Annotated in this window: 56 protein-coding genes (1 of these 56 cut by a window edge); 19 read left to right on the top strand and 37 right to left on the bottom strand. The window is 68.4% G+C overall.

Annotated features, from left to right (window positions below; translation table 11 throughout):
- The first annotated feature begins 156 nt into the window (after nt 1–156).
- Entirely contained in the window at nt 157–1,164 is a 1,008-nt protein-coding gene (locus tag ACTWQA_RS20860) for a glycosyltransferase family 2 protein (protein WP_443160823.1), read from the top strand.
- Here ACTWQA_RS20860 and ACTWQA_RS20855 read toward each other — a convergent pair.
- The 5 genes from ACTWQA_RS20855 to ACTWQA_RS20835 form a co-directional block, all read right to left on the bottom strand.
- Nucleotides 1,115–1,807 (bottom strand): GNAT family N-acetyltransferase, encoded by a 693-nt coding sequence (locus ACTWQA_RS20855; RefSeq protein WP_443160822.1) that lies wholly within the window; start codon nt 1,805–1,807, stop codon nt 1,115–1,117. The two genes, ACTWQA_RS20860 and ACTWQA_RS20855, sit on opposite strands and share 50 nt — an antisense overlap.
- Nucleotides 1,808–1,887: 80 nt before the next feature.
- Nucleotides 1,888–3,042: a dTDP-4-amino-4,6-dideoxygalactose transaminase gene (rffA, locus tag ACTWQA_RS20850; protein WP_443160821.1), complete on the bottom strand. Its 1,155-nt coding sequence runs from the start codon at nt 3,040–3,042 to the stop codon at nt 1,888–1,890.
- 329 nt (nt 3,043–3,371) lie between these two features.
- Nucleotides 3,372–5,717: a hypothetical protein gene (locus tag ACTWQA_RS20845; RefSeq protein ID WP_443160820.1), complete on the bottom strand. Its 2,346-nt coding sequence runs from the start codon at nt 5,715–5,717 to the stop codon at nt 3,372–3,374.
- Between the two features lie 686 nt (nt 5,718–6,403).
- Entirely contained in the window at nt 6,404–7,084 is a 681-nt protein-coding gene (locus ACTWQA_RS20840) for a class I SAM-dependent methyltransferase (RefSeq protein ID WP_443160819.1), read from the bottom strand.
- 309 nt (nt 7,085–7,393) lie between these two features.
- Complete coding sequence (locus tag ACTWQA_RS20835; protein WP_443160818.1) at nt 7,394–7,690, bottom strand: hypothetical protein; 297 nt, start codon at nt 7,688–7,690, stop codon at nt 7,394–7,396.
- 810 nt (nt 7,691–8,500) lie between these two features.
- On the opposite strand from ACTWQA_RS20835, the gene ACTWQA_RS20830 reads away from it, so the two are divergent.
- Nucleotides 8,501–9,760, top strand: a complete 1,260-nt coding sequence (locus ACTWQA_RS20830) for a nucleotide sugar dehydrogenase (protein ID WP_443160817.1) — start codon at nt 8,501–8,503, stop codon at nt 9,758–9,760.
- 284 nt (nt 9,761–10,044) lie between these two features.
- Here ACTWQA_RS20830 and ACTWQA_RS20825 read toward each other — a convergent pair whose 3' ends face one another.
- From ACTWQA_RS20825 to ACTWQA_RS20815, 3 genes are all read right to left on the bottom strand, one after another.
- Nucleotides 10,045–10,308, bottom strand: a complete 264-nt coding sequence (locus ACTWQA_RS20825; protein WP_443160816.1) for a hypothetical protein — start codon at nt 10,306–10,308, stop codon at nt 10,045–10,047.
- A 407-nt stretch (nt 10,309–10,715) separates the two neighbouring features.
- The gene (locus tag ACTWQA_RS20820; protein WP_305925488.1) at nt 10,716–10,925 is read right to left on the bottom strand and encodes a DUF397 domain-containing protein; all 210 of its coding nucleotides are present in this window, start codon (nt 10,923–10,925) and stop codon (nt 10,716–10,718) included.
- Nucleotides 10,922–11,731 (bottom strand): helix-turn-helix domain-containing protein, encoded by an 810-nt coding sequence (locus ACTWQA_RS20815; RefSeq protein WP_443160815.1) that lies wholly within the window; start codon nt 11,729–11,731, stop codon nt 10,922–10,924. Before ACTWQA_RS20815 ends, ACTWQA_RS20820 begins: the two co-directional genes overlap by 4 nt.
- 103 nt (nt 11,732–11,834) lie before the next feature.
- Here ACTWQA_RS20815 and ACTWQA_RS20810 point away from each other — a divergent pair, with 103 nt between their 5' ends.
- Both ACTWQA_RS20810 and ACTWQA_RS20805 read left to right on the top strand, forming a co-directional pair.
- Nucleotides 11,835–12,320 (top strand): ATP-binding protein, encoded by a 486-nt coding sequence (locus ACTWQA_RS20810; protein WP_443160814.1) that lies wholly within the window; start codon nt 11,835–11,837, stop codon nt 12,318–12,320.
- Nucleotides 12,321–12,627: 307 nt separating this feature from the next.
- Nucleotides 12,628–13,887 (top strand): S8 family peptidase, encoded by a 1,260-nt coding sequence (locus tag ACTWQA_RS20805; protein WP_443160838.1) that lies wholly within the window; start codon nt 12,628–12,630, stop codon nt 13,885–13,887.
- Nucleotides 13,888–14,210: 323 nt separating this feature from the next.
- On the opposite strand, the gene ACTWQA_RS20800 is transcribed toward ACTWQA_RS20805, so the two are convergent.
- A complete protein-coding gene (locus ACTWQA_RS20800) occupies nt 14,211–14,711 on the bottom strand; it encodes a nucleotidyl transferase AbiEii/AbiGii toxin family protein (protein ID WP_443160837.1) in 501 nt (166 codons plus the stop codon).
- Nucleotides 14,712–14,796: 85 nt separating this feature from the next.
- Complete coding sequence (locus tag ACTWQA_RS20795) at nt 14,797–15,003, bottom strand: hypothetical protein (RefSeq protein ID WP_443160813.1); 207 nt, start codon at nt 15,001–15,003, stop codon at nt 14,797–14,799.
- Between the two features lie 191 nt (nt 15,004–15,194).
- Here ACTWQA_RS20795 and ACTWQA_RS20790 point away from each other — a divergent pair, with 191 nt between their 5' ends.
- Entirely contained in the window at nt 15,195–15,968 is a 774-nt protein-coding gene (locus ACTWQA_RS20790) for a dioxygenase family protein (protein ID WP_443160812.1), read from the top strand.
- Nucleotides 15,969–16,056: 88 nt separating this feature from the next.
- Here the strand turns inward: ACTWQA_RS20790 and ACTWQA_RS20785 are convergent, their stop codons facing one another.
- Nucleotides 16,057–18,078: a DEAD/DEAH box helicase gene (locus ACTWQA_RS20785; protein ID WP_443160811.1), complete on the bottom strand. Its 2,022-nt coding sequence runs from the start codon at nt 18,076–18,078 to the stop codon at nt 16,057–16,059.
- Between the two features lie 360 nt (nt 18,079–18,438).
- Between ACTWQA_RS20785 and ACTWQA_RS20780 the strand changes: the two genes are divergently transcribed.
- The gene (locus tag ACTWQA_RS20780) at nt 18,439–19,080 is read left to right on the top strand and encodes a ferritin-like fold-containing protein (RefSeq protein WP_443160810.1); all 642 of its coding nucleotides are present in this window, start codon (nt 18,439–18,441) and stop codon (nt 19,078–19,080) included.
- A gap of 281 nt (nt 19,081–19,361) precedes the next feature.
- Here ACTWQA_RS20780 and ACTWQA_RS20775 read toward each other — a convergent pair whose 3' ends face one another.
- The 5 genes from ACTWQA_RS20775 to ligD (ACTWQA_RS20755) form a co-directional block, all read right to left on the bottom strand.
- Nucleotides 19,362–19,592, bottom strand: coding sequence for a DUF3107 domain-containing protein (locus ACTWQA_RS20775; RefSeq protein WP_305924028.1), 231 nt, complete (start codon nt 19,590–19,592; stop codon nt 19,362–19,364).
- Nucleotides 19,593–19,680: 88 nt separating this feature from the next.
- Nucleotides 19,681–20,301 (bottom strand): TetR/AcrR family transcriptional regulator, encoded by a 621-nt coding sequence (locus ACTWQA_RS20770; RefSeq protein WP_164903935.1) that lies wholly within the window; start codon nt 20,299–20,301, stop codon nt 19,681–19,683.
- A gap of 162 nt (nt 20,302–20,463) precedes the next feature.
- Entirely contained in the window at nt 20,464–20,679 is a 216-nt protein-coding gene (locus tag ACTWQA_RS20765; protein ID WP_443160809.1) for a hypothetical protein, read from the bottom strand.
- A gap of 35 nt (nt 20,680–20,714) precedes the next feature.
- Nucleotides 20,715–21,593 (bottom strand): non-homologous end-joining DNA ligase, encoded by an 879-nt coding sequence (gene ligD / locus ACTWQA_RS20760; protein WP_443160808.1) that lies wholly within the window; start codon nt 21,591–21,593, stop codon nt 20,715–20,717.
- 4 nt (nt 21,594–21,597) lie between these two features.
- Complete coding sequence (gene ligD, locus ACTWQA_RS20755) at nt 21,598–22,479, bottom strand: non-homologous end-joining DNA ligase (RefSeq protein ID WP_443160807.1); 882 nt, start codon at nt 22,477–22,479, stop codon at nt 21,598–21,600.
- A gap of 80 nt (nt 22,480–22,559) precedes the next feature.
- On the opposite strand from ligD (ACTWQA_RS20755), the gene ku reads away from it, so the two are divergent.
- The 4 genes from ku (at nt 22,560) to ACTWQA_RS20735 (ending at nt 27,742) form a co-directional block, all read left to right on the top strand.
- On the top strand, nt 22,560–23,432 hold the full coding sequence (gene ku, locus ACTWQA_RS20750) for a non-homologous end joining protein Ku (RefSeq protein WP_327588901.1): 873 nt from the start codon (nt 22,560–22,562) through the stop codon (nt 23,430–23,432).
- A 221-nt stretch (nt 23,433–23,653) separates the two neighbouring features.
- Nucleotides 23,654–24,544 (top strand): alpha/beta fold hydrolase, encoded by an 891-nt coding sequence (locus tag ACTWQA_RS20745; RefSeq protein WP_443160806.1) that lies wholly within the window; start codon nt 23,654–23,656, stop codon nt 24,542–24,544.
- 13 nt (nt 24,545–24,557) lie between these two features.
- Complete coding sequence (locus tag ACTWQA_RS20740) at nt 24,558–25,469, top strand: oxygenase MpaB family protein (RefSeq protein WP_443160805.1); 912 nt, start codon at nt 24,558–24,560, stop codon at nt 25,467–25,469.
- Between the two features lie 476 nt (nt 25,470–25,945).
- Complete coding sequence (locus ACTWQA_RS20735) at nt 25,946–27,742, top strand: IS200/IS605 family accessory protein TnpB-related protein (RefSeq protein WP_443160804.1); 1,797 nt, start codon at nt 25,946–25,948, stop codon at nt 27,740–27,742.
- 24 nt (nt 27,743–27,766) lie between these two features.
- Here ACTWQA_RS20735 and ACTWQA_RS20730 read toward each other — a convergent pair whose 3' ends face one another.
- From ACTWQA_RS20730 to ACTWQA_RS20720, 3 genes are read right to left on the bottom strand one after another with little or no spacing between them, the layout of a single operon-like run.
- On the bottom strand, nt 27,767–28,855 hold the full coding sequence (locus ACTWQA_RS20730; protein ID WP_443160803.1) for a RecB family exonuclease: 1,089 nt from the start codon (nt 28,853–28,855) through the stop codon (nt 27,767–27,769).
- 41 nt (nt 28,856–28,896) lie between these two features.
- Complete coding sequence (locus ACTWQA_RS20725; RefSeq protein ID WP_443160802.1) at nt 28,897–29,613, bottom strand: MBL fold metallo-hydrolase; 717 nt, start codon at nt 29,611–29,613, stop codon at nt 28,897–28,899.
- A 40-nt stretch (nt 29,614–29,653) separates the two neighbouring features.
- Nucleotides 29,654–30,283 (bottom strand): DUF6758 family protein, encoded by a 630-nt coding sequence (locus tag ACTWQA_RS20720; RefSeq protein WP_443160801.1) that lies wholly within the window; start codon nt 30,281–30,283, stop codon nt 29,654–29,656.
- Nucleotides 30,284–30,357: 74 nt separating this feature from the next.
- On the opposite strand from ACTWQA_RS20720, the gene ACTWQA_RS20715 reads away from it, so the two are divergent.
- Entirely contained in the window at nt 30,358–30,753 is a 396-nt protein-coding gene (locus ACTWQA_RS20715) for an NUDIX hydrolase (protein ID WP_443160800.1), read from the top strand.
- Here ACTWQA_RS20715 and ACTWQA_RS20710 read toward each other — a convergent pair.
- Nucleotides 30,742–33,852: a hypothetical protein gene (locus tag ACTWQA_RS20710; RefSeq protein ID WP_443160799.1), complete on the bottom strand. Its 3,111-nt coding sequence runs from the start codon at nt 33,850–33,852 to the stop codon at nt 30,742–30,744. The two genes, ACTWQA_RS20715 and ACTWQA_RS20710, sit on opposite strands and share 12 nt — an antisense overlap.
- 406 nt (nt 33,853–34,258) lie before the next feature.
- A complete protein-coding gene (locus ACTWQA_RS20705; protein ID WP_443160798.1) occupies nt 34,259–35,233 on the bottom strand; it encodes a lysostaphin resistance A-like protein in 975 nt (324 codons plus the stop codon).
- Between the two features lie 148 nt (nt 35,234–35,381).
- On the opposite strand from ACTWQA_RS20705, the gene ACTWQA_RS20700 reads away from it, so the two are divergent.
- Nucleotides 35,382–36,077, top strand: coding sequence for a hypothetical protein (locus ACTWQA_RS20700; protein WP_443160797.1), 696 nt, complete (start codon nt 35,382–35,384; stop codon nt 36,075–36,077).
- Entirely contained in the window at nt 36,074–36,619 is a 546-nt protein-coding gene (locus ACTWQA_RS20695) for a DUF6529 family protein (RefSeq protein WP_327588890.1), read from the top strand. Before ACTWQA_RS20700 ends, ACTWQA_RS20695 begins: the two co-directional genes overlap by 4 nt.
- On the opposite strand, the gene ACTWQA_RS20690 is transcribed toward ACTWQA_RS20695, so the two are convergent.
- Both ACTWQA_RS20690 and ACTWQA_RS20685 read right to left on the bottom strand, forming a co-directional pair.
- The gene (locus ACTWQA_RS20690; RefSeq protein WP_443160796.1) at nt 36,609–37,541 is read right to left on the bottom strand and encodes an HpcH/HpaI aldolase/citrate lyase family protein; all 933 of its coding nucleotides are present in this window, start codon (nt 37,539–37,541) and stop codon (nt 36,609–36,611) included. The genes ACTWQA_RS20695 and ACTWQA_RS20690 overlap by 11 nt on opposite strands.
- A 97-nt stretch (nt 37,542–37,638) precedes the next feature.
- On the bottom strand, nt 37,639–38,775 hold the full coding sequence (locus tag ACTWQA_RS20685; RefSeq protein WP_443160795.1) for an Mrp/NBP35 family ATP-binding protein: 1,137 nt from the start codon (nt 38,773–38,775) through the stop codon (nt 37,639–37,641).
- Nucleotides 38,776–38,942: 167 nt separating this feature from the next.
- Here ACTWQA_RS20685 and ACTWQA_RS20680 point away from each other — a divergent pair, with 167 nt between their 5' ends.
- A complete protein-coding gene (locus ACTWQA_RS20680) occupies nt 38,943–39,407 on the top strand; it encodes a MarR family winged helix-turn-helix transcriptional regulator (protein WP_443160794.1) in 465 nt (154 codons plus the stop codon).
- Here the strand turns inward: ACTWQA_RS20680 and ACTWQA_RS20675 are convergent.
- Nucleotides 39,388–39,858 (bottom strand): DUF1003 domain-containing protein, encoded by a 471-nt coding sequence (locus ACTWQA_RS20675; RefSeq protein WP_443160793.1) that lies wholly within the window; start codon nt 39,856–39,858, stop codon nt 39,388–39,390. The two genes, ACTWQA_RS20680 and ACTWQA_RS20675, sit on opposite strands and share 20 nt — an antisense overlap.
- Complete coding sequence (locus ACTWQA_RS20670) at nt 39,855–41,057, bottom strand: magnesium transporter MgtE N-terminal domain-containing protein (RefSeq protein WP_371825963.1); 1,203 nt, start codon at nt 41,055–41,057, stop codon at nt 39,855–39,857. Before ACTWQA_RS20670 ends, ACTWQA_RS20675 begins: the two co-directional genes overlap by 4 nt.
- A 96-nt stretch (nt 41,058–41,153) precedes the next feature.
- Here ACTWQA_RS20670 and ACTWQA_RS20665 point away from each other — a divergent pair, with 96 nt between their 5' ends.
- Nucleotides 41,154–42,107 carry an EamA family transporter gene (locus tag ACTWQA_RS20665; protein WP_443160792.1) on the top strand — a complete coding sequence of 318 codons (954 nt, stop codon included), beginning with the start codon at nt 41,154–41,156 and terminating at the stop codon, nt 42,105–42,107.
- Here ACTWQA_RS20665 and ACTWQA_RS20660 read toward each other — a convergent pair.
- The 5 genes from ACTWQA_RS20660 to sigE form a co-directional block, all read right to left on the bottom strand.
- Nucleotides 42,056–42,508: a hypothetical protein gene (locus tag ACTWQA_RS20660; protein ID WP_443160791.1), complete on the bottom strand. Its 453-nt coding sequence runs from the start codon at nt 42,506–42,508 to the stop codon at nt 42,056–42,058. The genes ACTWQA_RS20665 and ACTWQA_RS20660 overlap by 52 nt on opposite strands.
- 29 nt (nt 42,509–42,537) lie before the next feature.
- A complete protein-coding gene (locus tag ACTWQA_RS20655; protein ID WP_443160790.1) occupies nt 42,538–42,900 on the bottom strand; it encodes a sec-independent translocase in 363 nt (120 codons plus the stop codon).
- 105 nt (nt 42,901–43,005) lie between these two features.
- Nucleotides 43,006–44,838 (bottom strand): trypsin-like peptidase domain-containing protein, encoded by a 1,833-nt coding sequence (locus tag ACTWQA_RS20650; RefSeq protein WP_443160789.1) that lies wholly within the window; start codon nt 44,836–44,838, stop codon nt 43,006–43,008.
- Nucleotides 44,839–45,006: 168 nt separating this feature from the next.
- Nucleotides 45,007–45,528: a zf-HC2 domain-containing protein gene (locus ACTWQA_RS20645; protein ID WP_443160788.1), complete on the bottom strand. Its 522-nt coding sequence runs from the start codon at nt 45,526–45,528 to the stop codon at nt 45,007–45,009.
- A 1-nt stretch (nt 45,529) separates the two neighbouring features.
- Complete coding sequence (gene sigE / locus ACTWQA_RS20640; protein ID WP_138713496.1) at nt 45,530–46,162, bottom strand: RNA polymerase sigma factor SigE; 633 nt, start codon at nt 46,160–46,162, stop codon at nt 45,530–45,532.
- 186 nt (nt 46,163–46,348) lie between these two features.
- On the opposite strand from sigE, the gene ACTWQA_RS20635 reads away from it, so the two are divergent.
- Nucleotides 46,349–46,987: an O-methyltransferase gene (locus ACTWQA_RS20635; RefSeq protein ID WP_305924003.1), complete on the top strand. Its 639-nt coding sequence runs from the start codon at nt 46,349–46,351 to the stop codon at nt 46,985–46,987.
- Between the two features lie 11 nt (nt 46,988–46,998).
- On the opposite strand, the gene ACTWQA_RS20630 is transcribed toward ACTWQA_RS20635, so the two are convergent.
- Both ACTWQA_RS20630 and ACTWQA_RS20625 read right to left on the bottom strand, forming a co-directional pair.
- Nucleotides 46,999–48,408, bottom strand: a complete 1,410-nt coding sequence (locus ACTWQA_RS20630) for a leucyl aminopeptidase (RefSeq protein WP_443160787.1) — start codon at nt 48,406–48,408, stop codon at nt 46,999–47,001.
- 81 nt (nt 48,409–48,489) lie between these two features.
- Nucleotides 48,490–48,657 (bottom strand): DUF3117 domain-containing protein, encoded by a 168-nt coding sequence (locus tag ACTWQA_RS20625; protein ID WP_020545024.1) that lies wholly within the window; start codon nt 48,655–48,657, stop codon nt 48,490–48,492.
- Between the two features lie 150 nt (nt 48,658–48,807).
- Between ACTWQA_RS20625 and ACTWQA_RS20620 the strand changes: the two genes are divergently transcribed.
- Genes ACTWQA_RS20620 through ACTWQA_RS20610 form a run of 3 tightly spaced genes read left to right on the top strand, consistent with a single transcriptional unit; the run spans nt 48,808 to nt 52,613 of the window.
- Entirely contained in the window at nt 48,808–49,614 is an 807-nt protein-coding gene (locus tag ACTWQA_RS20620; protein ID WP_443160786.1) for a PaaX family transcriptional regulator, read from the top strand.
- Nucleotides 49,611–50,387 (top strand): enoyl-CoA hydratase-related protein, encoded by a 777-nt coding sequence (locus ACTWQA_RS20615; RefSeq protein WP_443160785.1) that lies wholly within the window; start codon nt 49,611–49,613, stop codon nt 50,385–50,387. Before ACTWQA_RS20620 ends, ACTWQA_RS20615 begins: the two co-directional genes overlap by 4 nt.
- 12 nt (nt 50,388–50,399) lie before the next feature.
- Nucleotides 50,400–52,613 carry a polysaccharide lyase 8 family protein gene (locus tag ACTWQA_RS20610; protein ID WP_443160784.1) on the top strand — a complete coding sequence of 738 codons (2,214 nt, stop codon included), beginning with the start codon at nt 50,400–50,402 and terminating at the stop codon, nt 52,611–52,613.
- Here ACTWQA_RS20610 and ACTWQA_RS20605 read toward each other — a convergent pair.
- From ACTWQA_RS20605 to dapE, 5 genes are all read right to left on the bottom strand, one after another.
- Entirely contained in the window at nt 52,573–53,124 is a 552-nt protein-coding gene (locus ACTWQA_RS20605) for a DNA-3-methyladenine glycosylase I (RefSeq protein ID WP_443160783.1), read from the bottom strand. The genes ACTWQA_RS20610 and ACTWQA_RS20605 overlap by 41 nt on opposite strands.
- The gene (locus tag ACTWQA_RS20600) at nt 53,121–53,885 is read right to left on the bottom strand and encodes a hypothetical protein (RefSeq protein ID WP_443160782.1); all 765 of its coding nucleotides are present in this window, start codon (nt 53,883–53,885) and stop codon (nt 53,121–53,123) included. Before ACTWQA_RS20600 ends, ACTWQA_RS20605 begins: the two co-directional genes overlap by 4 nt.
- 81 nt (nt 53,886–53,966) lie before the next feature.
- On the bottom strand, nt 53,967–54,551 hold the full coding sequence (locus tag ACTWQA_RS20595; protein WP_327588877.1) for an LOG family protein: 585 nt from the start codon (nt 54,549–54,551) through the stop codon (nt 53,967–53,969).
- An 11-nt stretch (nt 54,552–54,562) separates the two neighbouring features.
- On the bottom strand, nt 54,563–55,360 hold the full coding sequence (locus ACTWQA_RS20590; protein ID WP_443160781.1) for a TIGR00730 family Rossman fold protein: 798 nt from the start codon (nt 55,358–55,360) through the stop codon (nt 54,563–54,565).
- Nucleotides 55,361–55,599: 239 nt separating this feature from the next.
- Nucleotides 55,600–55,955 carry the 3' portion of a succinyl-diaminopimelate desuccinylase gene (dapE, locus tag ACTWQA_RS20585; RefSeq protein WP_443160780.1) on the bottom strand. It continues 700 nt past the right edge of the window, so only the last 356 of its 1,056 coding nucleotides appear in the window; the start codon falls outside the window, past its right edge — the gene reads right to left on this strand; the stop codon is at nt 55,600–55,602.

Raw genomic sequence — 55,955 nt, 5'->3', positions numbered from 1 at the left:
ATCCGACAGACGGCATCGGCCCACAGGTCGGGAGTCATCGCCCGACAAAGGCGGCCGATCTGCGCCAGGGGCGATCAGATCCACGAGCAAGGCGGCGATACACAAGCACAATATGAGTCGACACTTAAAAGCTAACGCTGATAATCGAGGGACCAAATGTCGGTGTCTGTGGTCATACCATGTTATCGCTCTGCGCGTACTCTTCCGACACTAGTGAACAGACTCACATCCGTCCTACATGATCTGTCCGTTCCGCATGAGGTGATCCTTGTCGTCGACGGGAGTCCAGACGATACGTGGAAGGTCGCCGAAGAGTTGGCCCACCAGGCAGGGCCTGTTCGCGCAATCCTGCTGTCGCGTAACTATGGGCAACACAATGCTCTGGTCGCCGGAATAAGAGAGGCGGCATTTCAAGTGGTCGTCACGATGGACGACGATCTGCAACATCTGCCCGAACAGATTCCCCTCCTGTTGGCCGCCATCGAAGGCGATCACCTCGACCTGGTGTACGGCGTCCCGCACGACGAGGAGCACGGTTTTCTCCGCAGCCTCGCCTCCAGGACGGTCAAGGCGTGCATGGCCCGCGCACTGGGAATTCGAAGCGCACGGACGATTAGCGCCTTCAGGGCCTTCCGCACGCACCTGCGCGACGGCTTCAAAGAACTGGCCGGACCCCACGTGTGCGTCGACGTGGCCCTCTCATGGGCCACCACGCAAGTCGGCTCAGTCGAGGTGCGGATGAACAAACGCGTCGATGGGCGGTCCAATTACACACCACGCCTTCTGCTTCGGCATGCGGCTAATATGCTCCTCGGCTATAGCGCCGCTCCCCTGCGCGCGGCGAGCTATCTAGGATTCCTCGTCGGCGTTTTGGGACTGCTCTTGGGCGGCATTGTGCTGTGGCGATTCGCAAGGGGCGACACCACGGTGGCCGGGTACACCACGATTGCCTCAATGGTGGCGTTGTTCTCATCGGCGCAGTTGACGGCCATCGGTGTGCTCGGAGAATACATCGGTCGCATTCATGGCAGCGGCATGGGACGGCCGGCCTATTTGGTCTGTCAGCGCGTGGGGTCGTCCGGCTCCGTGGAAGTTCATCGACCGCCAGACGGCGCTATGCTCCGCCCCCGTGCAGGAGTGGTCGCCGGATCAGGTGAACGGTGAGCAGGGTCTGTACTGGCACGAACCCGTACCTCGTCCAGGCGCGCTGCACCCGTGTGTTGTGCCCCTGGGTGGAGATGACAACTTCTGCCGCACCACGCCCGAGCGCGCGATCCTCAACCGCTCTCAGCAAGTGAGCGTAAAGCCCACGCCCTTGTACCGCGGGGACGACACCGGCCAGCAGAATCTCCGTCGTTGATTCGTCCTCCTCCAGCGTGGCGATGCCGCAGACGCGGGAGTCGTCAGTCAGCGCCAGGCACTTCCCAGCAGCGGTCGATCTCAATGCCCATTCCTGATAGCCCTCCAGAGCCGCGGCGGCACCGAGGAGAGGATTCGCCAGATAATGATTTCCATATCTCGCGAATATCTCGGAAATAAGCGCTCTGACCATGGCTACACTGGTCAATTCGGTAGCGCGTATATCCCCTTCCGGTTCCGGTGGGCGGCCTTCTCCCGCGGGCAAGCGCCAATACACCAGAGTATCGGCGAATACGGCTGCCCTGTCGAGCATGGCCAGCTTCGCGAACCATCCGACATATTCCGCTGGATATCGCAGGACGATGACGTCTGCAGCCGAGCCCATGATGGCTTCGCGGACGGCCGGAAAAGAGAATCTCGTCTCATCGACAACAGTCAGTCGCTCCACCGAATACCCGAATCGGGCGGACTCGAGTGGGGACGCCTGGGCTCGCATGGCATTCGCCCCTATCACCGTGCGCTGCGCAATCAGCTCAGCTTGTATGTCCGGGCGGCGTCAATGACGTGTGCCACGTCGTGCTCATCCAGATCAGCGAAGAGCGGCAACCGGACCAGCCGATCGGCGATCTGCTCCGTGACGGCGCAGCCCCCGGGGGCCTGCCGCCCGTGCCGCATCCCAGCGGGCGCTGAGTGCAGGGGCTGGTAGTGGAAAGCCGCCTGCACGCCTCGCTTGGCCAGGTGAGCGATGAACGCCTGGCGATTCTGTAGATCGGGGAGCAGAAGATAGTACAGGTGAGCCGGGTGCTTGCAGCCGTCCGGAATCATGGGCTGTGGAATCCCATTGCTCGCCGCCCAGTCAGCCAAGCCATCATGATACGCCTGCCATACGGCGTGACGGCGCAGCTGGATCTTGTCGAACGATTCCAACTGCGCCATGAGTAGTGCCGCCAGCACGTCGGACGGCAAGTAGCTCGAACCGATGTCGAGCCAACGATATTTGTCCACCTGGCCCCGGAAGAAGCGGCTGCGATCAGTGCCCTTCTCCCGCACGATCTCAGCTCGCACGACCAGCGCTGGATCGTTGAGGAGCAGCGCGCCGCCTTCTCCGCACTGAACGTTCTTGGTTTCGTGAAAACTCTGAGCAGCTATGGAGCCGAACGACCCCAGAGGCTTCCCGTGGTAGGAACCACCCAAGCCGTGCGCGTTGTCCTCGATCAGGGCAAGACCGTACCTCTTGGCAACCTCGCCGATGATCTCCATCGCGCAACCGACGCCAGCGTAATGAACGACCACGATGGCGCGCGTGCGATCGGTGATGGCCGCCTCGATGAGCCGCTCGTCTATGTTCAGCGTGTCCGGCCTGCAGTCGACGAACACGGGTACCGCCCCCCGCAGCGCATACGCATTGGCCGTCGACATGAATGTGTACGACGGCATGATCACCTCGTCGCCGGACCGGAGATCAAGCAGAATCGCCGACATTTCAAGGGCATGCGTACAGGAGGTGGTGAGGAGAACCTGGCCCGCCCCGGTCATCTCGCTAAGGAGCCGGGTGGCCCGATGCGTGAAGGGGCCGTCCCCGGCCGTTTTTCCATGTCGCACAACCTCCGCGACGTAACCCAGCTCGTTCGCCGAGACATGCGGCCTGTTGAAGGGAACAGTTCTCAACCTGGTTGTGCTCACAGTCGCAAGTGAACACCGGTGGGACCGTTGACGCGCACACTGCCGCCGCGTGTTGGGAAGCCCTTGCGGAGGTCTTACCCGCAACCGACCGGTAGATCGCCGGCTCGGCGGAGATCGATCATCGTTCCGTCCGCCCTGTTCCAGGGTGCGCCCCTATTCGAGTTGCCTCGATGCTCCAAGATAGTTGTCAAGCGGCAGCTGGAGATCATTGAGGGTTTCCATCCTGAAGCCGGGCGTTGATCCACGCGCCCCGTGTTTCCCGTTCGATCACAGAACCCGGCCCTTGCTGACGCAGCATGACCCCGACCCGTATTACTGGCGGACTATTTCTAGTCGCGGCTGTCGCCCGGTATCCGGTACACGGAGTAGTTACTGGAGCGGAACATGAGCGGGGCGACGTCCTCCATCTTTGAGCCCGGGCCCATTCTGCGTTCGTCGACAAACAGCCAGGTCACTCCGTAATGCTTTTGCAGATGACGGACAGTGGCCCTTGACGGTGCTTCGAACGCTTGCCTGTTCGCCTCGAACCGGCGAGGATCCCAGAACTGAGGATCGATATTCCGTCCCGGTTGCCAGCTTTGCTGTCCCCGCGGTGTGTACCCCCACCCCTCGAGGAGGACACGGCGCTCGGTGAACGCAGACACCCAAAGTCGGACGTGGTTGCACGGAGCCTCCAGCCGCCAGTCGCAGTGCGCGTTCGTCGCGATCAGCTCGTCCGGCCGTGACTTCGCGCGCAGCCACCGTAGCGCGGTCAAGGCGGTTGAGGGCATCGCCTGCGTCTCCTCGGGGGCGTTCGGCAAACGGAGAGCTCCGTCCCTAACGGGCACACCAATGACGGCGAGGCGCTCGTATATCTCGACAGGCAGGCTCATGGCCATGAACGAGACGATCGCCACTGCCCCGGCGCGAACCCAACCCATGGATACCGCCAGGTAGGCGATCACCAGGACGGCAATGATCGCGAAGATGACGTACGGCCTGAATAGGTCGGCCTCCGATTTGCCCGGTCCCAAAGGGACGCCGACTGCGAAGAGGACAGGCAGCACGAAGGCCGCCCCGGCTCCGACGATGGCCGCGAAGGTCGTCCCGTGCGGCAAATTCGCGCGCGACAGGGCGAGGAGCAGGCCATAGACCGCGACGATGGTCAGGTAGGGAAGGGCGCCCATCAAAAAATAGAGCTCGCCATGCCCGGGATGGCCGAACATCAGCACCACGCCGAGCCCTGCGGCACCGATGCCGAGCATGAGGGTCACACCGGGGCTGGTCAACAACCCCGGCCGACTGGCCAGTCCCGCGATCCCTGACCAGGCCAAGGTCCAGCACAGCAGATACACCATCGCGAGACCGAGTAGCGCGACCAGCGCGGGCTCACTGTTGGTCAGCTGCAACCAGGTCACACGCATGTGAGCGAGAGGAGCGAAGACCATCCCCAACTTCACCTGGCCGAACAGCACGAGGTGCGAAAAGAGCAGACATAGAGCGGTCATCAGCAGGATGGCCAACGCAGCCCAGGGCATCGGACGTCTTTTGACGACCTCGACCACGATCACGGCCATCAGTCCCGCGAAGAGCAAGGGTAGAAATATGGCCTTGGCCCCTATGATCGCGATTAGAAAGATTCCCAATAGGAGCCACTTGACAAGACCCGAGCGTGCGCGCCGGACAAGGTCCAAAGTGAGAAGGACCACCGGGGCGAACAGGAGGGCGCCGAAGGTCTGGCTGGGGCTACCCCACGTGACGTCCTGAATTCCGCCATAGGTGAACCCCCAGTTGGGGCCTTGATAGAGATTCGGTGTCCGCAAAAAGAGAGTTCCGGCGACGGCGAGCAGCGCTCCTGTCCAGGAACGGGTCAGGCGCCGCCCCGTCATCGCCACAAGTATGAGCAGCACGGCCAGCATCGGCAGCATGCCTAGCCGCAGGAGCAGAACCATCGGTTCCACTCCGGTGACCCAGCTCGCCGCCGCCAAATGCGCGTGAACGAACCAGTGGTAGTGCAGAGGTTCACCGGCGACGAAAGGGAATGTCGGTGGGAAATGATGTCTCAGCTCACCGAGCAATGCCAGGTGAAAAGTCCGGTCGGCACTATGGCCCCAAAGTTCCGGGCGGGCGACATCGAAGGTCCGGTAAAAGGTGACCGCACTGAGAGCGATCATGTAGGCGATGATGAGGGCCATGGACCACGACCACCATGCGGGGGCCTTCAGGTGACGCTTGCCCTTCCAATGCCGGCGCAGCCCAGGCACCGCCAGGAACAACGCATACGTGACGACCGGCCAAACGATCACTAGGAGAGGCAGTCCGATCGCGCGTGCGGGAATATAGGCGAGCACCTCTATGGCGTATCCCAACGCGGTTCCGAGCGCGACCTCTTCCGCCAAGGTCCTTTTCCCGCCGTACGTGGCACGAATGAGCAACGTGCCAGGAAGCGCCAAACCAAATATCAGATAGGCTGCAAAAGCAACGATGTCCAGGACGGAAACGTCATAAAAGACGAGCACCGCCGCGATAAAGGTCGTCACCGCCGCTGCGGGCAGCCACCCCGATATCGCTATTTTTCGTTCCCTCCAGCGTCGGCCGGCACGCTTCTCGTGTAGTGACAGGCGATTCGGCCGAATGGCTTTCTGACATTCGGTTTGAATCGACGAAGGACCTGCGGGCGTGGGGACCTCATTCATGTGCGCAATTCTGACTGGGAACGGCTCCGAATGAGGGGTCAACATCCTGTTCCTGGCGATAGCTTTGCCGGTGTCTGCCCAAGGTAACAACGAATATTCGGAAAGGATGTATTCACCACGCCGCGCCCGATTTGAGGATGTCCCTGAGCGGCAGATCCAACCGCGGCCGACGTAACGCTTGTCGGCAAGCATGAACAGGCCGATGGCCTGCAGCGGCGCAGGATGCCCCAGATCCGAACGGCTTTGAGGTCGTGCTCCTTGTGCTTGCCCAAGTGCGTGCCGTTGAGGCGCTCGCTGTTCGAGCGGAGGTGAGGGACCACCGCCGCTGTCCTGTCGCAGCAGGGCGGCTGCAGATACTCGCCGTAGCCACCGACACCGGCCGACCCTGCAGACACGTGACCTCTGTCTGGCCCTGGACCTGCTCATCGTGCCGAAGAACACCGAGAACATCCGCTCCAAGCTCAACCACTTTCAGCCGCGGCATTCTCGTCGAGACGAGCAAGGCCTGTTCGCTCAGCCGCGCCCGTGAACCGGTAACGAGCCTCCGACCAGCCCGCATCACCCGATCCCAGCGACGAAAGGGACATCGAGAACCGTCCTCTCACGTCGACCATCGGCCTGAAGCCGTCAGGACACCCCACCTGCTCGCCGACTATGAAGATGGAAGAGGACCCCTGTGTGGTGCCCTACCGCGTCTTGCGGAAGACACGCATGTCCTGCGCATACACGACGCGATGCACAGTCTTAGCGACCTCCCGTTCGAGCCCGTTCTCCATCGCCCATCCCTCCACAGTCGCGATGGGAACGGGATGGATCCACTCCCTGGCAACGATCACATCGTGCAGGCGGCTAGCCGCGTTCCGCCACAATGGCCGGGCACTCATGTCCCTGTAGATGTACACACCCCCCACCCGGACGGACGCGCAGGCATTGTCGAACACCATCCGCTGCGCAGGAACCGGCACGTGGTGGATGACGTCCTGCATGTGGACCACGTCATAGGTGCGATCCGGCCACGGGGAGCGGGCGTCACGGCATTCGAACAACAGCGTTGAGCCGGTGTCACCGAGCCGCTCTGCCATCCCGTTCGCCAACCCGATCGCGACCGAGCAGGAGTCGAACCCGTGTCCCTCGATCCGCCTGCCATGGGCCGCCAGGAGCCCGAGCCACAATCCTGACCCGCAGCCGAGGTCGAGCACGCTGGAGCCCTCCGGAACCATGCTGAGCGCCTCCTCGAACGGGCAGACCAGCACGCGGAGCCGCTGCTTGAGTCGGAGCGCGATGGGCGCGCCCGCGTATAGCCGCCAGGCATCCCTGGCCAGCTCTTGCCGTTCGAGTACGCCATGGTGGTTCTCTGCTGTGTCCATATGTGAATCGTCATTTCTTTGAATGGCAGGAGGCCTAGGCCAAATGCCATGAAACGGAGCAGGAGAGCAGGAAATAGGCAGGCACGAGCGCCGACCTCCAGGAGGCTGCCAATCGCCGCTGGGCGTTCCGCTCCGCTATCTGCGGAGGGTCTCGCCGAGGTGCTTTCGCGGCCCAGTCACCACCGAATCCGAAGTCGTCGGTGCGAGCTCGGCCAATCGGCCACGTCCATCTGGGTCATGCCTGTGAGATCCACCAGGCGACTCTGGCCAGACCTTTTGCGGTCGTAGATGGCCGTGCTCACCACGGGGTCATGGGCCGAGGTCCTCAATCCAGTTCGTCGGCGCTGAGTTCAACGGAGAGATCGACATCCATGAAGGCGGGATGTCGGCAAGGCTGTCCCGCCAGGCTGCCTTCAGCGCCGCGCCCCCGCCCCTGATGTTCATCCTGTGGAGGTGGATTCGGCTTACCTTCCCGGCCATGGCGATGGGCCTCACCTGGGCGGTATCCACGATCGTCATCATCCAAGGCGGGAAGAAGTCATCGAGGAACGCATGCACCCAACTGGGAGCGTCACGTCCTTCATAGAGCACGGTGTCAACGGTCACCTGCCTGGTGGCACCCTGGAGGACGGCGCTGGTCTGGGTTGGCTCCACGGCTGCCTGTGTGTCCATTTAATCCCCTGATCGCTCGTGGCCGTGGGCCCGCCAATGCCGTGCCCTTCACGGCTATGGTGCGCTGGCAATATCCGGTGAGGTGCGTGCTTTCTGCCGCGCCATGCCCAGAACGGAGAATTTCTTTGCCTCTGGGTGAGTTCCACCCACAGTCGGAGAGTCCCTGCCGTACCGGCGCACGTGACCTGCTCCGGTCGCATTGCGATGGGCAACCGCACGGGTCCCTGCCTGGCCGCACGTCCGGCCATGGCGGTGACCTTCGACGGTGCCGGAGTTGTACGGCAGTGCGCGGCCGGCGGTGACGGCGTCCCGGTCACGTGCAGGCCGGTGACGAAGGAGGCGCCTGACTAAGGGCCGGCACGCACAGCTCGTCGAGCCGGCGTTGCTCAGCGCGATCGAGGTTGGCGGGGTTGCGCAAGAACCAGCGGACCGTCTGCCGGACCGCCGGACGCCCATGCGGTGATGGTGCGGCGGGCAGGCCAGACCGCCACGGCGGGACGTACTGGCGGGCCGTGGCATGCCGTTGGCGCGCGCGCACTGCAGCTCGACGCTGTAGCCGTGGCTCGCTGGAGGATTCCCCCATTCCTTGACATTTCTCTCATACTCCCGGGCCTAAGGCCCCAAAACCCGTAGGAGCGGCGACGGCACGACACGCCACGCCACGGGTGCACTGAAATGGGTGATATGGGGGCACCGAGCGCTTACAGTTAGTCACATCTCACTCTAAGTGACGGGGGTCCGGAAATGAGAGAGAAACTGGTAGTCATCGGACAGGGTTATGTTGGCCTGCCACTGGCAATGCGCGGAGTCGAGGCGGGGTTCGACGTCGTGGGGATCGACGTGGACGAGTGGCGGGTCAAGCGGCTGAGCGCCGGTGAGTCCTACGTCGAGGACATCAGCGACGACCAGGTGAAGGCCGCGCTGCGCGCCGGCTGCTACATGGCCAGCGCCGATTACGCCGACGCCAAGGAGTTCGACATCTGCCTGATCACCGTGCCGACCCCCCTGTGTGAGAGCGCTCCGGATCTGCGTCATATCGCCTCAGCCGGCCGTTCCATCGCGCCGCTGATTCAGCGAGGGGCCACAGTGGTCCTGGAGTCCACCACCTATCCCGGCACCACCGAGGAGTATCTTCGCCCGATCCTGGAGAAGGGCTCCGGGCTGCGCGCGCCCGATGACTTCTTCCTCGGCTACAGCCCGGAACGCATCGATCCGGGCAACTCCCGATGGCGTCTGGAGAACACGCCGAAGGTCGTGTCGGGCATCGACGAGTATTCGCAGAAGAAGATCGAGGTGTTCTACCGGCAAATCGTCCGGGACGTCGTTCCCGTCTCCTCTCCCCAGGTGGCGGAGCTGTGCAAGCTCCTAGAGAACACCTTCAGGCACGTCAACATCGCTCTGGTGAACGAGCTGTCCATCTTCGCGCAGCAACTCGGGATCGACGTCTGGGAGGCGATCGACGCCGCCTCCACCAAACCGTTCGGCTTCATGCGCTTTACGCCGGGCCCCGGCGTCGGCGGGCACTGCCTGCCCATCGACCCCTCCTACCTGTCATGGGCGGTGAAGCGGGGTCTGGGACACAACTTCCGGTTCGTCGAGCTGGCCAACGACATCAACAGGAGCATGCCAGACCACGTCGTACGGCGGCTGGCGCTGGCCCTCAACAGACGAGCCAAGCCGATCAAGGGCAGCCGACTGCTCCTGCTCGGACTCGCCTACAAGAAGAACGCAGGAGACTGCCGCGAATCCCCCGCGATCGAGGTCGCCAAGTCTCTCTGCAAGCTGGGGGCCCGAGTACGAGCCGCCGACCCGTACGTGAAAGGTTTCTTGGCTTCACCGAATATCGAGATCGTCGAGGCGAGCCGCCAAGAATTCGAGCAGGCTGACGCCGTCGTCATTCTCACCGACCACGACTGCTTCGACTACGAGATGATCGAGCAGGTGAGCCCGTTCATCTTCGACACGCGCAACCGGTGCCGGGGACCCAACGTCGAACGACTCTGACCAAGATCAACGACGGGACAGCTATCTCGGGTGTTCCACTGCGCCGCGGGTCTGCTGTTCCCGCTGCAAAGACATGGCCATGTTCCCTCCCTGTTTGCTGTACCAGCCGATTTCCCAGTTGGCAGGACGGCGACGCTGGTGGTTCACGATATGGGCGCCGACGCGTAGTTCTCTGCGGAGGGACACGTCTCCACATGGTCCCGCAGCTGATCCAAAGATCCGTCGTTCAGTGGACAGGCGGCAGCGGAGGCCAGCAGGCGCGGGCGTTTCGAGGTGATGCGGGATCAGTTGGCGGGTTCGACAGTGACGCTGCAGCCGAGGGCTTGGAGCCGGCGGGTGTGGCGGCGTTTCTCGCGTTCGGGATCGAGACGGTTGTCGTAGAAGCCGGTGCCGCGGTCGATGAAGCGGGCCGTGGGGTCGGAGAGCAAGTGCCAGATGATGGTCAGGATGGAGCTGCTGACAGCGACGGTAGCTTTCTTGTTGCCGCGGCGATGGGCGATGCGACGGTAGTGCTCGACGAGGAAGATCTCGGCCCGGCCAGTGGCCACGGCCGCCTCGCCCAGGACCCGGGCCAGGTAGGCGCTGCCGGGGCCGGTGGCACCTTTACCCTTCTTCTTGCTGGCCAGATTCCTTGACGCCGGGGGCGAAGCGGGCCCAGGGGGCTAGGTGCCTGGCGGTGGGAAGTGGCTCATCTCCAGGCCGATCTCGGAGATGATGACGTGCGCGGCGGTCGGGACCGCTGCCAGGATCTCGTAGCACCGCAGACGTACACCCCTGCCGCAAAGACGCGGCCACGTTGCTGCCATGTCTCTCGTGCTTGCCTGATTTCCGAATTAGAAGTTGGCTTGTTGGTGCTGGGTGTCTACGACATGGTCGCGAGGGCGACCATACGTACCTCGTAGGGATCATGGACGCACGAAGGGGCCTACCCATCGGCAGACCCCTCGTGGGCTGACTAGAAGTCGAACTCTCCCTTGGACATGCCGTCCTTGAAGGCGTCCCACTCGGATTTGGTGAATATCAGGGCAGGTCCTTCCGGGTGACGACTGTGCCTCACCCCTACCCGCCCTCCACCGAGAGGGGCAACCTCCACACAGTCGCCGCCGGTACCTCCGCTGGCCTTAGCCTTCCGCCAGGCAGCAGTGGCCAGCTCTTCCTCGGTCATAGTGACTCCATCACCCTCATAGTGATCTTCACGGTTTCGTAGGTCGGCTGGGCCAGGCCGGAGAGTAGTTCCCATCTCTGATTCAGCTTGTGGATCATCTCCGCGTGCTGGATGACCTCTCCAGTCTCGGCGTTCTCCAAGAACGCCGCGTTGGCGCCGTCATCGGATGCCAGTACGAACGGGCCGATCAGGCCCGCAGTGCTGCACGACGAAAGGGGGACAACCCGCACGGTAACGTATGGGCGGGTCATCATGTCTAGCAGATAGTTGACCTGTTCCTTCATCACCTCCGGTCCGCCGATCTGGCGGAGGAGGACGCTCTCATCAAGGATCACGGAGATGCTCGGCGGGTTGGCCCGAGACAGGATGGCCTGACGTTGGAGCCGAGCATTGACGGCCTTCTCTACCTCGCCGGGGATGGCTCCCGGTTCTCCTTCGAAGACAGCACGAGCGTAGGCGGGCGTCTGGAGAAGGCCAGGGACCAGCGCGAGCTGGTAGATGCGAATGCTCTTCGCTGCCGCCTCAATAGCTGGCCATCTGCGGAACCACTTGGGGCTGACGTCCCGTATTGCCGGCAGCAGCTCAAGCAGCTCCCCATCCAACCCGAGCACCTTTTCTAGCCCTCGGGTGAAAGGCTCCGTGGGTGGCCTGGTGCCGCGCTCCACGGCGCCCACCAGGCTTTCACTGCAGGGAATCAGCGGCGCCAAGCGTGCATGGGTTAGACCGGTCGCCGTCCGATATTTGCGCATTCGTCGCCGATATTCCTCGCTGGCGGATTTGCCGATGCTATTCCTGTCTTCCTCCATATCGCACCTTCCGGCATTGCCCTACGTCCGTACGCACAAGTGAATCACATGTTGTGAAGATTTTGGATGGGCCTTTCCGGCGACATTGCCCAGGTGAAGGGTCATGCTTGGGCCTGTAGTCACACAGATCCAGTGGAAAATGTACGCCTCCGAGGTGACCATGCAGGTAGACGTAATAGATCAGCCATACGCAGGCATCAAAGAATGGCTTACCGGCGAGATCGGCGACGGTGCCCTACTTCCCGGGCTGGCCCGTCGAGAGCTTCGGAAATGGGTGGGCGATCACCCGGCGCTGGCCGACCTTCAGCTCATCGCATCCGAGCTCGTGACCAACGCGCTGGTCCACGGTGCTGGCGCTTGGGTGCGGATGACGCTCCGGCCGACGGACGAAGGGGAACGGCGCTACTGGCGGTTGACTGTGGTGGATCCTGGCCTGTCGACATGCGTCCCGCTGCCGCGCATGCCGGGGCCGGATGAGTCGCGGGGCCGGGGCCTGTGGATCGTGGACGCGCTGACCTGCGGCTGCTGGGGCACCGACCGCACGCAGGCTGGGGAACGAGTCGTGTGGGCACTGCTACCGCGGGATTAGGAAAGGAGATTGCGGAGCATACGCGATGAGGTCGGGCGCGGCGCTCATAAGGCGGAAAAGGTTGCAGATCGGCGGGGACCGCTGCGCTTCGACCCCCTGGCTGCGCTTTCAGACCTTCGCGTGCCTTAGATCAACGATTAGCTACGGGACGCGGCTGACAAGCAGCCCTGATTGCACCTCGCCGTTCTATAAACGGCCAAAACCATCGTCTCAGAAGTCCACCATGGGCGCGCCTGCACGGCGGGACGGCCCTCCTCTGTTAGAACAACAGCGCCATGACCTGGAGAAACACGTTCTGACGCCCGGCATGGCGACGATCCACTTCAGAGCGGAGGAAACCACCGTGCGTAAAGCGCTCCTGGCTGTTCTGTTCGCCATCTGTCCCGTTCTCGCGAACATCCCTGCCGTATCCGCCGACACGAGATCCGATCCGGTCGGCAATTACATCGTCGTACTGGATGACGACCAGAACGCGCAGACCGTCGCCAGCGCCCATGCCCAAGCGCATGCCGCATCCGTCGGGCATGTATTCAGCCATGCCCTCACGGGTTATGCCGCGCGGATGACCAGGTCACAAGCGGCGGCAGTGGCAGCCGACGATCGCGTGCGGTGGGTGCAACCGGACGGCGTGGCGAAGATCAGCATCCAGACATTCCCCACCGGGATCAACCGGGTCGACGCTGAGACCAGCCCGACCGCGCGGGTCAACGGCGTGGACGAGCCGATGAACGTCGACGTGGCGGTCCTGGACACGGGCGTCGACTTGGACCACCCCGACCTGAACGTCTACGTCGCGGGCGCGAGGAACTGCTCCGACGGCACCAGCGCTGACGACGGCAACGGCCACGGCACTCACGTCGCCGGCACGGTCGCCGCCAGGGACAACCTCCAGGGCGTCATCGGGGTGGCGCCCGGCGCCCGGATCTGGCCCGTCAGGGTGCTCAACAACAGGGGCTTCGGCTTCTTTTCCCAGATCATCTGCGGCATCGATTACGTAACCGCGAACGCCGACCAGATAGAGATCGCGAACATGAGCCTCGGCGGCTTCGGGACCGACGACGGCGCCTGTGGCACGGTCAACGGAGACGCCATGCACCAGGCGATCTGCTCCTCTGTCGCGGCTGGGGTCACGTACGTGGTCGCCGCGGGCAACGCGCGCGACGACGCCGCGAATCACATTCCGGCCGCGTACGACGAGGTCATCACCGTCAGCGCGCTCGCGGACTTCAACGGCTTCCCCGGCGGCAGCGGCAGGCGCACCTGCCGGGCCGACGTCGACGACACGATTGCCAACTTCTCCAACTTCGGCGCCGATATCGACCTCATCGCCCCCGGCACATGCATCCTGTCCACCTGGAGAGTGGGCAGGTACACCACTATCTCCGGGACCTCGATGGCCAGCCCTCACGTGGCAGGCGGCGCCGCACTCTACAAGGTCACGAACCCGGCCGCCTCGCCTGCCCAGGTGAAGTCGGCCCTGCAGAACGCGGGCACGCTGAACTGGACATGGCCGGCGGACGACCCTGACGGTGCGCAGGAGCCGCTGCTGAACGTCGCCACGCTCTGAGCAGCACACGGGAAAGCGAGCCCTCGTAGGCGGTGTCCACGAGGGCTCGCCCCATGCCGCCGCACGTCACGCTCCAGTTCCCTATCATCGAGACGGCTCTCGATCTGCTTTTCAGCTGATCGCGTCGTGCCTCCCGCGAAATCCCTACACCTCATGAGCGGTTCGACGGGAGCGGAGGAGACATCGGGGGCTCCTCCTCATCTGCCGGAGAACGATCCCAGTGAGACACGATCATGAAGGGCTCCAGGTCAGCCGGCGGCGGCTGATCACTAACATCGGCATCAGCTCGCTTCGGCGGTGTAGTGTCTCCGGTCGGCGCCTTATCAGAGATCTGTTAGGAGATCGTCCAGTGACATAAGCAGGTCGCGATCACGGTTGTATCCCCGGTTGGTGATCAAGCTGACGGCTTTACGCGCTATGTCGAGGTCTTCGGGCGTCGCCGTTTCCATGAGAGCCCGAAGATCTGCGAGGTCTTGCGGACGAGATTGGTCATCACGGGCCAACAGCTTGAGCGCGACGAGATGTCCTGTTGTCGCAACGGGAAGGATCAAGTCCGGCACAACCTCCAGGAACTCGGCGGCCTCGGCTATCTCCGGCTCGATCCCTGAACTGGCGAAGAGAACATCGACCAGGACATCCACGCCATCAGCAGTATGTTTGAGTCGAACCGTGGCCAATCGCCCGTTGTCGTGCTCGATTGAGGCGAAGAAGGTGTAACCCTCCCCCAGCAGGCGACGTACCAGCTCTTCCGCTCCGGCGTCATCCGCAACCGCAACGGCGATATCGATATCACGGGTAAATCGCGGCGTGGCCCGCGCAGAGATCGCGAACCCCTCTACAAGGGCGCCCAGGGGTGACCATGCCGACTCAGATCCTCTGCTGCCTGACGCAGCATGGATTCAAGGCGATTCATGAGAACCTACGCGACTGTCGGCCGGGAGCATCGCCTAGAGGAGCGCCGGGACGGTCGAGCAACCACCGCTGGACAGCGTCGTCGATTTCCTTGTCAGTGGCCGTGGGACGCATCCGGCGCAGGCGAGCACGTTGCATGCGCTCGCCGAACTCGAACATCTCTAGCGCGAGCCTAAGACGCTGGCCAGCCGTCTCCTCTGCCACGCACCTACTCTATGGATTGGCCGCCCACCTCCGGCACCAAGAAGTCCCCCATGCCACCGACAAAGGTTTTTGATCTGCTTTTCAGCTGATCGGGCCGCGCCTCCCGCGAAATCCCTACATCTCATGAGAGGTTCGGCTGGAGCGGAGGAGACATCGGGGGGCTCCTCCTCATCTGCCGGAGAACGATCCCAGTGAGACAAGATCATGAAGGGCTGCAGATCAGCCGACGGCGGCTGATCACCAACATCGGCATCGGCTCGCTCGGGCTCGGCGGCCTCCTGACCGCCCGCAGCGCCGGCGCCACGGCGGTCACGGACTACAGCGACCTCTTCTCCCAGGCACGCACCTGCACGGTCACGCCCGCCAGGTCCAAGGGGCCCTTCTACCTCGATGCAGACATGATCCGCAGCGACATCCGCGACAACAAGCCCGGTGTACGCCTGCGCCTGGCCATCAAGGTGCAAGACAGCGAAACGTGCCAGCCGCTGCCGGGCTCGGTGGTGGATATCTGGCAGTGCGACGCCTCCGGGCTCTACTCGGGAGGCGAGCGGGGGTCCATGATCGAGCACGTTGAGTCGCGCCAGATTACCCGAGACAGGGCCTGGCCCGACATGACCCCTACCGACGACAAGCGCTACCTGCGCGGCGCACAAGTCACGGACGGCGAGGGCGTCGTGGAGTTCACGACGATCTGGCCGGGATGGTATCCGGGGCGCACGGTGCACATCCATGCCATGGTGCTCATCGGCGGCTCGCGCTTGCTGACCACGCAGCTGATGTTCGAGGAGACGCTCAACTGGAAGGTTCTGTCCCAGGCCCCGTACGCCCAGCACATAGGGCGGGACACGTACAACACCGGTGATTTCTATTACGATCATCGGCTGCAGCTGACGGTTGTCGAAGACGGCGACGGCTACTGGGGCGCCATCATCCTTTCCGTCGACTCCGACAGGGACGGCAGCTAAACCCGCCGCATGGGCTTGCTCTCCCCACAAATCGCGGAGGCGCGCACCCCCTGGTGGGATGCGCGCCTCTTGACGGGCCTCAGCAGCCTCAGCCTGCGCGGCGGCGGTTGCCGCCGTTGCCGCGGGACGGCTGGCGGCGCTGTTGCTTGCGCTCGCTGGCGGCGGACGGGGCGATGTCGTCGTCGTCCGTTGCCAGGTCCGGCGACTGGAAGATCACCGAGAACGGGCTCGGCGGGATGATCCGCTCCGGCTCCGTCCGCGCCGGGGGCGGCGGCGTGGCGAGGAAGCCCAGGTCAGTCTCAGGCTTCTCCGCGAAGGGTGCGGGCACCTCGGCCGCGGGTTCGGCGGCGGCGCGGCGGCGGGAGCGCGTGCTCTCGGCCGGCGCCTCCGTGATCACCCTGGCTGGCGCCTCCGTGATCACCTTCACCGGCGCCTCCGTAGTCGTCTTTGCCGGCGCCTCCGTGGTCACCTTGGCCGGCACCTCCTCCGTAGTCACCTTGCGGGAGCGGGTGCCCTCGGCCGGCGCCTCGGCGGTCGTCCGGCGGGAGCGGGTGCTCTTCGCCGGAGTTTCCGCCACGGCGACGGCGTCGTCGTCTGCGGTCTTGCGCGAGCGCGTGGCCTTGACGGGCGCCTCAGGGGCCTCGGTCAGCGCCTGCTCGATCGCCGACGTGGCCGCCCCCCTCCGCGTACGCGTCCGCCTCGGCTCGGTGGCCGCGGCCTTGATCTCATCCGTTGAGAAGATCGCGGGATTCTCTTCCGCCTTGGCATCCACGAGCTCGACCTCCGAGGTCTCGACGGGTGCGGTCTCCACCAGATCGGGTGCGGTCTCCACTTGATCGGCCATCTCCCTGCCACCGCGGGTGCGGCGGCGCTGGCGCGGCGTGCGGGCAGGACGCTCCCGCTCCTCGCGCTCTTCGCGGCGTCTGCCGCCACGCCCGCGAATCCTGCCGGTCTCACCGAGATCCTCGATGTGCTCCGCGGACAGCCCGACACGCGAGCGGCTCGCGTGCGGCAGGACGCCCTTGGTGCCTTCGGGGATGTTGAGTTCGGTGTAGATGTGCGGCGAGGTGGAGTAGGTCTCCTCAGGCTCGGCAAAGTCGAGCCCGAGCATCTGGTTGATCATCTTCCAGCGGGTCAGCTCTTCCCACTCCACGAACGTGACCGAGATGCCGGTTTTGCCGGCCCGACCGGTGCGGCCGATGCGGTGCACGTAGGTCTTGTCGTCCGTGGGGCAGTCGTAGTTGACCACGTGGGTGACGTCGTCGATGTCGATGCCGCGGGCCGCCACGTCGGTGGCCACGAGCACGTCGATCTTGCCGTTGCGGAACGCGCGCAGTGCCTGCTCGCGCTGGCCCTGGCCGAGGTCGCCGTGGACGGCCGCGACCGCGAAGCCGCGGGTGTCGAGCTGCTCGGCGACCATGTCGCAGGCCCGCTTGGTCTCGCAGAAGACCATGGTGAGCCCGCGGCCCTCGGCCTGGAGCAGCCGCGCGACGATCTCGATCTTGTCCATGCGGTGCGCGCGCCACACGATCTGGCGCGTCAGCGGCGTGGCCTCGCCCTCGCCGCTCTCGTGCTCGGCGCGTACGTGCGTCGGCCGGTTGAGGTATTTGCGCGACAGCGCGACGATCTCGCCCGGCATGGTCGCCGAGAACAACATCGTCTGCCGCTCTGCGGGGATCAGCTTGAAGATGCGCTCGATGTCGGGCAGGAAGCCCAGGTCGAGCATGCGGTCGGCCTCGTCGAGCACGAGCGAGTTGACCGCGCTCAGGTCGAGGTGCTTCTGCTTGACCAGGTCGAGCAGGCGGCCCGGGGTGCCGACGATGACGTCGACGCCCGCCTTGAGCGCCTCGACCTGCGGCTCGTACGCCCTGCCGCCATAGACGGTCAGGACCCTGGACCCGAGCTTGCCCGCGGCGGTGACCAGGTCCTCACTGACCTGCACAGCCAGTTCGCGGGTCGGCACGACGACCAGTCCGCGGGGCTTCTTGCGGTTTTTGCGGGGCTTGCCGATGCTCTGCAGCATCGCGATGCCGAACGCATAGGTCTTGCCCGTGCCCGTGCGCGCCTGGCCGATCAGGTCCTGTCCGCTCAGCGCGAGCGGGAGCGCCATCTCTTGGATGGGGAACGGTGTGACGATGCCCTCGGTCTCGAGGGCATCGGCGATCTCAGGTGTGACTCCGAGGTCTCGGAAAGTCGTCAGCTTGGCCTGCCTCAATCTCAAATGAAGGCGGGCCTGCCGGGACCGACGGGCGGAAAATGCCCCCGTTGTGTGGGTCCTCGCGGTAGAGCCAGCCCTCTCGCGTCATCGCGACCGCAGACCTCCGGGGAGCGGAGGTATCCGGAGGGAAGTCCCCGAATCAACACAGTGCGGTCGCACTTTCTCAGAGCAGTGTACTCGATACCACAACGCTGGCCGAGCTCGCATATGTTCCCGAAGGTTCACGGGGCTTCGCGAAGTACGCTGCCCTTCATGAAGGAGTCTCCAGGAGTCGTCGACCTACTCGGTGTCCTAGCTTACGCGGAGCTCAGCGCATACGCCAGGATGACCGAGGACGCCGCCACGCTGGCGCCCTCGCTGGCCGACCGGGCGGCCTTGAGCGAGCTGGCCGTCACCGAGTACGCCCATTTCCGCCTGCTGCGGGACCGCCTCGTCGAGCTGGGCGCTGATCCCGACAAGGCGATGTCGCCGTACGTGGCGGCGCTGGAGGCCTGGCACGCGCAGACTCGGCCGGCCAACTGGCTGCAGGCGCTGGTCAAGACCTATGTGGGGGACGGCATCGCGCACGACTTCTACCGTGAGGCAGCCAGGCACCTCGATCCCTCGATCGCCGGCCTGGTGGACGAGGTGCTGGTGGACGAGGGCCGGTCGCAGTTTGCGGTGGAACGGGTCAGGGCCGGGATCGAGGCCGATCCGACGGCGGGGGCGCGGCTGGCGCTGTGGGCGCGGCGGCTGGTGGGCGAGGCGCTGAGCCAGGCCCAGCAGGTGGCGGCGGCGCGGCCGGAGCTGGCGCTGCTGCTGGTGGAGGCCGGCGGTGGGCAGGCCGACATTTCCCGACTTTTCGCGAAATTGACGGAGGAACACGGCAAGCGGATGGCCGCCCTGGGCCTCTGATCGTCTGTTCATTGGGCGGCGCGAGCGCGCGAAGGGTTGTAGCGTGCCTGGCATGAGGGCCTCGCGCCGCTACGGCAGTTCCTTGACCAGATGTGGGCCGAACCGCTGGACCTCACGTGCCGTCCTGCGAAGAAGCAGCGCGGACTGTCCGGCCACCGAGGCGAGCCGGGATCACCCGCCGCGGCATCGCCACTCCCCTCGCGGATGCGTGCTCGGGGGACGCTCACGGGGTTGAGCGGTACGGGGCGCCGGTGCGGGCCCCGTACCCCCGTCCCGAGCCCTTAGAGTGTGCCGCCGAAGCCGACCGGCCTGGACTCGTCCTCGCCGATCTCGACGAACCCGAGCGCGGACACCGGTATGACGACGCGCCTGCCCTTCACGTCGGTGATGGCGAAGATCCCGCGATCGACCGACAGCGCGTTCCTGATCTCCTCCTCGACCTGCTCGGCGGTGAGGTCGGTCTCGACAATGAGTTCGCGGTGTACGGAGCGTACGCCGATCTTGATTTCCATCCTGGCTCCCTAGTCGACGGGGCTTGCCCACCTCCATCGTGGCCGCTCACACCCCGGGAAACGCAAATGATCGCGCCCAGCGAACGGGTTATGCCGTACGCGGAAAACCGCTGATGCCGCGCCAGGCGAGCCGGGCCAGGAGTTGCTCGGCCGCGTCCTTCGGGATCGAGCCGTGTGTGGTCACCCAGTAGCGGGCGCTGACCTCGGCCATGCCGACCAGGCCCACGCCGAGCAGGTGCGCCTCGTCGCTGGTGCAGCCGGTGTCCTCTTGGATGAGAGCGCTGACCATCTCCGCGCACTCCTGCAGCGACCGCTCCACCCGCTGCCGGACCGGCGCCACGTTGCGCAGATCCGACTCGAAGACGAGCCTGAAGGCCTCGCCCTGGCTGGAGACGAAGTCGAAGAACGCCTGGAAGGTGGCCTGCACGCGCAGCTTGTTTTCGTGGGTGGAGGCCAGCGCCTCCCTGACACGGTTGACCATGTCGTCCACGTGCAGGTCTAGCAGCGCCAGGTAGAGCTCCAGCTTGCCGGGGAAGTGCTGGTAGAGCACCGGTTTGCTGACCCCGGCCCGGTCGGCGATCTCGTCCATGGCGGCCGCGTGATAGCCGTTTTCCACGAACACTTCCTGCGCGGCGCTCAGCAGCTGCCGGCGGCGGGCGAGTCGGGGCAGCCGGGTGCCCCGGGGCTTGGCGTCCGGGGTTGCGGTCACGCGGGTCTCCATTGGTCTCTCAGCGGGTCGTGCGGCCATCCTACGTGCGCGAGGGCGTCCGCACCTTGATGACGGCCATGACGTGTACGTCCGCCACCCGGATAGCCGACGGCGCCGGTCGTCCGCCGCCGGAGCCCGGGCCCGTCACAGGAACCGGATCGGTCACCGATATTCGTCGTCGTCGAGGTCGACCACGCGGTCCTGCTCGGTCGCGTCGCCGGGGTCGACGTCGATGGGCAGCTCATGGCGCAGCGTGCCGGCGTTCTGGCGGATCTCGCGCTCCTGCTCGGCCGCGTCGGCCTCGGGCGTCTCGACCGAGAACTCCGTCTCTTCCTCGTCGTAAGGGCCTTCGTCCCCGCGGATGTCCATCTCCGACATCTTCTGGTCCCCCTTTCGGTGCGGACTGCACCAGCCTACGCCCGGCCGAAAAGGTCGCCACGTTTGCCGACTCTGGCGAGGACGTCCGGCGCCATGAAGACCAGGTCCTCCGGACGTTCGCATCCCTCGACCTCCTTCCAGGTCAGCGGCGTGGAGACGGTCGGCTGGTCCCCCGCCCGCAGCGAGTACGCCGCCACGGTGGTCTTGGCCGGGTTGTTCTGGCTCCAGTCGATGAACACCTTCCCCGGCCGGGCCTTTTTGGTCATCACGCTGACGACCTGCTGCGGGTGTTCCTTGGCGAGGACCTGGGCGAGCCTCTTGGCGTACGCGGAGGGCTCCTCGCGGCAGTCCCAGTCCGCGTACAGCTGCATGCCCTTGCGGCCGCTGGTCTTCGGCCGGGCGGAGAGACCTTCGGCCTTGAGCAGGTCACGCAGCATGAGCGCCACCTGGCAGCACTCGACGATCGTCGCCGGCGGCCCCGGATCCAGGTCGAACACGAGCAGGTCGGGCGGCAGCGCCTCGCCGTCGTCGTCGACGCGCCACTGGGGTACGTGGAGCTCCAGCGCGGCGAGGTTGGCGTAGTAGACGAGCGTGGGCAGGTCCTCGATGACGGCGAAGTTGATCGTCTCGCGGTTCTTGGTGCTGCCGGGGACGGGCAGGGTGACGCGCCTGACCCAGTCGGGGGTGTGCTCGGGGGCGTTCTTCTCGAAGAAGGACTGGCCGGTGACGCCGTTCGGGTAGCGCTTGACGGTCAGGGGGCGGCCTTCGACGTGCGGGAGGAGCACGGGGGCGATGCGGCTGTAGTAGTCGATGATCTCGGACTTGGTGAAGCCGTAGTCCGGGTAGAGCACCTTGTCCAGGTTGCTGAGGGTCAGCTCGCGCCCTTCGACCTTGACGGGAACCTTCTGGGCCATGGCGTCACCTCCACACGTCCGCGGGGATCTTGTCAAGGCGAAGCCCTCGCCACACAGGGTGCCGCAGCCGCTGATCGTCGGTCCACATCGTGTAGGCCACCTCCCCGACCAGATCCGGCCTAACCCAATGATTGCGCCACGGGACCTCGTTGCTGAACGGGCTCTTCGGGATCTCCAGCGGCCGCAGCAGCTGGTAGAGCTCGTCGAGTACGGCGTCGGTGAACCCGGTGCCGACGTGGCCGACGTACATCAGCCCTTCGCTCGTGAACACGCCCATGATCAGCGAGCCGATCCCGCCGGCCCGGCGCCCCTTGCCCGGCTTCCAGCCGCCGATCACGACCTCTCTGGTGCTGAGGTTCTTCACCTTGATCCACCACGGCGAGCGCGTGCCCGGCCGGTAGGGCGAGTCGAGCCGCTTGGCGACCACGCCCTCCAGGCCCTGCTCGTACGTGGCGGAGAGCAGGTCGGAGTCGCCGGGGAAGGAGGGCGGCGCGCCGATGTCCAGCTCGTCGAGCAGTGCCCGCCGGTCCCGGTACGGCAGGTCGAAGAGCGGGATCCCGTCGAGGTAGAGCAGGTCGAACGGCATGTACGTGACCGGGTACAGCTCCAGCATGGCCGGCTCGGGGTCGGTCAGGTGCATGCGGTGCTGCAGCCGGACGAAGCTGGGCCGCCCGCGCCGGTCGAGCGCCACGACCTCGCCGTCGATGATCGCGTTCTTGAGCCCGAACCCCGAAATTTCCGGATAACGGCGCGTGTACTCGACCCCGTGCCGCCCGGTCACCTTCATCCCGCCGTCGAGGTGGATGATGGCGCGGATGCCGTCCCACTTCACCTCGAGGCCATACCGCTCGCGATCGGAGGGTAGTTCTCCAGCCACGGCGAGCATTGGTTCGATCGGGTATGGCATTGGTTGCCCCATGCCGGGTATGTGCCCAGTGCCGAGCCGTTGAGAGCGGAGGAACGACCATGCGCAGCATCTGGAAGGGTGCGATCTCCTTCGGCCTGGTCACGATCCCCGTCAAGCTCTACTCGGCGACCGAGCAGAAGGACGTGACCTTCCACCAGGTGCATCGCGAGGACGGCGGGCGCATCCGCTACAAGCGCGTGTGCACGATCGACGGCGAGGAGATCCCTTACGCCGACATCGCCAAGGGCTACGAGCTGTCCTCGGGCGAGGTTGTCGTGCTGACCGACGAGGACTTCGAGGACCTGCCGCTGAGCACGTCCCGCAGGATCGACGTCCTGCAGTTCACGCCCGCCGAGCAGATCGACCCCATCTACTTTGCCAAGTCGTACTATCTGGAGCCCGACGCGCAGGGAGCGAAGTCCTACGTGCTGCTGCGCAACGCGCTGGAGAGCTCCGGCCAGGTGGCGGTGGTGAAGGTGGCCCTGCGCCAGCGGGAGTCGCTGGCCACCCTGCGGGTCAGGGACGGCGTCTTCGTGCTGGAGACCATGCTCTGGCCGGACGAGATCCGCAGGCCCGACTTCGAGTTCCTGGAGGAGGACATCGAGGTGCGGGCCCAGGAGCTGAAGATGGCCGAGTCGCTCATCACCACGATGGAGGCGGACTTCGACCCGAGCGAATACCGCGACAGCTACCGTGAGGCCCTGCAGTCGGTGATCGAGGCCAAGGTGGCGGGCAAGGAGGTCGTCGCCCCGCCCGTCGAGGAGGAGGCAGGCCCGGCCGTGGATCTCATGGCGGCGTTGCGGGCGAGCGTGGAGGCGGCGAAGCGGGAACGCGAAGGCGCCGCCCCGGCCAAGCCGAAGAAGGCCGCCTCGGGCAAGGCCAAGGAAGAAGAGAAGCCCCCTGCCAAGCGCAAGGCCCGCAAGTCCGCCTGACCGGCGAGCAGCCGCATGTGCTCCTCACGCGGCGCCACGCCGCCTGCGCCCCGTCGAGGTACGCCTGGACTCCAGGCGCCCGTTCGGAGCCTTCCACAGGCCGCTGAGCCGCCCGCAGGCCGGATTTCGCGGTCGGCGTCCGTCGCGTCTCCTCCGGGGTCCCACCTGCGTAAGGGCCTTGCCGGTGTCGATGCGCTGACCTCTGGGTATTGTTGCCCCACGTGAGTACGCCGCGATTCCTCGACCTGCCTCCTGGCGTCACACCACAGAAGATCGAAACGCCACAGGGCACGTTCGCGGCCCTGGAGGCGCTTCCGGTGAGTGGTGTGATCGAGCGCTGGCCCGCGCTCCTCGTGCCCGGCCTGACCGGCAGCAAGGAGGACTTCATCGCGGTCCTGATGACGCTCGCCCATTCGGGCCGCCGGGTGGTGGCCGTGGATCTCCGCGGCCAGTATGAGACCCCGGGTCCCGACGACCCCGAGGCCTACACCTGCCCCGCGCTCGGCGCGGACGTCGACGCGCTGGCCCAGGTGATCGGCGGCGGCGACCCCATGCACCTGGTGGGGCACTCGTTCGGCGGGCTGGTGGCCCGCGAGGCCGTGATCGACGGGCGGACGAGGTTCGCCTCCTACACGCTGATGAGCTCGGGCCCCGCGGCCATCGAGGGCCTCCGGGCGATCAACGGCAGGAAGATCATGGAAGAGCTGCCCGTGCTGGGGATCGAGCACTTGTGGCATCACAAGTTCGAGCCGGAGGCGCTGGCCGTCGACGTGCCCGACGAGGTCCTGGCATTCCTGCACCGGCGCCTGACGAGCAACTCGCCGACCGGGCTGGTGTGCATGGCCGAGCAGGTGCTGAGCATGGGGGACCGCACCGACGAGCTGCGCCAGGTCGACGTGCCGACGCTGGTGCTCTACGGCGAGCACGACGACGGCTGGACTCCCGAGACCCAGTCGGAGATGGCCGCCAGGCTCGGAGCCGAGTGCGTGGTCGTGCCCGGCGCGGTGCACTCCCCCGCCGTCGAGGCGCCGGAGACCACTGCCGCGGCCCTGGTCACGTTCTGGAACACCGCCGAAAAGCACTTCTTGGATACAAGGTCCAATGCCATGTAATTATGCACTTACTATGGCGAGCATTCAGGAAATCGTCGTCCAGCCGCCGCAGAGTGCGACCTGGCAGGTGCATCTCGACCGCTCGATGTGGGTGGGCGGGGTACGCGGCCTCATGCTGCAGGCACTGCACCCGCTGGCCATGCGCGGCGTCTGGCAGAACTCCGGCTTCCAGGAGGACCCGTTCGGGCGGCTGCGGCGCACCGCGGATTTCGTGGGGCGGGTGACGTTCGGCAGTCCCGAGGAGGCCGACGAGATCGGGCGGCGGGTGCGCGGCATCCACAAGGCGCTGCGCATCCACGATCCCGACACGGGGCGCACGCATCGGGTGGACGACCCCGAGTTGCTGTTGTGGGTGCACTGCGCGGAGGTGTCGTCGTACCTGGAGGTGGCCAGGCGGGGCGGGCTCGCACTGACCGAGCGCCAGGCCGACGCCTACCTGTCCGAGCAGCGCAAGAGCGCCGCGTACGTCGGCCTTCATCCCGAGGACGTGCCGGGCACGTGTGCGGAGATGGAGGCGTACTTCAAGCAGATGCGGCCCCGCCTGCGCGTGACGGAGGAGGCGGCCGCGACCGTGCGGTTCCTGCTGTGGCCGCGGTTGCCGCACGAGCTCAGGCTGCTGTCGGCCGGCAAGCCCGCATACTTTCCGTTCGGCGCGCTGTGTTACTTCACGCTGCCGGACTGGGCCAGGCGGATGTACGGCGCACTGCCCGAGGTGCCCCGGGCCACGGTCACGGCCGGGCTGAAGGCGTTCCGGCTGGGCATGAACGCGTTGCCGGAGCCCGTGCACGACCACGCGTTCATGCCGGCCACGCGGGAGATGTTGCAGGCCGCACGGGAGCGGCTGGGCGCGGCCGGGTACGACGTCAGCAAAGGGCTCAAGGGCCTGACCGATCCTCGCCGCTGGCCGAAGGCGCTGGCTGCCTGACGGGCAGGAGCACGCCGCCCGCCAGCCGGTCAGGCAGAACCCGCACCACTCCTCCACGATCGCCGTCGCGCCGACCGACATCGAGGCAGAATTCCACATTGCGGTCGCCGTCGCGACCTGGCCGGCGCCGGGTCGGCCAGCTGCTTCCTGCCTTGTAGGTCATTGCGGCCATTTCGGGGCACATCGCACGAAGGACGGGGCCGCGATCACGCTGTCCTTATCGGTCCCTGGTCAATCTTGCTCGGCGGCCACGCCTGCCGTGACCTATGGGGGCCTCGCCGGGGTCGTAGGGGTGGGACTCCAGGTATCGCTCAAATGTTCTATCCGACAGGACTGGAAGCATGTAGTCTGGCGATCACTCAGAGTAAAGAACCCCAGGAGGGCAGGTCATGCAGGCATACCGGCTCGCTGCTGGCGCGACCGGGCTGATCCCGTTGCCCACCCAGCCAGTGCGCAACCCAGCGAAGGCATAAGGCATGGGTAAGCGCCGGACGACGGGAAAGGGACTGCGCACAATCGCGGCGTCGTTCACCGTCGCGGTACCCGCCGGGGCACGGATCCGGGATCGTCTGCGGCTGTCCGAGCGGGACATCGAGGTGCTGACCGCCGTCGGCCGTCATCTGGGCAGCCATGCTCGCGCCGACCTGGCCGAGCGCATCGGTATCGGGAACGTCGCAGGCAAAGACAATCGGCGGGCCGAGCGAAAGAAGAGGCTCACTGCGGTGTCCTCGTCGCGGTGGGCCGGGGCGATGACTCGCACCTCGGAGGATCAGTATCAGCTCGCGCTGCGCTGCCTGCACGACGAATGCGCCAGTCTGCGCCGCGCCATCACCACGATCAGCAAGCGGCTGGCGGTGCCATGCGGCACACGCGAAGGCCGGGTACGCGGATACGCCGATCAGGACGAGCGCTGGCAAAAGCAGCGCCGACTGCAGGTGCTCACCGGCCGGCTGGCCCGCGTGGAGGACCGCATCACCATGGGCCGCCCAGCCGTCACGGTAGGCGGCCGCCGCCTGGCCAAACTCCGGCACACCCTCGCCGACGCCGATCTCTCCGAGCAGCAGTGGCGCCGGCAGTGGGAGGCGCGGCGGATGTTCCTCACCGCCGACGGGGAGACGGGAGCGCCGTTCGGGAACTACACCATCACTGTCGATCCCGGCGACGGCTCGGTGACGATCGTGCTGCCGGAGCCGCTGCGGCACATGGCCAACGCCCCCAGAGGCCGCTGCCGGCTATCGAGCGCTGTGCGTTTTCACCACCGCCGGGAGGATTGGCTGGACCGTGTTCAGGCCAATCGGGCGGTGCGTTACGACATCACCTACCACCCGGAGCGGGATCGGTGGTATCTGGACGCCTCCTGGTCCGCCGACACCCTGGCACCCCCGTCCCCGGACCAACTGACCGCCTCCGGGGCGCGGCTGCTGAGCGTGGACCTCAACGCCGACCACCTGGCCGCCTGCGTCGTCGACGCCTGCGGCAACCCGATCGGCCAGCCCATCACCATCCCAACCGCGCTGAGCGGCCCTGCCTCTCGGCGCGACGGGCGGCTGCGGCAGGCGATCAGCGAGCTGATCCGTCTCGCCCACCGGCATGGCTGCGCCGGGTTCGCGATTGAGAATCTGGGCTTCGACGATGCCCGCGCCACCGGCCGGGAGACCATGGGACGCGGCCGACGGGGCAAGAGCTTCCGCCGCACCGTCGCCGGCATCCCCACCGCACGCTTTCGCGAACGGTTGCGCGGCATGGCCTACCACCGCGGCCTGGTCGTGGTCGCCGTCGACCGGGCCTACACCAGCAAGTGGGGCGCCCAGCACTGGCAACGCCCGCTCCAGCAGCAGACCAAACAGAACACCAAGCAGAACACGGCCACCCGGCACCATGCCGCTGCGGTGGCGATCGGACGACGCGCTTTCGGACACGGGATCCGGCGTCGGCCAGGTGTGACCGCCCGCCACCAGAGGATGGCGGCGCGGAGAGCTACCGGCCAGACCGCATCCCGCCCGACAGCGCACGGGACCGCGAGCCCGCCCAGGACCGCAGGCACGCCCCACCGGGGCGGCAAGACCTGCCGGGACGAGCGACCAGCTCGCGCTGTTCCCCGCACCCAAGACCGTTCGGGGTGCACCCGGACCCAGCCCCGGCATGGTCCACGGCGATGCAGCCACTACCGGCTAATTCGCTTAAGAACGGTAAGCGCTCCACGCGTGTCACAAAAGTTCCATGACCGCTGTTTCAGGAGGCAAACGGCGTCACTGAACGTCTCACACACCTGATGCGGTGCGTGGTTCCCCGCCCGGCTACTCCGCCAGCGCATCCCAAGGGCGGCGCTCGGGAGCGGCCGCCTGGCCCTCGGGGCAATGGCGGCGGAAGTCGCACCACGAGCAGATCGAGCCGGGATTGGGGGCGAAGAGCTCGTCGATCTCGGCGGGCACCGCCGCGGGTCCGACGGACGGCCGCTCGACCGGGGCCGACGGCCACTCGCCGCCCACTGCGCCCCAGGACCGCCCGCCTTCCGCCGCAGCTCCGCCCGGCGTGGTCGCGGACCGGCCACCTCCCGCAGCAGCCCCGCCCGGCGCGGTCGCGGAGCGGCCGCCTGCCGCCCTATCCCCGCCCGGGGCGGTCACGGGCCGGGTCGTCGCCGCGCCGGAAGCGCGGCCGCGGGACGGTGGCGCGGCGACCGCTTCCCGGTAGCGCTCGTCGGCCGCGGCGGCCTCCGTGGCAAGATCCTCCGCCCGCCCCAGATGCCGGGCGAGGGACTCCTCGGTGTGGCGCCACTCGACGATCTCGCCCGTCGGCAGGTGGTGCAGCTCCACGGTCCGGCAGGGCGTGCGCATCATCGTGGACGCCGCGACGGCGTAGACGGCCAGGGCGAGCGACGAGCGCGCGTCGTCCTGGGTGAGCGGCCGGCGTCCGGTCTTGTAGTCGACCACGACGAGCTCGTCCCCGCGCCGGTCGAGCCGGTCGATGCGGCCGGACACGGCGATGACCTTGGTGCGGGTGGCGACGGTGCGCTCGACACCGACCGGATCATCGGCCGGATCCAATGTCGCGACATATCCGGACACGAGGTCGCGGGCGCGCTCCAGCCACCGCCCCGACTGCTCGGCATCCCTGAACCCCTCGGTGATCCACCCGTTCGTGAGCAGGATGGCCGCCGTCAGCGGGGTCCTACGCTCGTACGGCTCCCGCCACCAGCCCGCCAGCGCGTTGTGCACGCTCGCCCCGACGCTGTTGTGCGCCCAGGCGGGTCCCTTGGACGGCGCCGGCCGGTCCAGGTAGGTGAACCTGTAGCGGCGGCGGCAGTCCAGCCAGGCGTTCAACCGCGACGGCGTGCACGAGTAGAGCCGCCGCGGCATGCCCTCCAGCGGAAGCTGCACTGCGTTCATGTGGCCTCACTCCGTAAGGCGGGCGCCGGCACTCCCTCGCCTTAGTCGTCGCTCGGGTTGAGCTTGATCCCGGAGGCCTTGGTGCCGTCGGGCAGCGGGTCCTCGTCGCCGCCCTCGGTCTCGACGCGGGTCAGCGAACCCGAGACCCAGTCGTCGAAGTGCGGCTCGAGGTCGCCGATCGTGACCTCGTCCCCATGGACCGCCAGCACCCGCGTGCTGTGGGGCAGCGTGAACAGCCGCCCACCGATCGAGGTCAGCTGGTCGGCCAGGGCAGGATATTCGCCGCCCAGCTTGCCCGGGCCGTCGGCCTGCAGGGCCTTGCCGGTGAAGACGGCCCCGAGCCCCTCGCAGTAGAGCGACACGCCACCAGAGGTGACGCCCGGCGTCTCCATGACGTCGAGCTGGACATCGGCCACCTCGAAGATGCCGTCGTCCTCCATGTCGATGTCGGGCCAGGTCTCCGTCCAGGTCTCCCGCCACAGAGGCTTGTCCTTGGGATGCAGGGCGACCACGGCCTCGTCCCGGCTGGCCACCTCGATGGCGGCCCCGACGTGGTCGGGCAGGCCCGCCGTGCAGATGACGGCCAGCACCTCACGCTCGCCCACCTGCTCCATGATCTTGTCGGAGTCGCGGGAGGGATCGATGACGATCACCTCGTCATCGTCGCCCACGATCCACGTGTTGTTCTCGACCTTGTGTTCGGTGCCGTCGATGTCGACGACGCCCTCGGTCACCACTCGCTCGATACGCGCTGTCACGCCTCCGAACTCTAGTCGGTCTGCCTGACAACGCGACTTGCTAATCCTCCAGTCTGGGGGAGAACGCGCCAAAGGGTACGTCAAGGTCGTGATCCCGGGCGTCGATCAGCGAGACCTCGGCGAGCGCGATCATGGCCCCGGCGTCAGCCGGCCAGCAGATCGTCCACAGCCAGTTGCCCAGCGCCTCGCCCGCGTAGACGGCGCGGTCGCTCTGACCGTTGTCCACGAACCACAGCGGGCAAGGGTGACCGAGCACCTCGATCTTGGCGTTCGGCGGGCCGGCGTCGAATCCCTCGCCGGGATCGGGCCCGCCCAGCCCCGCGAAGGCCGCGCCGAGCCCGATGCCGGGCTCCTCGGCGACCACGAGCATGTCGGCCGGCCCCTCCATCAACGACGGCCCGGTCAGCGCCACCACGCTGGCACGGGCCCCGGTTCGTTGATCACCCACCTCCGCGAAGCCGGTCACCAGCCAGCCGGCCGGCAACGGCCACGGCAGCCACACGGGCACCACGGAGCTCTTGCGCATCGCCTCGAGCGCCGTGCTGGTCGGCGGCCACGGAGGCTGATAGGGCAGGACGTCACCGTGCGTGTCACATCGATACGCACTAGACCACGCGCTCGGCCCGTGAAGCGGGCCAAAACACCGTGGGCAGGTTGGAGCCGCTCTCACAACTACCCACGGTGCTTTCTCCGGTGCGCCCCCGTCAAGGCCGCATCTCGTTATCCCGTCGTAATCTTGGCCATGTGCGCGTAAATTGTGTCGGCGCGATCGTCGTCGACGACGCCGGCCGCATCCTTCTGATCAAGCGGGGACACCCGCCGGGCATGGGCCTGTGGTCGATCCCCGGGGGCCGCCTGGAGCCCGGGGAGAGCGACGCCGCCGGCGTGCGGCGCGAGGTCCTGGAGGAGACGGGCCTGCGCGTCGAGGTCGGCCGCCTGGCCGGCACGGTGGACCGCCCCGGCCCCGGCGGCGTCACGTACGTGATCCGCGACTACCTGGCGACCGTGGCTGGCGGCGTCCCCACGGCTGGGGACGACGCAGCCGACGTGCGCTGGTGCACGGCGGAGGAGCTGGCCCGGCTGCCGCTGTCCGCGGGCCTGCTCGACGCGCTGACCGACTGGGGCGTGTTACCTGCTTGACGTGAGGTTCGAGCTCCACAGGATGAGGTGGTCGGCGTTGTACGTCGTCGACCGCCCGAGCGCCACGACCTCCGTCCCCGACACGGCCACCGCCGTCAGCCACTGCATCCCTTGGCCCGCCAGGCGATCCCTGGTCAGCGCCATGCGGTTCCACGACAGGCCGTCCTGCGAGGTCCAGGCCGCGCTGTCGCCCTCCCCCGGCACGCCGTGCCAGCCGACCGCCACGAGACCTTCCTCCGTCGCGGCCAGGTCGTGCACCGCGGCCGCCTGGTCCGCGGGCAGCCAGGCCGTCTGCCATGAAGCGCCCTCGTCGTCGGAGACGGCGGCGAAGGCCCGCCGCGAGCCGCCCGTCAGCGCGGTGCCGATGGCCACCAGCTTGCCCTGGTAGGCGGTGATCTGACGGAGCCCGGCCGACGTGGCGTCCGGCGGGGCGACGCGGGTGCGCGAACTCCAGTTGACCCCGTCCTCGGAGTACCAGACCACGCTGCGCTCCTCGTCGGCCGACCCCGAGCCGCCCACCGCCACGAAGGCGTCCGCGGTGGCCACCGCGTCGTGGATGCGCACGCCGGAGCCGCCCTGCGGCAGCTTCTTCGACCTGGTGTACTTGCGCAGGTCCGTGGTGAACCACATGGCCGCGCTCGCGGTCCCTGCCTGATCGCGGTCCTCCCCCGCCAGCACGTAGCCCTTCTTCCCCGCGGTCACCACATGGGTCCCCAGGTACGGACGGTCGGAGCGGCGGGTCAGGTCGCCTGAGACGTCCACCTTCTTCCAGCTCTCGCCGTCGGTCGAGGTGACCAGCAGGGGGTCGGTGATCGACACGGTGGTCTCCGTGCCGCCGACGGCCAGCCAACCGCGGGCGCCGTGCGCCACGTCCTCCAGCCGCTGCCTGCCGGGGCCGCCGAGGCTCATGGACTTCCAGCTCTGCCAGTTCTTGATCGTCCACAGGCCGGCGTCGCCCGAGGCCGAGCCGACGGCCACATACCGGCCGGCGAAGCTCGTGATGCCGGTGGTCTCGCGCGCGATGCGAGTCAGGCCCTCGACGTCGCCGAGCGCCACCCGCGAGGCCTGCCCTCGCGGTGGCGCGGACATGAGCACCAGCTGGTTGTCGACGTCGGTGACCGCCTGGTCACCGCCGGCGAACAGGGTGCCGCCGGCGGAGATCGTGAACCCGCGCAACGTCGCGCCCTGCAGGTTGCCGAGGTCGGTCCGCTTGGCCCAGGCGCGCCCGTCCGCGGTGGTCAGCACCGTATAGCGGCCGAGGCCGGCCTGCGTGATCGCGGCGATGCCCCCAGAGTAGGAGATCAGCGACTCCACGCCGACGCTCTCGCCGCTCAGGCCGCCGATGGAGCCGCACTGCGACCATTCCGCCCCGGTCGGGGAGCAGTAGACGCGTACGTCTCCCGTGACCGTACGGTGCCGCGTCGGCACCAGCACGAACCGCTTGGGCAGCACCGCCAGCGTCCCTGGCCGCGAATCGGCCGCCTCGGGCAGCTGGAAGCCGGTGGCCTGCCAGGTGCGCCCGCCGTCGGCCGATCGGACCACCCGCGAACCCTCGCCTTCCGCGGGGTGCCCGATCGCCACGACGGTGTCGCCCCTGGCGACCACCGCCTTGAGCTCCCTCACCTCGAGCCCCGTGCTCTCCGCCCGCTCCCACGTGCGGCCGTCTCCGGAACGCCAGGCCGCCGGCCCGATCGCGCCGTCGTCCCCCGTCGCGCGCCCCACTGCGACGAATCCGGACGCCGTAATGGCGATGTCGTGGATCTGGTCGCCGGCCCGGAACGCGGGCGACCCCGTCGCCTCCACGGCCTGCCAGCTGAACCCGTCGGTGCTGGTCCACAGGCCACGCTCGCCCGACTGGCCGTCGCCGCCGCTAGCCAGCCAGCGACCGTTCCCGCCGACCACCCGCTGGACCGTGGGGGTGGAAACGCCGCTCACCTGACCCAGCTGCCAGTTCTTGCCACCGTCCGGGGAGAACAGGAACAGCGGGCGCGGGGTCGGGCCGGTCGTGTCGCTGCCGACCGCCACCACCGCGCGGCCGACCGAGGTCATGGCGTTGAGCTTCTGATTGGTGCCGTCGCCCGAGGCGGGCACGGTGAACAGCTCATCCCCCGAGCGGCCGGTGCCCGCCTCCAGACGCAGGCTGGGGGCCTCCTCGCCGGTCCACTGCCACACGAGCACGCCGGCGGCCACGAGGACGGCCGCGGCCAGGGTCAGGACGATCGGGGCGGCGCGGTTGCCCCGGCGTACCGGACTGGACCTGCGTACGGCGGCGGGGGCCGGGCCTCGGTGATGGCGGCCGCTCGACCCTTGAGGGCGCGGGGGGCCCGTGGCGACCAGGAGGTCGGGCCGCGTCGGCCGCCCGGCCGGCGGCCGCCCGACCCGCCGCACCTCCGGCTCGTCCTCGCGCCGTCCCTCCGGCTCTTCCGCCGGGGCAGGCTGCTCGGTGGGCTCTTTGGCGGGGACCACCAAGCGGTACGGGATCGTGCGCGGGTCCCGCCGAGGCGACGCCTCCGGCTCCTGCGCGGCACGCTCCCGCTCCGCGAACTCCTGCGCGGCACGCTCCCGCTCCACGAACTCCCGTGTGGCAGACTCGCCGGCCACAGGCTCCCACGCCGCGGCGTCACGCCCCACGACCTCGCGCGCGGCGGACTCGCGCCCCGCGGACTCGCGCCCCACGACCTCGTGCGCCGCAGACTCCCACACCGCGGCCTCGCGCGCCGCGGCCTCGTGCGTGGCAGCCTCGCGGCCAGCGGACTCCCACGCCGCGGCGTCACGCCCCGCGGACTCGGGCGCGGCGGCCTCGCGTGCGGCGGCCTCGCGCGCCGCAGCCTCGCGCGCCGCAGACTCCCGCCCAGCAGCCTCGCGCGCGATGGACTCGCGGCCGGCGGACTCGGGCGCGGCGGGGGCGGTGGGCCCTTCGGTGTCGGTGGGTGTCGTCGGGGGGCCGCCGGCCACGAGCTTGTCCGGCCGGTTGACGACACGCCGCGCCCGGCGGCGCGGCTCGGCTTCGGGTTCCGCTGTCGGCGAGCTGTACGGCATGCGCCCCTTGGGCGCCTCCGGCGGCTCCTCGTCCGGCACCGGTGCCGCGAACGGCGGCATGCCCCACGGGGAGGTCAGAGGTAAGCCCCTGGCCCGGTCGTCGGTGGGACCGGGCGGGGAATGGCTGATCCTGGGCTCTGGGGAAGAGTGCGGTTCCGACGTGCCCTCGGAACGCGGGTCGTCGTCACCCGGCGGTCGCCGAGGCGGTTCGCTGGGGCCGGAGGCCACGCGTCGTACCTCCTAGTCGAACTAGTCGGACGAAAACGGTCACTGCGCGGGGACCGTTCCACATGATTTCGAACGTGTTGTCCTCACCCGACGAAGTATCACACGCGCCCACACTTACCCCGCCGGACCGAAACGATCACCTCCGGAGTCCCTCGCCGCCCCACACGATCCAGACCAGCATGAATGAGCCGGAATTGCGAGACCTCTCTAGCGAGATTCCCCGACCCACTAACCCGATTTATCCAGAAATAGTGCTGAGTGACCGCTTTTTGGCCAGATACAAAACCCCAAAAGCGTACGCACCAAGCTGCACCACCACGCCCACGATGGCCTGCCACGGCACCGCGACCTTGCTCTGGATCAAGGCGTCCTCGAGGGTCCCCGCGGCCGCGCTCATCCCGAACGCCAGCATGTTGTTCATGACATGCAGCCCGATCCCGGCCTCCAGTCCCCCGGTCCGCACCGCCAGCCAGCCCATGACGGCGCCGAAGGCGAACACGTCGGCCAGCCCCATCCACGTGTATCCGTGCACCGACGCGAACAAGCCGGCCCCGATCAGGATGCCCCAGACCGGATTGCGCACGTGCGCCCCGACGGCCTGCAGGAACCAGCCGCGGAAGACGTACTCCTCGGCGGCCGACTGGAACGGCACCAGCAGCACGATCACGATGAGCGCGGGCAGGAAACGTTCCCACCCGACCCAGCCGAACATGTCGGAGTAATCCTCGCCGCTCATCGCCAGGGCGAGGACCTGCACGGCCTGCCCGAGCACGAGCGCCAGGATCGCCAGTCCGACGCAGGCCATGAGCCAGGGCCAGCGCAGCCGCCCGGCCACCGACGACAGCGTCCCCGGACGGCGCCGCTGCAACAACGCCGCCATGCCGAACACGAAAGGGAGCACGGCGGCGATCGACAACAACGTCACGGTCAGCCCGAACACCGGGTCGCCGAACAGCCCGCGCTCGACGTCGAGCGGTGCGGGGATGCCGAGCAGCGTCGCCACCACCGCGCCGGCGGACAACACCACCGCCGCGACAAGGAGGAATATGGCGGCGATCCCGATCGTGCCGACGATCGCCCGCCACGGCCTGGCGACCCCGTTCCTGGCGAGGTGGTCGTACCGGGCCCCGTGGGGCGCCGGCATAAGCCAGGACCGCGGCGGAGCCGGATACTGCATGCCGTATGGATGATGCGGCCCAGGATTCTCCTGCATCTCTCCATTCTGTCCATCTGATGCGCATTAGTTCACAGACGGGCCCGCCTTTTAGGCGGATGCTCTGAGCCGTAGGGGCAGTCAGCTGCCACCTGCGGTCGGCCGCTGGACGCGGCCGAGGTAGGCATTTCGACCCTGGGAGCAGTCCATGTCAAGGCTGGGACCTGTCATCACCCTCGCGGCGGGAGCTGTGCTCGCCGCGGGGCTTGGTGTCGCCAGCATCACCGCGACACCCGCGGCGGACACCACGACCGCCGCCACAGACGACAACCCCGCCGCGGAAGGGTCCGCGGCGAAGGAGAACACCGCTCAGCCGTCTCCGTCGCCGGCCGAGTCCGAGGAGAAGCGGATCGAAAAGGCGGACTACGCCGGACGTGTCAAGGGCAACGGCGCCCTCATTGCGATCTCGATCAGGGACGGCAAGGCCATCGGCTACTTCTGCGACGGCACAACCGAGTCCTGGTTCAAGGGCACCCAGTCCGCCGACGAGGTGAGCCTCAAGGGCATCGGCGCCGGGAAGGTCACGGCCGCGTTGGGCGGCGGCCGGGCCAAGGGCTGGGTCTCCGTCGGCGGCAAGAAGTGGAGCTTCGTGGCGCCCACGGCGGAGAAGCCGTCGGGCCTGTACCGGGCCAGCGCGATCGTCCGGGGCGCCCAGTTCCGGGCCGGCTGGATCAGGGTGAAGAACCCGAACGGCGGCTACACCACGGTCGGCGCCGCCTCCGAGGCCGGAAGCCCGGTCCCGGTCCCCGAGCTGAACGGCGACCAGCCGACCGCGCCGCTCACGGTCGGCGACACCACGATCTACCCGAAGGACGTCGACGGCTTCATCGAGGAGATGCAATGACCGCCATCCACCATCGCCCCTCACGCAGCCTGACGCCGTTACTGGTGCCGCTGCTGATCGGCGGCCTGGTCGTGCTCGCGCTCGGCGTGTACGGCCGGGTGCACACGCCCACCGGGTTCGCGGTCGGCGTGGCCGGTTTCTCCGCCGCGCTGCCCATGAAGGTGTGGCTGACCACCGGCGCGTTCGTCCTGGCGATCGTGCAGGTCGTCTCGGCCCTGTCGATGTGGGGCAAGCTCGGGATCACCATCCCGCCGGCCGTGCACCGCTGGTCGGGACGGCTGGCCTTCCTGCTGACGATCCCGGTCGCCTTCCACTGCCTCTACGCCCTGGGCCTGCAGTACGACGTGCCCCGCGTGCTCGCGCACTCGCTGCTCGGCTGCTTCTTCTACGGCGTGTTCACCACGAAGCTGCTGGCCCTGCCCAAGCGGGACACGCCGGGCTGGACGCTGCCGGTGCTCGGCGGACTGGCGTTCACCGCGCTGGTGGGGCTCTGGCTGACGTCGTCGTTCTGGTTCTTCACCGCGATCGGCATCAAGGTGTGAAGCTCTTCGTACGGACCAGCCCGGCCGCCCGCCCCTTGGCGGCCACGACGAGCGCCATCTTGCGCGAGGCCTCGTCGATCATCTCGTCGCCCAGCATGACCGCGCCGCGCTTCTCCACGGTGGTGTAGTAGTCGTACGCCTCCAGGATGAGCTCGGCGTGGTCATAGTCCTCCTGCGCCGGCGAGAACACCTCGTTGGCCGCCTCCACCTGGGAGGGATGCAGCACCCACTTGCCGTCGTAGCCGAGAGCCGCCGATCTCCTGGCCACCCGCCTGAAGCCGTCGACATCCTTGATCTGCAGGTAAGGTCCGTCGATCACCTGCAGGTCATGCGTCCTGGCGGCCATGAGCAGCCGCATGAGGATGTAGTGGTAGGCGTCGCCCTCGTCGTAGCCGGGCGGCTGCTCGCCGACGACGAGCGTGCGCATGTTGATCGAGGCCATGAAGTCCGCGGGGCCGAACACCAGGGTCTCCAGTCGCCTGGACGACCCGGCGATGGCGTCGGCGTTCACCAGGCCGCGGGCGTTCTCGATCTGGGCCTCGATGCCGATGCGGCCGACCTCGTAGCCCATGGCCTTCTCGATCTGGCTGAGCAACGTGTCCAGCCAGACGACCTCCGTGGGGTCCTGCACCTTGGGCAGCATCACGCAGTCGAGGAACTCGCCGGCGCCCTCGACGGTCTCGATCACGTCCCGGTACGTCCACTGCGTCGCGAGGTCGTTGACCCTGACCACCCGCGTCTTGCCGGTCCAGTCGCCTTCGCGCAGCGCCGCCACGACGTTGCGGCGCGCCTCCTCCTTGGCCGCGGGCGCGACGGAGTCCTCCAGGTCGAGGAAGACCTCGTCGACGGGCAGGGTCTGGGCCTTCTCCAGGAAACGCGGATTGCTGCCGGGCACCGCGAGAACCGAACGACGTGAGCGCATGCGCCACACGCTACTGTCCCGAGGTCGTCGCCAGGGCGCGAGGGCCGTCCCGGCCGCGTGTGCCCGCACCGGGTGCGAGCACGCGAGGCCAGACGGCTCAGCGGCGGGGAGCCAGGCCCAGTTGGAGTCCCTTCAGGCTGGAGGAACGCTTGCTCAGCCCGGAGGCGATCTTGAGCAGCTCGGCCGCGGCCGGCGCGTCGGGGTCGGTCAGGACCAGGGGCTTGCCCTCGTCGCCGCCCTCGCGCAGCCGCAGGTCGATCGGCACCTGGCCGAGCAGCGGCACCCGGGCCCCCAGCGTGCGGGTCAGCGCGTCGGCCACGATCTGGCCGCCGCCCTCGCCGAACACAGTGACGCGCTCGTCACAGTGCGGGCAGGGCAGCCACGCCATGTTCTCGATGACGCCGGCGATCTGCTGGTGGGTCTGGGCCGCGATGGATCCGGCCCGCTCGGCCACCTCGGCGGCGGCCATCTGCGGCGTCGTCACGACCAGGATCTCCGCACCCGGCAGCCGCTGCGCGACGGAGATGGCGATGTCGCCGGTGCCCGGGGGCAGGTCGAGCAGGAGGATGTCGAGGTCGCCCCAGTAGACGTCGGCGAGGAACTGGTGGAGGGCCCGGTCCAGCATCGGCCCGCGCCAGACCACCGGCGTGTTGCCCTCGGGCTTGAACATGCCGACCGAGATGACCTTGATGTCATGCGCCACCGGCGGCATGATCATGTCCTCGACCTTGGTGGGCTTCTCGGCGGCGCCCAGCATGCGAGGAACGCTGTGGCCGTAGATGTCGGCGTCGACGATGCCGACCTTGAGGCCGCTCGCGGCCATGGCGGCGGCCAGGTTGACCGTCACCGACGACTTGCCGACACCGCCCTTGCCGCTGGCCACCGCGAACACGCGGGTCAGCGAGCCCGGCTGGTTGAACGGGATCTCCTTCTCCGGCCCGCGGTTGCCCCTCAGCATGGTCTGCAGCTTCTTGCGCTGCTCGGTGCTCATGACGTCGAGCTCGATCTGGACGCCGGTCACGCCTTCGACCTTGGAGACGGCGTTCGTCACGTCGCGCCGGATAGTGTCTTTCATCGGACATCCGGACACGGTGAGGTAGACGCCCACCCGCACCGCCCCATCGGGAGCGATCTCGATGCTCTTGACCATGTCGAGGTCCGTGATCGGGCGACGGATCTCGGGGTCGATGACGGTGGACAGGGCCGCCGTCACCAGTTCCTGGGTTGGTGCCATCGAAGTCTCGGCACGAAGGAGTGCCGTACCTCCTTAGTCGGCTATGTCGATATGTGTGACAGGCGCTGGACGCCAGCGAGGATGCCCCTCCATCGTATGAACGAGGGGCCGCGCTGGGTTAATCCATGCTGTTAGATGTCTGTGCAACAACGTCTTAAGGTTACTCCGTGACTCTCCTGCGCGACGACGGGCTGACCGCCGAGGAGCTGACGGTCTGGCGGCTGCTGCAGCGTGCCCAGGTGCGCATGACCCGCCACCTGGAGGCGGAGCTGCTCGTCGCCCACGATCTGCCGCTGGCCTCCTACGAGGTGCTGATGCAGCTGGCCGAGGCGCCCGAGCGGCGGCTGCGCATGAACGATCTCGCGGACCGCGTGCTGCTCTCCCGCAGCGGCCTGACCAGGCTCATCGACCGGCTGCAACGTGACGGGCTGGTGTCGCGCGAGGCGTGCGCGGACGACGCCCGCGGGCTGTTCGCGGTGCTGACGGACGCCGGCGCCGCCCGGCTGGCCGAGGCGACCCCGACCTACCTGCGCGGCATCCGGAGCCAGTTCCTCGACATGCTCGGCGTCGGCGAGATCGCCCAGATCCGGGCCATGCTCGGCAAGCTGAACATCAGTGGCGGGGCTCCTTGAGCTCCTCCTGCAGCCGGCCGAGCTCCGCGCGCAGGTAGTCGCGGGTGGCGACCTCGTTGATCGCCATGCGCAGCCCGGCGATCTCGCGGGTCAGATATTCGATCTCGGCCTGGTTGCGATCGGCGACCTCGCGGTCGTGCTCGTACTGGATGCGGTCCCGGTCGGCCTGCCGGTTCTGGGCCAGCAGGATGAGCGGCGCGGCGTAGCTGGCCTGCAGCGACAGCATGAGCGTGAGGAAGATGAACGGGTACGGGTCGAACATGAGGCCCGGGGGCGCAAGGAAGTTCCAGCTCACCCAGACCGTCACGAACACGGTCATGTAGACGAGGAACCTGGCCGTGCCAAGGAAGCGGGCGATCCGCTCCGACAGGCGGCCGAAAACCTCCGGGTCGTAGTGCGGCCGCAGCGAGCGGCGCAGCGCACGGGGCTGGTCCAGTCGTTCGGCGGTCATGACGGGGCCTCCTCGCGCCAGTCCTCGGGTAGCAGGTGGTCCAGGACGTCGTCCACGGTCACCGCGCCGACGAGCCTGCCGAGCTCGTCCACGACGGGGGCCGCGACGAGGTTGTAGTTGGCCAGGTAAGCGGTGATCTCGATCAGCGAGAACGCCGGCCTGATCGGGTCGATCGACGGGTCGAGCACGGCGCCGAGCAGCGTGGACGGCGGCTCGCGCAGCAGCCGCTGGAAGTGCGAGACGCCCAGGTACGTCCCCGTCGGCGTCTCGGTGGGCGGCCGGGTCACGTAGACCTGGGCCGCGACCGCGGGCGTCAGGTCCTGCTGCCTGATGTGCGCGAGCGCCTCGGCCACCGTGGCGGTGGGCGGCAGGATCACCGGCTCGCTGGTCATCACGCCGCCCGCGCTGTCCTCCGGATAGGTCAGGAGCCGCCGCACCGGGTCCGCCTCGTCCGGCTCCATCAGCGCCAGCAGCCTGGCCGCCTGCTCGTCGGGCAGGTCGTGCAGCAGGTCGGCGGCGTCGTCGGGGCCCATCTCCTCCAGGACGTCGGCCGCCCGCTCCGGCTCCAGCGTGCCGAGGATGCCGATCTGGTCGTCGGGCGGCAGCTCCTCCAGCACGTCGGCCAGCCGGTCGTCGTTGAGCGCGCGGGCGATCTCGACGCGCCGCTTGCTCGGCAGCTCGTGCAGAGCGCTGGCCATGTCGGCGGCGCGCATCGACTCGAACGCCGCGATCAGCCCCGCCGCCCCCTGGTCCTTCTGGAGCTTGTCGAACCCCGACACCTCGCTCCAGTCCACGATGCGCGGCTCGCGCCGCCTGCCCTTGTAGACGGCGACCTCGGTGATCTCCCAGGTGGACGGCTTGATCTCCTCCATGGCCAGGTCGTAGACGGTCATGGGCTCGCTGTCGACGTGGACGGCCAGGTCCAGCATCTCGCCGACCACCAGCGTCTCGGTGCCGCGCTGCTCGAACCTGCGCATGTTGATGCGGCCGGTGAAGACGACGGCGCCCGGCTCGATGCGGCGGACGCGGGTGATGGGCAGGAACACCCGGCGGCGCGGCTGCACCTCCACCACCAGGCCGTGCACGGTGGGCCGGCGGCCGATGCGCAGGCCGACCACGACGTCCCTGACCCGGCCGATCTGATCCCCTGCCGGGTCGAAGACCGGGGTCCCCGGCAGCCGGGCCACGAAGATCTTCACGTGGCCAGGCTAACAGCGCTGCCCCGTTGCGCCCGGGACGCCCGGCGTGTCAGTATCAAACCCGGTTAACGGTCATTACGTAGCTGGTGGTGTGCGATGAGGTATGCGGGGCTGGCGCTCGCGTTCGTGTCTTCGTGGTGTTTCGCGTTCTCGGGTCCCATGGCCAAATACCTCATCACCGCCGGGCTGGCGCCGATCGAGGCCGTGTGGACGCGGATGGCGGGCGCGGGGCTGCTGCTGCTCGCCGTGCTGGCCGTGGTCCGCCCGCAGGCGCTGCGGATCCCGCGGTCCAGGCTGCCGTTCTTCGGGCTGTACGCGGTCATGGCGGTGGCCGGGGTGCAGTCGCTGTACTTCGTCGCGATCACGCGGCTGCCCGTCGGGGTGGCGCTGCTGCTGGAGTTCATGGCTCCGGTGATGGTGGTGGCCTGGGTGCGGCTGGTGCGCAAGATCCGGCTCGCGCGGGCCGCCTACGTGGGCGCGGTTGTCGCGTTCGTAGGCCTCGGGATCGTCGTCGAGGCGTGGCAGGGGTTGCGGCTGGATGCGCTGGGGCTGCTGCTGGGGCTGATCGCCGGGGCATGCTGTGCCGGATATTTCCTCATGAACGATAGCTTCGGCGACGACGTGGACCCGCTCGGGCTGATCGCCTGGGGGATGGCGGGGGCGGCGGTGGTGCTGATCCCGTTCGCCCGGCCCTGGAACATCCCGTGGGACGCCTTCGCCGCCTCGGTCACGCCGTCTGAGGACGGGCTGACGTTGCCGGTGCTCGGCGCGTACCTGTGGATGGTGCTGATCGCCACCGTGATCGCGTACATCCTGGGGGTGAACGCCGTGCGGCGGTTGTCGGCCGCGGTGGGCGCGACGGTGGCGACTCTGGAGGTCATCGGCGGCGCGCTGGTCGCCTGGGCGCTGCTCGGCGAGACGCTCGGCGTCTTCCAGATCGTCGGCGGCCTGATCGTCCTGTCCGGCGCTCTCCTGGCTCAGACCGCCTCCGCGTCCCCTCAGCCGTCCCCGGTCACGACGGCCGAGGAGCCCGTGGTCGTCCGGGCCTGACGCTCCGGGGCCGCGGAGGTCTCGGTGGTCGCACCGGTGTCGGGGGTGAGGCGCAGGACGACGGACTCGCCGGCCCAGCGCTCGGTGAGATGCTCGCTGTCGCGGGCGTTGAGTCGCTCCTTGGCCAGCGCGGCCACGGCGTCGGCCGCCGCGGCCTGGTCCACCACCGACACCGCCGCGTCGAACTCCACCAGCCGGGCGCCGTTGTCCTTGCTCCGCAGCGTCACGTGAACCCGCTCGAGGGCCTCCAGCCCGGGCAGCCGCTGCTCCTCACCGCCGGTCACCAGGTAGATCGCCCCGTCGTGCCAGGCATGCCAGGCCAGGCGGGGCCGGTCGAGGGTGAGCCAGAGGATGCCGGACTTCTTGGCGCCTTCCTCGATGGCCGTGGTGATGTCGCTCACATCTCAGAACTCTACTCGCGGCCTGGCCGTCAGGTCGCTTCCGAGTCGTAGGGCGGGAGCTCGCCGTAACCCAGCTCGTCCACGACCGGGTCCGTGTAAGGGGCCGTCGTGGCGGGCTCCAGTGCCTTCGGCTTGTCGTTCCAGTCCTCCTCGAGGTCGTCGAGGAGATGCTTGCGGACGAAGTTGCGCGGGTTGAGGTCGGCCGGGTCGAAGTTTTGAAACTCCGGGCCCAGGCCGGTGCGCAGGTCGTCGCGGGCGTTGTTGGCCATCCGGCGCAGATTGCGCAGCGTCTTGCCTGCCTGCGCGGCGGCCTGAGGCAGTTTGTCGGGACCGAAGACGAGCAGCGCCAGCACGATCAGCGCCCCGATCTCCGCCCACCCGAGTCCGAACACCGTGAGCTCCTACAGCCGTCCAATCCGAGGAGAACCCCGGCCTACCCACAGACTAAGGGCTCTCAGCCATGGCTCGGCCGCCCGCCCCATGATCGCCGTATGTCCTTACGATGGCGACGGCGTGGGCTCGTCCTCGGCAACCACGACGAGCGAAGCGGTGCGTTCCTGGCCGTCGCGTTGATACTTGATGGTGATCTTGGATCCCGGCTCCTTGCTCCGGATCAGCGCGATCAGCTCATTCCCGTCCTGCAAGGCCAGCCCGTCGATCTCCATGATGATGTCACCGGCCTTGAGCCCGGCCTTGTCGGCGGGCCCGCCGGCGTCCACCGGCTGCCGTCCCGCGGCGGGCTCGGACGCGATCTTCACGCCCTGCCCCCGATAGTCCTTGTCCAGCACGATGCCGATCTTGGGCCGCTTGGCCCGCCCGGTGCTGATCAGCTCCTCCGCCACCCGCCGCGTCTGGTTGACCGGGATCGCGAAGCCCAGCCCGATGCTGCCGCTCTGGCTGTTCACCGACCGGCTGAGGGTGGCGATGGCCGAGTTCACGCCGACGACCTCGCCCCGGCTGTTGACCAGTGGCCCACCCGAGTTACCCGGGTTGATGGCGGCGTCGGTCTGGATGGCGCTGATGTACGCGGGCTCCTCAGTGCTGGTGCCGGTGTCGTCACCGGCGATGACCGGGCGGTTCAGCGAGCTGACGATGCCCGTGGTGACGGTGCCCGTCAGGCCCAGCGGCGAGCCGATGGCGATCACCGGGTCGCCGACCACCACCTGGTCGGAGTTGCCCAGGGTGATCTCCGGTGTGCCGAACGTCTCCTCCGGCTTGACCACGGCCAGGTCGGAGCCCGGGTCACGGCCGACGATGCGGCCAGTGGTGGTCTTCCGGTTGTTGAACATGATCTGGATCTCGCCACCCCGGGCGGCCAGGGAGACCACGTGGTTGTTCGTGACCACGTAGCCGTTCTTGATCAGGAACCCGGAGCCGGACGCGCCCTCGGTGCTGGAGCCGTTGCCGACCTCGAGCGAGACCACGCTGGGCAGCACCCGCGCGGCGACGCCCGCCACCGAGTCCGGCGCCCGGTTGGTGGCGCCCGTCGGCAGCGGGCCGAGGCTGTAGGAGGGGTCGTTGCCGCTGCTCGGCTTGGTGAGCACGTACGTGCCGACGCTGCCGAGCACGGAGGCCACCAGGGCGATGGCCACGGCGATCGCGACCAGGGCGCCGAGGCCCGGACCACGCCGGCCCGTCGCGCCCGGTCCCTGCCCGCCCGGAGGCGGCGGCCCCCAGCCGGCGCCCATGCCGAGCGGTCGCGGCGGCGGAGGCGGCGGAGCGCCGCCGCCTCCGAACGGCGGGCTGTCATAGGACCGCCCACCGCTGTCCGGCGCACCGTACGAAGGGCCACCGCCCGGCCCGCCGTACGAGGGACCGCTGTCCGGCGCACCGTACGAAGGACCGCCGTCCGGGCGGCCGAACGAAGGGCCGCTGTCCGGCGCACCGTACGAAGGACCGCCGTCCGGACGGCCGAACGAAGGGCCGCTGTCCGACCGGTCGAAGGACGAACCTCCGAACGAAGGGCCGCCGAATGAGGGGCCGCCGTCGGGAGGGCCGAAGGAAGGACTCTCGTAAGACCGGGTGCCGCCGTCCGAAGATCCGCCGAAGGACGGGCTCTCGTACGACCGTGTGCCGTTGTCCGGCTCACCATAGGAAGAGGCCGCGTCGTAGGGAGACGTCCCGCTGTACGGGTTGCCGGTGGAGAACGATGGGCTGCCGTAGGAAGACCCCGACGGGTCACCCCACGACGCGCCGAACGAGGCGGGCGGCTCAGGCCGCTGTCCAGCCTGATCGGCCGGATGCTCCGCGGGGAGGAACTCCGGCCGCCCCAGTGGTTCGGGGTAGTCCGACGGCATGCGTCCTTCGGTGGGGCGCGTCTCGTCGGTCATCTAAGTCTCACCACTCCTTGGCTCGGCCACCGCAATCCTCACTCTTGCGGTATACGAGGGTCATAAAGCAGATTGTTCCGCCCACACGTAACAAATCCCGAACCCAGATCGTATGCCCTTAGAGTGGGCGACTACGCCAACAGGAGTCATCACCGGCATATCCGGACGTCACGGGGTGGCGACCGACGGCGAGTTGGTCGGCGACTGCTGCACCCTCCACAATTCGACCGGCGGCGTCGTGGAATCCTGCCCCGCGCCGGAGACGGCGAAGAACGTCCCGAGCGCCACGGCGGCCGAGACCATACTGACCGCGACGTAGGCGGTCCGCCGCCTACCAGCGCGGCCAGGGCCCGAAGCCCCGCCACTCGCGTCCCTGCGCGGGCGGTTGTCCAGGGGAGCGATGCTGTGCGGCCCAGGAATGGGCACTCCCCCGAACGTACGCGCGGGGAAAGGGCGCTCCCTCGGCGGCAGCGGACCGCCCGGCTCCGCCATCCGGAGCAGGGACATCGTCAGGTCGGTGGGCATCGCCGGGGTGTCGAGCGAGCGCAGGCGCGACTTCAGCGCCCGCATCGACTCGACCTCGCGCCGGCAGTCAGCACAGAAGGTCAGATGGGCCAGCGCGCGCTCGCGTTCGTGGTGGTTGAGCTCCCCGTCGACGAGCGCGGAAAGACGTTCTCCAAGATGAGCCATGTCAGACTTCCTCCCCACGGATAACGGTCGGGGGGAGTTGAGAATTGCGCGGGGCCCGATGGTCGAGCGCCTCCCGCAACTGCGCCCGGCCACGGTGAATACGGCTTCGGACCGTACCCAGCTTGACGCCGAGCGTGGCCGCGATCTCCTCATAGGACAAGCCCTCGATATCGCACAGCACGATCGCGGCCCTGAACTCGGGTGCGAGTGCGTCGAGGGCAGCCTGGATGTCGGGCTCCAGGTGGGCGTCGTCGAACGCCTGCGCCGGTGACGGCTCCCGGCCGCGCAGCCGCTCGGCGGCGTCGTCGGCCAGTCCCTCGAACCTGATGCGCTGCTTGCGCCGCGCCATGTCGAGGAACAGATTCGTCGTGATCCGGTGCAGCCACCCCTCGAACGTGCCGGGGGTGTAGCTCGACAGCGACCTGAAGACCCGGACGAAGACCTCCTGAGTGAGGTCCTCGGCATCGTGAACGTTGCCGGTCAGCCGGTAAGCGAGCCGATACACGCGTGCGGAATGAGTCCGCACGACTTCCTCCCACGTGGGAGGCGTCCAGTCAGACGACACGGGAGCATCCGTCTGGTGGTCGCTTTCGTCCACCAGAACTCCTCTCTCTGGGACCACCGCTATCGCCATAGTGCCTGGTTTCGTCCCTTCGTGCGCACTGCCTGCCCTCCGGACCGGCAAAGCCCGTTTAAACCTGCAACGCCTCAGGACCCTCCTGAGTTCCCGTCCCGGCGTGTCTCCCCTAGGCTGCGATCGGTGCCAATCACCTGTATGACCCTTTGCGACCAATCGCACGAAAGTGGGGGGAGGCGGCCGATGACCAATCAGGTGGAGGCCACTCTGGCCTATGCGGAGCAGTTTCATCACGAGGATGAGATCATCCACGCGGCGCGGCAGCGCGGGCTGGAGATGGGGGCCACACCCATCCTCCCCGGCGGCGGGGCGGCATTGTGTTTCCTCGCCACCGCCGTCAACGCCAAGTCGGTCGTGGAGATCGGCACGGGATGCGGCGTCTCCGGTCTGTGGCTGCTGCGCGGCATGCGCGCCGACGGCACGCTGACGAGCGTCGACGTCGAACCCGAGCACCAGAGGCTGGCCCGGCAGGCGTTCGCGGAGGCGGGGTTCTCCGGCGGGCGGGTGCGGCTCATCTCGGGGCGGGCGCTCGACGTGCTGCCGCGGCTGTCGGACGGCGGTTATGACATGGTGTTCGCCGACGGCGCGAAGCAGGAATACACCGACTACCTCGCCGAGGCGGTCCGGCTGCTGCGGGTGGGCGGCATTGTGGCCTTCGACAACATGTTGTGGCACAACCGGGTGGCCGATCCCGCGCAGCGCGACCCGGACACGGTCACGCTGCGCGAGGTGGGCAAGCTGGTGCAGTCGGACGACCGCCTGCGCTCGGTGCTCATGCCCCTGGGCGACGGCCTGCTCGCCGCCGTGAAGGTCTCCGACTAGCGCCGCGACCTTTAGGAGCGGGTGAGCCACTCCAGGAGGACGCGTACGCCGAAGCCTGTCGCGCCCTTGCTGAGGGTGCCCTCGTCCACAGTGCTGCGCCCGACCCCGGCGATGTCGAGGTGCGCCCACGGCCGCCGGCCGGCGAACTCCCGCAGGAACAACGCCGCCGTGATCGACCCGGCCCCGAACCTCGACCCCGCCTCCACATTGGCCAGGTCGGCGATCGACGACTCCAGCGCGGGCGTGTAGTCCTCGATCAGCGGCATCCGCCACAGCAGGTCGTCACTGGCCTGCCCGGCGTCCACGAGCTGCTTGGCCAGCACGTCGTCGGAGGCGTAGACGGCGCCCACGGTTCGGCCGAGCGCCACGCTGATCGCCCCGGTGAGCGTGGCGATGTCCACGACCGCGTCGGGGTCGAGGACGGCGTCGGCGTAGGCGAGCGCGTCGGCCAGCACGAGCCGCCCCTCGGCGTCGGTGTTGAGCACCTCGACCGTGCGGCCGCCGTAGTGCTTGATGACGTCGCTGGGCCGCTGGGCGGTGCCCGACGGCATGTTCTCGGCGGCGGCGATCAGCCCGGTGACCCGTACGGGCGCGCCCAGCCGCGCCAGCGCGCCGAGGACGGCGATCACGACGGCCCCGCCCGCCATGTCGGTCTTCTGGGTCTTCATGTTGTCGGTGGGCTTGAGCGACAACCCGCCCGAGTCGAAGGTGATCCCCTTGCCCACCAGCACCACGTGCCGGTCGACCGGCTCGGCAGGCGTGTAGGAGATCTGGATGAACCTGGGCGGGCTGGCCGAGCCCCGCCCGACGGCCACGATGCCGCCGAACCCGTCGGCCTGCAGTTGCTCCTCGTCCCAGACCCGCACCGGCAGCCCGCTCTCGGCGGCCCGCTCGGCGAGCCAAGCGGGGTTCTTGACCGAGGACGGCGTGTTGGCCAGGTCACGAGCCAGCGCCACCGCCTGGGCCACGGCCTGCGCGCGCCCCACCACGACCTCGTCAGCCCCGGCGAACGCGAGCGTGCGCACGGCCTTCTTGCCCCCGTTGCCGATCTTGAACGAGTACGCCGCCAGCAACGCCGCCTCGGCGAACGCCGCCACGTCGCCCTCCGGCACCACCACGGTCAGCCTGTCCCTGCCCTTGACCCTGCGGGCCAGCGCGGCCCCGGCCTTGCGCAGCGCACGCGGCGACCCGTCGCCGACGCCGTAGAACAGGACCCTGCCCACGCCACCGGCCCGGGCGACCGGCACGTCGACGATCTCCCCGGCCTCCCCCTTGGCCTCGTAGTGGGTCAGCAGGTCGCGTACGGGCAGGTGCAGCTCGACCACGTGAGCGGGGTCGAGGTCTGAGGCGTAGGGGACGGCCAGCAGCTCGGCGTCGTCCGGAACCTCGGCGACCACCGAAGCAGTGGTCTCAATGGGCACGGAAGATCTCTCCTCGAACGTCAGCGACCCTGGCGCCGGATTACGCCAGGGTCGTGGGATCAGGTTGTCTCTGGGGAGCGCTCAGCCGACGACGTTCTTCAACGCCTCACCGAGCGCCTTGGCCTCGTCGGCGGAGATCTCCACGACGAGCCGGCCGCCACCCTCCAAGGGGACCCGCATGACAATGCCGCGCCCTTCCTTGGTGACCTCGAGCGGACCATCGCCGGTCCGCGGCTTCATCGCCGCCATGCGTGCATCCCTTCCTGCCTTGGGCTCCCGCGGCCCGCGATTTCCGACCTCCCGAGGGGGTGGTCGGCGCATTCACGTCTTCTGTGATGTCCCATTCTCCCGCATCGAGAGCGCTCATGGGTAACGATCTCCTCCCAGAATGCGTTGTCGATGAGTGCGCGGACGTCCAAACTGGACTGCGTGCACGCTCGCGCCGCCCTCTTCGATCTCTACGGAGACCACCTGCTCTCGCGCGGTGGACAGGCGTCCGTCGCTGCGCTCGTCCGGCTCATGAAACCCCTGGAAATAGCGGCTCCCGCCGTGCGCACGGCCGTCTCGCGCATGGTGCGGCAGGGCTGGCTGCGGCCGATCAGGCTCCCCCAAGGCGCCGGGTACGCGCTCACGCCGAAATGCGTCAGGCGCCTCGATGAGGCGGCCCTGAGAATTTACCGAGCCGGGACACTCACCTGGCACGGCCGCTGGCACATGATCGTCCTGGAGCCGGTCAAGGAGCGGCCGCAAAGGGAGCGGTTACGGGCCGACCTGACGTTCCTCGGCTACGCGGCGCTGTCGGAGACGACCTGGATCGGTCCACGCTCGTCGATCGAGCTGGACAACCTGCTGGAGGGCGAGGGCGTGCGGGCCGACAGGTTCGACGCGGCGCTGGAGGGCGACCCGCGCGAGCTGGTGGCGCGGGCGTGGGATCTGACGGCCATCGGCGAGGCGTACGAGCAGTGGCACGCCGAGGCTGTCACGCTGATCAGCACGCTGCCCGAATCGGCCCCGGACGACCAGGTGTTCGCGGCAAGGAGCAGGCTCGTGCACGGATGGCGCAACTTCCTGTTCCGCGATCCCGGCCTGCCGCCCGAGCTGCTGCCCGCCGGCTGGCCCGGTGAGAAGGCCAGAGCCTATTTCGAGCAGGAGGCCGCCCGGCTGCTGCCCGCAGCCGCCGCGTTCGTCGACAGGGAGTTGACTTGATCCGTTATGACGTGACCGACGCCGTCGCCACCATCACGCTCGACCGACCCGACGCGATGAACTCGCTGACCGCCGAGCTCAAAGACGCCCTGCTCGACGCGGTACGCCGGGCCGCGGGCGATCCCTCGGCCAGGGCCGTTCTGCTCACCGGCGCGGGGCGGGCCTTCTGCGCGGGCCAGGACCTGCGCGAGCACGCCGACAACCTGGAGGCGGGCCGCGGCCTGGCCGGCACCGTCCACCGGCACTACAACCCGATCGTGGAGCTGATCGCCACCATGCCCAAGCCGGTGGTGGCCGCGGTCAACGGTGTGGCCGCCGGCGCGGGCGCGTCCCTGGCGTTCGCCTGCGACCTGCGGATCGCTTCGGAGAAGGCCAAGTTCGCGCTGGCGTTCGCCGGGATCGGCCTGGCGCCGGACTCGGGCGCGTCGTGGACGCTGCAGCGTCTGGTGGGGCGGGGCCGCGCCGCCGAGCTGATGCTGCTGGGCGAGCCGCTCGACGCGCCCCGCGCTCTGGAGCTGGGACTGGTCACACGCGTGGTGCCCCCGGACGAGGTGCTGAAGACCGCCCAGGAGCTGGCGGCACGCCTCGCGCAGGGCCCGACCCTGGCGTACGCGGCGACCAAGCGCGCGCTGGCCTACGCGGCAACGCACTCGCTGCCCGACTCGCTGGCCGTGGAAGCCGAGCTCCAGGACGCCTGCGCCGCCACACAGGACCATGTGAACGCCACCCGCGCCTTCCTCGCCAAGGAACGCCCCACGTTCCACGGCGAGTGACGCGGCCATCGGATGCACGACTTCGACACGCTCAGGGCGACCGCGCTCGACCTGCTCACCGGCGGCGACATCGACACCTCCGACCCCGTCTACGCCGGCCCCCTGGCCCGGCTCAGCGAGCGGGCCGGTGGCTGGCTGGGCGCGATGACACCCGGCTTGACCTGGCCGGACCTCCCGCTGGACGACAGCCCGGGCAACGTGAGCGGCAGCTACGGCCGGCTGCGGCGGATCGCCACGGCATGGGCGACGCCGGGCACCGCGCAACACGGCGACGACGCCGTCGCGGCGCGGGTGGTGGCGGCGCTCGACCTGCTCTACGAGCGCCACTACAACGAGCGGCTCCCGGAGACGGGCAACTGGTGGTTCTGGGAGATCGGCACGCCTGCCGAGCTGGGCCGCGCCTGCGTGCTGCTCGGGGACCGGCTCGACGCCGGCAGGCTGGAGGCGTACCTGGGGGCGATCGACCGGTTCTGCGCGGACGCCGGCCGCCGCGCCGGCAACCCCGCGGCGTGCGAGGCCGGGGCGAACCTGGCGGACAAGGCGTACATCGTGGCGTTGCGCGGCGTGGCCGGGCGCAGCGCCGCCAAGCTGGCGGCGGCCCGCGACGGGCTGTCCGACGTGCGGGGCGGCGTGTTCCACTACGTCGAGTCCGGCGACGGCTTCTACCGCGACGGGTCGTTCATCCAGCACGGGGACGTGGCCTACACGGGCTCGTACGGGCTGTCCCTGCTCATCGCGGTCGCCGGCACGCTGGCCCTGCTCCACGGGTCGCCCTGGGAGGTGACCGATCCCGGGCGGGCGGTGGTGCTCGACGCGGTCGAGCGGTCCTTCGCCCCGTTCGTGCACGACGGGCTGCTGATGGACACCGTGAGGGGGCGGGCGGTCACCCGCCAGAGGTTCTCCGACCGCGTGGCCGGGCACGCCGCGATCGGCGCCGTGCTGCTGCTCGCGCGCTGCGCGCCGGAGCCGTACCGCGGCCGGTTCGCGGAGCTGGCCAAGGGCTGGATCGAGCGCGGCGGCCGCCACTCCTATCTGGAGCGGGCGGACGTGCCGGAGACCCGGCGGGCGGTCGCGGTGCTGGACGACAAGACGATCGAGGCCGCCCCGGGGCCCGTGGGGCACTTCGTCTTCCCGTCGATGGACCGGGTGGTGCACCGGCGGCCCGGCTGGTCGTTCGCGATCAGCCTGTCGTCCCGGCGCGTCGCGGCCTACGAGGCGATCAACGGGGAGAATCCGCACGGCTGGTACACCGGCGACGGCATGACCTACCTCTACACGAGCGACCTGGGCCAGTTCGGCGACGGCTTCTGGCCGACGGTGAACCCGTACCGGCTGCCGGGCACCACGGTGGACACCCGCGAGCGCGAGGACCTGTCGTTCCGCGCCGACCGCCCGGACAACGCGTGGGCCGGCGGCGCGGTGCTCCAGGGCCGGTACGGCGCCACCGCCATGGAGCTCACCGGCGACGGGGCGGGCCCGCGGGCGCGCAAGTCCTGGTTCTGCCTGGACACGGCCGTGGTGGCGCTGGGCAGCGGCATCACCGGCTCCGGCGGACACTCCGTGGAGACCGTGGTGGAGAACCGGGCCACGGACGCTGAGCCGTACCTGGGGGACGGCTGGGCGCACCTGGCGGGCGTCGGCGGCTACGTGATGGAGGGGGCGCATTCCCTGGTCGAGACGCGCACGGCCAGGTGGCGCGACATCAACGCGGGCGAGGACACGCGTGGCGCCTCCCGCCCCGTCACACGGCGCTACGTGACCTTCTGGTTCGACCACGGCGTCGACCCCGTGGACGCCTCCTACTCCTACGTGCTGCTGCCGAACGCCTCGCGCGAGCGCACGCGCGCCTTCCGCGGGTCGCGTCCCATCCGGGTGGCGGCCAATACGCCGCTGGTCCAGGCCGTGCGGGCGCGCGGGTTGCTGGCCGCCACGTTCTGGGCGGCGGGCGAGGTCGACGGCGTCCGCGTGGACGCGCCCTGCACGCTGCTCGTGCGGCGGGCCGGCGGGCGGGTCGTCCTGGCCGTGGCCGATCCGAGCCGGACCGTGGACGCCGTGACCGTGACGCTCGACCGCCCGGCACGCGGCGTCGCCCGGGCCGACGACACCGTGTCGGTACGGCCGGGAGGACATCCGGCCGTCACCGTCGCGCTCGGCGGGTCGCTCGGGCGCACCCACACGGCCGAGCTCAGCGTGTACGCGCCACGCAGTCCTGGAGGTGGTCGTTGACCAGGCCGATGGCCTGCATGAGCGCGTAGGCCGTGGTCGGGCCGACAAACTTGAAGCCGTGCTTCTTCAGCTCCTTGGCCAGCGCCTTGGAGCCGGGCGTGGTGGCGGGCACGTCGGCCATCGTCTTGGGCACCGGCGCGCCGGGGTCGGCGAAGCGCCACACCAGCTCCGACAGGCCGTCGGGGAGGTCGAGCGCGGCCCTGGCGTTGTGGACCGCCGCCTCGATCTTGGCGCGGTTGCGGACGATGCCCGCGTCGCCGAGTAGCCGCTCCACGTCCCGCTCGGAATAGGCGGCCACCTTGGGGATGGCGAAGCCGTCGAACGCGGCGCGGAAGTTGTCCCGCTTACGCAGGATCGTCAGCCACGACAGGCCCGACTGGAACGCCTCCAGCGTGACCCGCTCGAACACCGCGTCGTCGCCGTTGAGCGGGCGACCCCACTCCTCGTCGTGGTAGGCCAGGTAGATCGGGTCCGACGTGCCCGCCCAGCTGCAGCGGATGGGCTCGGTCACGGACGCTCGTCCCCGTCCTTGCCCAACGTGGCGCGTACGCGCTGCTCGGCGGCCCCGGTCTCGCCCTCCGGCTCGTCCGATGCGCCGGCCTCGTCCCCGGCCTTCGCCTCGTCGGCCGTCTCGCCGGGCTCGTGGTCGAGATCGTGCGCCTGATCGTCGAGGGCATCGGGCCGGTCGGCGGCCTCTCCGCCGACGGACGGCTCCTCGTCATAGAAAGCCGGGCCGTCGCCCGCGGAAGGCTCCTCGGCGGAGGAGGCCGCGCCGTTGCCCGCCTGCAGTCGCCACTCCGGGCTTCCCTGCGCGTGCGCCGCCTTCGCGCCCTGGTCCCAGGACAGCGTCGTCCCGCTCGCCGACATGGGATCACCCGACTCCGGCAGCTCCCTGGCGACGGCCGGCGCCTCGGGCGAGTGATCGGTACGCAGAGCGCCGCCCGGCGCCGCGTACACCTCCTGGCGCGCGTGTAGCCGGCTCGACAGCAGCTCGGAGACCCGCTGCTCCAGCACCGCGATCCTGGTGTCCCGGGCGCTGATCGCGTTGGCGGCCCGGCGCAGGGTCTCATCGACGCTCGCCGTGTGGTAGCCGACAAGGTTGACCGGCAGTTGGAGCGCCATGAAGTCGACCGCCGTGAGCTGCCCCGGCTCGGGCAGGTCGAGCGGCGGCACGTCGGGCGGGAACTCGGTCAGCTCTCCGCCCCTGCCGAGGGAGACCAGGACCACGCAGGCCAGGATGGCGATGGCGGCGATGGCGAGTATGACCAGCACATTGGCATCGTACTCATACCATCGGGGCATGAGGTGCGCACTTGCCTCAGCCCATGCCTGTCCGGGCGGACAGTGCGCTGGTCAGCCGGTGGACTCGCCGAGCTCGGTGAGGCTGGGCCGGACCGGGCGGGGGCGGGCCTCCAGGCGGCTGATCGCCTCCTCGACCGTGGTGGTCCAGGAGATCGCGTCGAAGACGGCTGCCCGGGTGAAGCCCTCGTCGTACATGTTGCTGATCAGCTGCCTGAGCGGCTCGAACAGGCCCCAGGGGTCGAGGACCACCAGGGGACGGTCGTGGATGCCGATCGTGCGCGCGGTCCAGATCTCGAACAGCTCCTCCAACGTGCCGATGCCGCCGGGCAGCACGAGGAACGCGTCGGAGCGGGCGTCCATGAGGCCCTTGCGCTCGCGCATGCCGGTCGTGACGATCAGCTCGTCCGACTCCTCGTCCGCGATCTCGATGTCCACCAGGACCTGGGGGATCACGCCGATCGTGCGCCCGCCGGCGGCACGGGCGGCCGAGGTGACGGCGCCCATGCAGGAGACGGTGGCGCCGCCGCTCACGATGGTGTGCCCGCGCTTGGCGAGTTCGGTGCCCACCTGCCCGGCCAGCTCGAGGTATTTGTCGTCGATGTGCAGGCTGGAGGCGCAGAAGACGCAGATGTTCACGGTGAGGAAGCCTATTGGGGCTCCGCGGTCTGCGCGGCGGCGGCCTCGCGTTCTTCCTCACGCTGCAGGGATCGTGCCCGGTCGGCGTCCGCGATGAGGCGCACGGCCTCGACGGGGTCGTCGGTGACGGTGATCAGGCCGAGGTCCTGGGGGGCGATCTTGCCGCTGCCCAGCAGGGTGCCCTTGATCCACTCCAGCAGCCCGCCCCAGAACTCGGAGCCCATCAGCACCACGGGGAAGGACGTGACCTTGCGGGTCTGCACCAGCGTCAGCGCCTCGAAGAGCTCATCGAGCGTGCCGAAGCCGCCGGGCAGGGCGATGAAACCGCACGAGTACTTCACGAACATCGTCTTGCGCACGAAGAAGTAGCGGAACTCGATGCCGAGGTCCACATAGTCGTTCATGCGCTGCTCGAACGGCAGCTCGATGCCGAGCCCGACCGAGATCGCGCCCTCCACGTCACGCGCGCCCCGGTTGGCCGACTCCATGACACCGGGCCCGCCGCCCGTGATCACGGCGTAGCCGGCCTCGGCCAGCGCCCGGCCGAGTGCCCGTCCCAGCTCGTAGTCGGGCGAGTCGGGGCCGGTGCGCGCCGAGCCGAAGACCGTGACCGCCTGCGGCAGCTCGGCCAGCTGCCCGAATCCTTCGACGAACTCCGCCTGGATGCGCAGCACTCGCCACGGGTCCATGTGAACCCAATCGGAGGGTCCCTGACGGGCGAGCAGCCGCTCGTCATGGGTGGAGGTGGGGACGAGGTTGCCGCGGACCACGGCCTGGCCCTGGCGGCGTTCTCGACGTATTTGTTCCATGCGGATCACGCTAGTCCCTCTCGCCTGCGGCCGTGTCCAGGCCCGCGCTCCTACCCGTTCGGCTGCCTAGATTGCCTCCTGCGGGCGAAACCCCAGGTAAGCGGGGTAGAACATCCGCAGAAAAAATCTTGAAGAAACCAGGGAACCGGATTTCGGCTAGCCCGCGTCTAATCGTCGAGGGTGCTGCTCGGGACTGAAAGTGGTCTTCCCCGCCAAATGGCCGGCGAGGAGGGCCACTTTCATTTTGTGAGCCAGTCCAGCATCGCACGCTCGCTCTCGACGATCTTCGACAGCGACACGTACTCGCCCTGCTGGTGCGCGAGGTTCGGATCGCCGGGCCCGTAGTTCACGGCCGGCACGCCCAGCGCGGAGAAGCGAGCGACGTCCGTCCAGCCCAGCTTGGCCCGCGGCGTGCCGCCGACGGCCGCGGTGAACGCCGCCGCCACCGGATGCGTCAGCCCCGGCCTGGCCCCCGGCGCGGCGTCCACGAAGCTCACCGCGAACCCGTCGAACACCTCCCGTACGTGTTCCTGCGCCTGCTCGATCGACAGGTCGGGCGCGAACCGGTAGTTGACCGTCACCACGCACTCGTCCG

Origin of the sequence: Nonomuraea sp. 10N515B (assembly GCF_052245915.1) — a bacterium.
Classification (GTDB): Bacteria; Actinomycetota; Actinomycetes; order Streptosporangiales; family Streptosporangiaceae; genus Nonomuraea.
This window is presented reverse-complemented; position numbering and strand designations above follow the sequence as displayed.

Excerpts from the sequence above, each read along its gene's own strand:
- ACTWQA_RS20860 (WP_443160823.1), top strand. The coding sequence starts at position 157 with ATGTCGGTGTCTGTGGTCATACCATGTTATCGCTCTGCGCGTACTCTT.
- ACTWQA_RS20845 (WP_443160820.1), bottom strand. The coding sequence starts at position 5,717 with ATGAATGAGGTCCCCACGCCCGCAGGTCCTTCGTCGATTCAAACCGAA.
- ACTWQA_RS20840 (WP_443160819.1), bottom strand. The coding sequence starts at position 7,084 with ATGGACACAGCAGAGAACCACCATGGCGTACTCGAACGGCAAGAGCTG.
- ACTWQA_RS20830 (WP_443160817.1), top strand. The coding sequence starts at position 8,501 with ATGAGAGAGAAACTGGTAGTCATCGGACAGGGTTATGTTGGCCTGCCA.
- ACTWQA_RS20820 (WP_305925488.1), bottom strand. The coding sequence starts at position 10,925 with ATGACCGAGGAAGAGCTGGCCACTGCTGCCTGGCGGAAGGCTAAGGCC.
- ACTWQA_RS20815 (WP_443160815.1), bottom strand. The coding sequence starts at position 11,731 with ATGGAGGAAGACAGGAATAGCATCGGCAAATCCGCCAGCGAGGAATAT.
- ACTWQA_RS20810 (WP_443160814.1), top strand. The coding sequence starts at position 11,835 with ATGCTTGGGCCTGTAGTCACACAGATCCAGTGGAAAATGTACGCCTCC.
- ACTWQA_RS20805 (WP_443160838.1), top strand. The coding sequence starts at position 12,628 with ATGGCGACGATCCACTTCAGAGCGGAGGAAACCACCGTGCGTAAAGCG.
- ACTWQA_RS20785 (WP_443160811.1), bottom strand. The coding sequence starts at position 18,078 with ATGGCGCTCCCGCTCGCGCTGAGCGGACAGGACCTGATCGGCCAGGCG.
- ACTWQA_RS20780 (WP_443160810.1), top strand. The coding sequence starts at position 18,439 with ATGAAGGAGTCTCCAGGAGTCGTCGACCTACTCGGTGTCCTAGCTTAC.
- ACTWQA_RS20775 (WP_305924028.1), bottom strand. The coding sequence starts at position 19,592 with ATGGAAATCAAGATCGGCGTACGCTCCGTACACCGCGAACTCATTGTC.
- ACTWQA_RS20765 (WP_443160809.1), bottom strand. The coding sequence starts at position 20,679 with ATGTCGGAGATGGACATCCGCGGGGACGAAGGCCCTTACGACGAGGAA.
- ligD (WP_443160808.1), bottom strand. The coding sequence starts at position 21,593 with ATGGCCCAGAAGGTTCCCGTCAAGGTCGAAGGGCGCGAGCTGACCCTC.
- ligD (WP_443160807.1), bottom strand. The coding sequence starts at position 22,479 with ATGCTCGCCGTGGCTGGAGAACTACCCTCCGATCGCGAGCGGTATGGC.
- ku (WP_327588901.1), top strand. The coding sequence starts at position 22,560 with ATGCGCAGCATCTGGAAGGGTGCGATCTCCTTCGGCCTGGTCACGATC.
- ACTWQA_RS20740 (WP_443160805.1), top strand. The coding sequence starts at position 24,558 with ATGGCGAGCATTCAGGAAATCGTCGTCCAGCCGCCGCAGAGTGCGACC.
- ACTWQA_RS20735 (WP_443160804.1), top strand. The coding sequence starts at position 25,946 with ATGGGTAAGCGCCGGACGACGGGAAAGGGACTGCGCACAATCGCGGCG.
- ACTWQA_RS20730 (WP_443160803.1), bottom strand. The coding sequence starts at position 28,855 with ATGAACGCAGTGCAGCTTCCGCTGGAGGGCATGCCGCGGCGGCTCTAC.
- ACTWQA_RS20710 (WP_443160799.1), bottom strand. The coding sequence starts at position 33,852 with ATGCCGCCGTTCGCGGCACCGGTGCCGGACGAGGAGCCGCCGGAGGCG.
- ACTWQA_RS20705 (WP_443160798.1), bottom strand. The coding sequence starts at position 35,233 with ATGCAGGAGAATCCTGGGCCGCATCATCCATACGGCATGCAGTATCCG.
- ACTWQA_RS20700 (WP_443160797.1), top strand. The coding sequence starts at position 35,382 with ATGTCAAGGCTGGGACCTGTCATCACCCTCGCGGCGGGAGCTGTGCTC.
- ACTWQA_RS20695 (WP_327588890.1), top strand. The coding sequence starts at position 36,074 with ATGACCGCCATCCACCATCGCCCCTCACGCAGCCTGACGCCGTTACTG.
- ACTWQA_RS20690 (WP_443160796.1), bottom strand. The coding sequence starts at position 37,541 with ATGCGCTCACGTCGTTCGGTTCTCGCGGTGCCCGGCAGCAATCCGCGT.
- ACTWQA_RS20685 (WP_443160795.1), bottom strand. The coding sequence starts at position 38,775 with ATGGCACCAACCCAGGAACTGGTGACGGCGGCCCTGTCCACCGTCATC.
- ACTWQA_RS20675 (WP_443160793.1), bottom strand. The coding sequence starts at position 39,858 with ATGACCGCCGAACGACTGGACCAGCCCCGTGCGCTGCGCCGCTCGCTG.
- ACTWQA_RS20665 (WP_443160792.1), top strand. The coding sequence starts at position 41,154 with ATGAGGTATGCGGGGCTGGCGCTCGCGTTCGTGTCTTCGTGGTGTTTC.
- ACTWQA_RS20650 (WP_443160789.1), bottom strand. The coding sequence starts at position 44,838 with ATGACCGACGAGACGCGCCCCACCGAAGGACGCATGCCGTCGGACTAC.
- ACTWQA_RS20645 (WP_443160788.1), bottom strand. The coding sequence starts at position 45,528 with ATGGCTCATCTTGGAGAACGTCTTTCCGCGCTCGTCGACGGGGAGCTC.
- sigE (WP_138713496.1), bottom strand. The coding sequence starts at position 46,162 with ATGGCGATAGCGGTGGTCCCAGAGAGAGGAGTTCTGGTGGACGAAAGC.
- ACTWQA_RS20635 (WP_305924003.1), top strand. The coding sequence starts at position 46,349 with ATGACCAATCAGGTGGAGGCCACTCTGGCCTATGCGGAGCAGTTTCAT.
- ACTWQA_RS20625 (WP_020545024.1), bottom strand. The coding sequence starts at position 48,657 with ATGGCGGCGATGAAGCCGCGGACCGGCGATGGTCCGCTCGAGGTCACC.
- ACTWQA_RS20620 (WP_443160786.1), top strand. The coding sequence starts at position 48,808 with ATGAGTGCGCGGACGTCCAAACTGGACTGCGTGCACGCTCGCGCCGCC.
- ACTWQA_RS20610 (WP_443160784.1), top strand. The coding sequence starts at position 50,400 with ATGCACGACTTCGACACGCTCAGGGCGACCGCGCTCGACCTGCTCACC.
- ACTWQA_RS20590 (WP_443160781.1), bottom strand. The coding sequence starts at position 55,360 with ATGGAACAAATACGTCGAGAACGCCGCCAGGGCCAGGCCGTGGTCCGC.